This window comes from Bacillus sp. TH13 (genome assembly GCF_016651175.1).
Lineage (GTDB): Bacteria > Bacillota > Bacilli > Bacillales > Bacillaceae_G > Bacillus_A > Bacillus_A thuringiensis_S.
The window spans coordinates 2,175,001-2,232,671 of the sequence record NZ_JAEKEJ010000025.1 but is presented as its reverse complement, the minus strand read 5'-3'; the positions used below and the strand labels follow the sequence as shown (position 1 = coordinate 2,232,671).

The window sequence follows — 57,671 nt, the reverse complement described above, 5'->3', positions numbered from 1 at the left end:
CATTGTAAGATGCGTATTTTGCAAAAGAATTTCATTTCTTTTTAATAATTCTGCTATTTTCACCGAAAACGGTACATCTAAGCCAATTTCTTGGAGCGTATGAGAGGACTTGAAAATTTTCTCTGGAGTCCCTTCCTCTAATATTTCTCCCTTATTTAAAATAATGACACGATCCGACTGTGCCGCTTCTTCCAAATCGTGCGTAATTGATAACACGGTAATACCTTTTTGATTAACAAGTTGTCTAACCGTTTCTACTACTTCACGTCTTCCTTGAGGATCTAACATTGACGTTGCTTCATCTAATATTAAAATAGATGGCTGAAGTGCTAAAACGCCTGCTATTGCCACTCGCTGTTTTTGCCCACCAGATAAGGAATGAGGCTCATCATTAAGAAAATCTTCCATACGGACAAGTCGTAAGGCCTGTTCTAATCTTTCAATCATTTGTTCTCTTGGCATTCCGATATTCTCTAAGCCAAATACAACATCATCTTGCACTGTTGTTCCAACAAATTGATTATCTGGATTTTGAAATACCATTCCAATTTGTTTTCGAACATCCCATACCGTTTCCTCTGATAAAACCATTGTATCATTCACTGTAATAGTCCCTGCTTCCGGCAAAAACAAACCATTCAATAATTTTGCAAGTGTAGACTTTCCTGAACCGTTTTGTCCAATAATAGATACCCATTCTCCCTCATATAAGGAAAATGAAACATCTTTTAATGCATACGTGGCTGCCCCAGGATATTGAAATGATATATTTCTTATCCGAAGTTTCTCTTTTTTCAATAGAAGGCACCCTTTCCTTCGCCAAGCTCGCCTATTTTTATATTTAAAAAAAAGGGCCATGACCAGTTTCTTGAAAAGAACTGTCCTGCCCTTTTAATTATCATTATACTAACTCGATAATTACCATTGGTGCTGCGTCTCCGCGACGTGGACCAATTTTTGCAATACGAGTGTATCCGCCTTGGCGCTCAGCATAGCGTGGAGCTACATCAGCGAATAATTTTTGAAGTGCATCTTGACCAGTCTCAGCGTTAGCTACTTCATTGCGAATGAAAGCTGCTGCTTGACGACGAGCATGAAGATCTCCGCGTTTACCTAAAGTGATCATTTTTTCCACTACAGAACGAAGTTCTTTTGCACGAGTTTCTGTCGTTTGGATGCGCTCGTTGATAATTAAATCAGTAGCTAAGTCACGTAACATAGCTTTACGTTGCGCACTTGTACGGCCTAATTTTCTGTATGCCATTCGTAGTTCCCTCCTTTGTTCATGGGTTTAAATCCTCAGTCGTCTTTACGTAAACCTAAACCTAATTCCTCAAGTTTATGTTTAACTTCTTCTAAGGATTTACGTCCTAAGTTACGAACTTTCATCATATCTTCTTCTGTTTTGTTCGCAAGCTCTTGTACAGTATTAATTCCTGCACGTTTTAGGCAATTATAAGAACGAACAGAAAGGTCTAGTTCTTCGATAGTCATCTCAAGAACTTTCTCTTTTTGATCTTCTTCCTTCTCGACCATAATCTCAGCATTTTGTGCTTCATCAGTTAAACCAACAAAGATATTTAAATGCTCAGTTAAGATTTTGGCACCTAAAGAGATAGCTTCTTTTGGCCCGATGCTTCCATCCGTCCATACATCAAGCGTAAGCTTATCATAATTAGCCACTTGTCCGACACGTGTCTTTTCCACTTGGTAAGTCACACGTGATACTGGAGTATAAATAGAATCAATAGGAATTACTCCTATTGGTTGATCTTCGCTTTTATTTGCATCAGCTGGCGTATACCCACGGCCACGCTTTGCAGTTAAACGCACGCGGAAATGCGCATCTTTTGCTAACGTTGCAATGTGTAAATCTGGATTTAAGATTTCTACATCACTATCGTGAGTAATATCAGCAGCTGTGACAATACCTTCGCCCTGCACATCAATTTCCAACGTCTTCTCTTCTTCAGAGTAGATTTTAAGAGCTAACTTTTTCAAGTTTAAGATGATCGTCGTAACGTCTTCTACTACGCCCTCAACTGTTGAAAATTCATGTAATACGCCATCGATTTGGATAGCAGTAACAGCGGCACCAGGGAGTGAGGATAAAAGAATACGACGTAAGGAGTTACCCAAAGTAGTACCATATCCACGCTCAAGCGGTTCAATTACGAATTTACCATATTTAGCATCTTCGTTAAGTTCAACCGTTTCGATTTTCGGCTTTTCGATTTCAATCATTAACTAAACCCTCCTTCAAAACGTCGAAACCCCGGTTAAACAAAGGTATAACCCCTGTCTAACCGAAAGTCCCCCTTAGGCAGTTCCCGATTGTGCACAACAAGCGATGTTTCTGTACGAAATTTCTCGATAATGCATCATATCCATTATAGACAAAAGGGAAAATTCTATACAGAAAAATTACACACGACGACGTTTTGGCGGACGACATCCATTATGAGGAACTGGAGTAACATCTCTAATTGCTGTTACTTCTAGACCTGCAGCTTGAAGAGCACGAATTGCAGCTTCACGACCAGCACCAGGACCTTTAACAGTAACCTCTAAAGTTTTTAAACCGTGCTCCATTGCAACTTTAGCAGCAGCTTCAGCAGCCATTTGCGCAGCGAATGGAGTAGATTTACGAGATCCACGGAAACCAAGTGCACCAGCACTAGACCAAGAAAGTGCGTTACCGTGAGTATCTGTAAGTGTTACGATTGTGTTGTTGAAAGTAGAACGAATATGAGCTATACCAGCTTCGATATTCTTTTTCACACGTTTTTTACGAGTGTTTGTTTTACGTGCCATTGTTAGTTCAACCTCCTTTACTTATTATTTCTTTTTATTTGCTACTGTACGACGTGGACCTTTACGTGTACGAGCATTGTTTTTAGAATTTTGACCACGAACTGGTAAACCACGACGGTGACGAAGACCACGGTAAGAACCGATCTCCATTAGACGTTTAATGTTAAGAGATACTTCACGACGAAGGTCTCCCTCAACTTTAATACGATCGATAACATCACGGATACGTCCTAATTCGTCTTCCGTTAAATCACGAACTCGTGTTTCTGAAGAAATACCAGCTTCAGTAAGAATTTTTTCAGCAGTTGTGCGACCAATGCCGAATACGTAAGTTAAAGAAATAACAACGCGTTTGTCTCGAGGAATATCTACACCTGCGATACGTGCCATTCTGAATGCACCTCCTTCTGATTAACCTTGTTTTTGTTTATGTTTAGGGTTTTCACAAATAACCATTACTTTTCCACGTCTACGAATAACTTTACATTTTTCGCAGATTGGTTTAACTGACGGTCTTACTTTCATGTCTCGAACCTCCTTAAAGATTACGGAGTGCTATATTATTTAAAACGGTACGTAATACGACCACGATTTAAATCGTACGGAGATAATTCTACCGTAACTTTGTCTCCTGGTAAAATACGAATGAAGTTCATACGGATTTTACCAGAAACGTGAGCCAATACGACATGCCCATTCTCTAATTCTACTTTGAACATAGCATTTGGCAACGTTTCAAGAACGGTACCTTCGACTTCAATTACATCATCTTTAGCCATTCAATAGTTCTCCCTTCTTCAAATCAGTAACATTTTACACTGCTCTGAAATCCCGGAGAGCCAGCTACTTATAAAGTGGTAAGGATTTCGTATCCTGCTTCTGTAAGAGCAATCGTGTGCTCAAAATGGGCACACCATTTACCATCTACCGTTACCACTGTCCAGTCATCAGATAGTGTTTTTACATATCGTCTTCCTTGATTCACCATCGGCTCAACACAGATGACCATTCCCGGCTTTAATCTAGGGCCTCTATTTGGTGGACCATAGTGCGGGATTTGAGGGTCCTCATGTAAGTCTTGCCCGATTCCGTGACCAACATACTCCCTAACGATCGAGAATCCATTCTCTTCAGCATGGGTTTGAACCGCATGTGAGATATTTGATAATCTCTCGCCTGGTTTTACTTGTTCTAGACCAAGATACAACGATTTTTCTGTGACATCAAGTAGCTTTTGAACAGATTCAGAAATGTTTCCAACTGGATACGTCCATGCAGAATCTCCATGGTACCCATTGTATTTCGCACCAATATCGATACTGATGATATCGCCCTCTTTGAGCTTGCGCTTTCCTGGAATTCCGTGTACAAGCTCTTCATTTACAGAAGCACATATGCTCCCCGGAAATCCGTTGTATCCTTTAAAAGATGGCGTAGCACCATATTTTTGAATCGTCTTTTCCGCTATTTGATCGAGCTCTTTCGTTGTAATTCCTGGAGTAATGTGCTGTTTCAACTCTTGATGAGTTAAAGCAACGATTCTGCCAGCTTCTCGCATGATTTCTATCTCGCGAGGAGTTTTGCAGATGATCATTACGCTAAGCCTCCGATGAGAACATCGATATCAGCAAATACTTTATTGATATCTTGCTCACCATTAATGCTTTTTAAGTAACCAAGCTCGTCGTAGAAATCAAGCAAAGGTTTTGTTTGCTTAATATTTACATCTAAACGATTTGCTACAGTTTCTTCATTGTCATCAGAGCGTTGGTATAATTCGCCACCACATTTATCGCACACATCAGCTTTTGCTGGTGGATTGAATTCTAAGTGGTAAGTCGCACCGCACTCTTTACAAATGCGACGGCCTGTAAGGCGTTTTAATAACAATCCTGAATCCACATTAATGTTTAAAACATAGTCGATTTTTTTGCCAAGATCTTTCATAATCTCTTCAAGAGCTGATGCTTGTGCAACAGTTCGTGGGAAACCGTCTAGTAAGAAACCTCTTACGCAGTCTTCTTGACTTAAACGTTCACGAACAATTCCGATTGTAACTTCATCTGGAACAAGTGCACCTTTATCAATAAAAGATTTTGCTTGTAGACCCATTTCAGTTTCAGCCTTCATAGCTGCACGGAACATATCTCCTGTTGAAATGTGAGGGATGTTATACTTGGCTACAATCTGTTCGGCTTGTGTACCTTTACCAGCACCAGGAAGCCCCATTAAAATTAAGTTCATCCTTGTTCCCCCTCAGTACATGAGCATGTAGGGAAGATAGTTCTTCCCACTTACTCACTGCTTGATAAACCCTTTGTAATGGCGTTTTACCAGTTGGCTTTCTAGCTGCTTCATTGTTTCTAAAGCAACGCCGACAACGATTAACATACTCGTTCCACCAATCTGTGCAGATGGAGGAAGATTTCCCAATTTCGTAAAGATAACTGGTAAGATTGCAATCGCTGCTAGGAAAATTGATCCTACAAAGGTCAAACGATACAAGATTTTTGTTAGATATTGTTCTGTATTCTTACCCGGACGAATACCTGGAACATATCCACCTTGCTTGTTTAGATTCTCTGACATTTGCTCTGGATTAACCTGAACAAATGCATAGAAATATGTGAAGGCTACAATGAGCGCAACATATATGATCATTCCCACTGGGTGAGAATAGTTAAAGTTTGCAATAATCCACTGCGATACATCATGTTTCGGGAAGAACTGTGCAATAGTTGGAGGCGTAATTAAGAATGAAACAGCAAAAATGACTGGAATAACACCCGCACTATTTACCTTAAGCGGTAAATGTGTGTTTTGTGCTCCAGCATGATTCCCATTCCCTCCTGTTACACGCTTCGCATATTGAATTGGGATCTTTCTAACAGCTTGTTGAATGAAAATAACACCAACAATAACTGCTAGCACAGCTAGTAAAATCAATGCAACTTTAACGATACTCATGAACAATTGATCTCCGATATTTTGAAACTGTTGTTGATACACTTGAGATATAACACTTGGGATCGCTGCAGCAATACCGCCAAAGATAAGGATGGAAATACCATTACCTACACCTTTAGCTGTAATCTGTTCGCCTAACCACATTAAAAATGCAGTACCAGCAGTCAGTACCGTAGCAATGTATAAATAAGTGCTCCAACCAGGATTCAAAATTAATTGCCCACCTACCATACCGTTAAAACCGATTGACATACCAAACCCCTGAATAAACGCAAGAACAATTGTAAAGTAACGCGTGAATTGCGTTAGTTTACGACGGCCCATTTCACCTTGCTTCGACCATTCCGAAAATTTAGGAACAACATCCATCTGCAATAATTGCACGATGATGGATGCTGTAATATACGGCATGATTCCCATCGCAAAGATGGAGAAGTTTTTCAAGGCGCCACCGCCAAATGTATTTAGAATACCTAAAGCATTTAATTGGTCTTGTGCTTTCAGTACGTCTCCATTTGTAAATGGCACTGGGATAAACGTGCCAATCCTGAATACGATTAACATCGCTAAAGTGAATAATATTTTACGTCTTATCTCAGCAACGCGCATAAAGTTGGAGATTGTACGAAACATTAGATCACCTCAACTGATCCGCCAGCTGCTTCAATTGCTTCTTTAGCACTTGAAGAGAACTTGTGCGCTTTAACAGTTAGTTTTTTCTCTACTGCTCCGCTTGCAAGAATTTTAACACCGTCGTTTAACTTGCTGATAACGCCAGTTTCCAGCAATAATTCAGGTGTTACTTCTGTACCATCTTCAAAACGATTTAACGTTGATAAGTTTACAATAGTAAACTCTTTACGGTTAATGTTTGTGAAGCCGCGTTTTGGTAAACGACGGAATAATGGAGTTTGACCACCTTCGAAGCCAAGACGAACACCGCCACCAGAACGTGCGTTTTGTCCTTTATGACCTTTACCAGCAGTTTTACCGTTACCAGAACCGATACCACGACCGACACGGTTACGTACTTTACGAGAACCTTCTGCAGGTTTTAATTCATGAAGTTTCATTCCCAGGCACCTCCTTATATTAATGAGTTATCCTTAAGCTTCTTTTACAGTTAAAAGGTGAGAAACTTTGTTGATCATACCAAGAATAGCAGGAGTTTCTTCCTTAACTACAGTTGAATTCAACTTTTTAAGACCTAAAGCTTCTACCGTCGCACGTTGATCTTGTGGACGACCAATTACACTACGAGTGAGGGTAATTTCTAACTTTTTCGCCATTTGTTTTCCCTCCTTAACCTAGTAGCTCTTCTACAGATTTACCGCGTAATTTTGCAACATCTTCAGCGCGCTTAAGTTCGCTTAATCCGTTCACAGTAGCGCGAATCATGTTGATTGGTGTGTTAGAACCAAGAGATTTCGAAAGAATGTCTTGTACACCAGCTAATTCAAGAACCGCACGAACAGGTCCACCAGCAATAACACCAGTACCCTCAGCAGCAGGTTTTAAGAATACTTCACCAGCTCCAAAGTGACCGTTGATTGTGTGTGGAATTGTTGTACCAACTAATGGTACAGCGATTAAATTTTTCTTAGCGTCTTCGATAGCTTTGCGAATTGCGTCTGGTACCTCTTGTGCTTTACCAGTACCGAATCCAACATGACCGTTTTTATCGCCAACTACAACTAGTGCAGCAAAGCGGAAACGACGACCACCCTTAACAACTTTCGCGACACGATTTATCGTAACTACACGTTCTTCAAGTTCTAATTTACTTGGGTCAATGCGATGCATCAATTTTCCCTCCTTTGACCATTAAAATTGTAATCCAGCCTCACGAGCAGCTTCAGCTAGAGCTTTAACACGGCCATGGTATAAGTAACCACCGCGATCAAATACTACTTCTTTAACGCCTTTCTCTACAGCACGCTTAGCAACTGATTCTCCAACTTTCGTAGCAGCTTCAGTATTGCTAGTACCGTTAAGAGCAAGGTCTTTATCAAGAGTAGATGCACTTACTAACGTTACACCATTCACATCATCAATAACTTGAGCGTAAATATGTTGGTTAGAACGGAACACGTTTAAACGTGGACGCTCTGCAGTACCAGTAAGTTTAGCACGTACACGTGCATGTCTTTTCTTACGAGTCGCATTTTTATCAGCTTTAGTGATCATTTTCTTGTCACTCCTTTCTCTCACCTAACGGGTTTACTTAGCAGTTTTACCTTCTTTACGACGAACAACTTCGCCTTCGTAACGAATACCTTTACCTTTGTAAGGCTCAGGAGCACGTACAGCACGGATGTTAGCAGCAAATTCGCCAACACGTTGCTTGTCGATACCTTTAATTACGATTTTAGTTGGTGCAGGTACTTCAACTTCAAGACCTGCTTCCGGAGTCATTTCTACTGGATGAGAATAACCTACGCTTAAAACAAGTTTATCTCCTTGTTTTTGAGCACGGTAACCAACACCGACTAATTCAAGTCCGCGTGCGAAACCTGCAGTTACACCTTCAACCATGTTTCCGATTAAAGCACGAGTTGTACCGTGTAATGCACGGTGTTCCTTCTGTTCAGATGGACGCTCAACTGTTAGTGTATTTTCTTCAATTTTGATAGACATATCAGCATTGAATTTACGAGTTAATTCACCTTTAGGGCCTTTTACTGTTACAGTATTGTCTTCTGCAATTGTAATAGTAACACCTGCAGGGATTTCAAGAATCTTTTTACCAATACGAGACATGTGGTCACACCTCCGTTCGTTTTAAATATATATTACCAAACGTATGCTACTACTTCTCCACCAGTTTGTAATTGACGAGCGTCTTTGTCTGTCATTACTCCCTTAGATGTAGAAACAAGAGCGATACCTAATCCGTTAAGTACACGTGGTACTTCGTCAGCTTTAGCGTAAACGCGTAAGCCAGGTTTACTGATACGTTTTAATCCAGTGATTACACGTTCATTGTTTGCACCATATTTCAGGAAAATACGAAGGATACCTTGTTTGTTATCCTCGATGTATTCTACATCACGAATGAAACCTTCACGTTTTAAAAGTTCAGCGATCTCTTTTTTGATTTTAGAAGCAGGAACCTCTAATTTCTCATGACGTACCATGTTCGCATTACGGATGCGAGTAAGCATGTCTGCAATTGGATCTGTCATCACCATGTGTTTTACCTCCTTCCCATTTGTGGGTTTTACCAACTAGCTTTTTTAACACCAGGAATTTGACCTTTATATGCAAGTTCACGGAAACAAATACGGCAAAGTTTAAATTTGCGGTATACAGAATGCGGACGACCGCAGCGTTCGCAACGTGTATACTCTTGTACTTTAAACTTAGGAGTACGCTTTTGTTTCGCTATCATAGATTTTTTAGCCACGTTTTCGCCTCCTCTACTTAGCGTTGGCTTCCATTATTTTTGGAATGGCATACCGAATTGTGTTAAAAGTTCACGAGCTTCTTCATCAGTTTTCGCTGTAGTAACGATTACGATGTCCATACCGCGTACTTTGCTTACTTTATCATAATCAATCTCAGGGAAGATAAGTTGCTCTTTAACACCTAATGTGTAGTTCCCACGACCATCGAATGATTTCTTAGAAACACCACGGAAATCACGTACACGTGGTAAAGAAACCGATACTAATTTGTCGAAGAACTCATACATTTGCTCGCCGCGTAAAGTTACTTTCGCACCGATTGGCATACCTTCACGAAGACGGAAACCAGCGATTGATTTTTTAGCACGAGTTACAACAGGTTTTTGACCTGCGATTTGTGTTAATTCTTCTACTGCATTGTCTAAAGCTTTTGAGTTAGATACCGCGTCACCAACACCAGTGTTGATTACGATCTTTTCGATTTTCGGTACTTCCATCACAGATTTATAGTTAAACTTGCTCACTAGAGCAGGAGTAATTTCCTTTTGGAACTTCTCTTTAAGGCGATTCAATGAAGTGACCTCCTTTCTTAAGAAAATTATTTATCTAATAATTCACCAGATTTTTTTGCAATACGAACTTTTTTACCATCTTCTACTTTGAAGCCTACGCGAGTAGGTTCACCTGTTTTCGGATCTAAAATCATAACGTTAGAAACGTGAATAGGTGCTTCTTTAGTAATAATTCCACCTTGTGGATTTAATTGAGATGGCTTAGAGTGTTTTTTAACGATGTTAACACCCTCAACGATAACACGGTTTTGCTTTGGGAAAGCCACAAGGATAACGCCTTGTTTTCCTTTGTCTTTACCAGTGATTACCTGTACTTTATCACCTTTTTTTACATGCATCTTAATTCTGCACCTCCTTAGCAAGGCAATACCTTAAATTATAGAACTTCTGGAGCTAAAGAAACGATCTTCATGAAGTTGCTATCACGTAATTCACGAGCTACTGGTCCGAAGATACGAGTACCACGTGGGCTCTTATCGTCTTTAATGATAACCGCTGCGTTTTCATCAAATTTGATGTAAGAACCGTCCGGACGACGAGCTCCGCTCTTCGTACGTACTACTACTGCTTTAACAACGTCACCTTTTTTAACAACGCCACCTGGTGTTGCTTGTTTTACCGTAGCAACGATAATGTCACCAATGTTAGCATATTTACGACCAGAGCCGCCTAATACTTTAATTGTTAAAAGTTCACGTGCACCAGAGTTGTCAGCAACTTTCAAACGAGATTCTTGTTGGATCATGTTATGAAACCTCCCTTCGGACTAAAAATTCCGATTCGTCTATTTAGATAATAACCGCTTCTTCAACGATTTCAACTAAACGGAAACGCTTAGTAGCAGAAAGCGGGCGAGTTTCCATGATTTTAACGATATCGCCAAGTTTCGCTTGGTTTTGCTCATCATGGGCTTTGTACTTCTTAGAATACTTAACACGTTTTCCGTACAAGGAATGAGTTTTGTAAGTTTCAACTAAAACTGTAATCGTTTTGTCCATTTTGTCAGACACTACACGACCAGTATAAACTTTGCGTTGGTTACGTTCGCTCACTATGCAAACCTCCCCTCAATTTATCGATTAATTCCGATCTCTCTTTCACGAACTACAGTTTTCATACGAGCAATTGCTTTACGCACTTCACGAATGCGAGTTGGATTCTCTAATTGTCCTGTAGCAAGTTGGAAGCGAAGATTAAACAACTCTTCCTTTAAAGCTTTAACTTTTGTTTCGATTTCGGCAGTGGTTAATTCACGAATATCATTAGTTTTCATTAGATTCACCACCATTTTCTTCACGTTTTACGAATTTACATTTCACAGGTAACTTGTGAGCTGCAAGACGTAATGCTTCGCGTGCTACCTCTTCAGATACACCCGCGATTTCGAACATAATTTTCCCAGGTTTTACTACTGCTACCCAGCCTTCTGGTGCCCCTTTACCGGAACCCATACGTACTTCTAGAGGTTTTGCAGTGTAAGGTTTAGAAGGGAAAATTTTAATCCATACTTTACCGCCACGTTTCATGTAACGAGTCATTGCACGACGAGCAGCTTCGATTTGACGGTTTGTAATCCATGAAGCAGCTTGTGCTTGTAAACCGAATTCACCGAAAGCAATTTCAGTTCCACCTTTAGCACGACCACGCATTTTACCACGATGCTCTCTACGATATTTTACGCGTTTTGGCATTAACATATTATTTTCCTCCTTCCTCAGAAGCTTTCTTTTTTGTAGGAAGGACTTCTCCACGGTAGATCCATACTTTTACGCCTAATTTACCGTATGTTGTATCAGCTTCAACTGCTGCATAGTCAATATCAGCGCGAAGTGTATGAAGTGGAACAGTTCCTTCACTGTAAGATTCTGCACGAGCGATATCAGCTCCGCCAAGACGACCAGAAACCTGTGTTTTAATACCTTTAGCACCTGCACGCATAGCACGTTGAATAACTTGCTTTTGTGCACGACGGAATGATACACGGTTTTCTAATTGACGAGCGATGTTTTCGCCTACTAATTTAGCGTTAAGATCAGCTCTCTTAACTTCTAAAATGTTGATGTGTACACGCTTGCCTGTTAATTGGTTAAGAGCTTTACGAAGTGCTTCAACTTCAGTACCACCTTTACCAATTACCATACCAGGTTTTGCAGTGTGAATTGTAACATTTACACGATTTGCTGCACGTTCGATTTCTACTTTAGCAACAGCAGAATCTTTTAAGCGTACATTAATGTACTCACGGATTTTGATGTCTTCATGTAATAATGTAGCGTAATCTTTCTCAGCGAACCAACGAGATTCCCAGTCACGGATAACACCGACACGAAGACCAATTGGATTAACCTTTTGACCCATCGATTATCCCTCCTTCTTTTCTGATACCACAACTGTGATGTGGCTTGTGCGTTTGTTAATTTGGCTTGCACGACCCATTGCACGTGGACGGAAACGTTTCAACGTTGGACCTTCGTCAACGAAGACTTTTTCAACAACTAGGTTGTTAATGTCCATCTCATAATTGTGCTCTGCATTTGCGATTGCAGATTTTAAAACTTTTTCTACAACTGGAGAAGCAGTTTTTGGTGTGTGGTTAAGGATAGCAATCGCTTCACCCACTTGCTTACCTCGGATTAAGTCTACTACTAAACGAACTTTACGAGGAGCAATACGAACTGTTCTCGCTACTGCTTTAGCTTGCATTGAAGTGCCTCCTCTCATTATCTTCTAGTTTTCTTATCGTCAGCAAGGTGACCTTTATACGTACGAGTTGGTGCGAATTCACCTAACTTATGGCCAACCATATCCTCAGTGATGTACACAGGTACGTGTTTACGACCATCATATACAGCGATTGTGTGTCCGATGAACTGAGGGAAGATTGTTGAACGGCGAGACCAAGTTTTAACAACTTGTTTTTGCTCAGATGCAACTAATTTTTCCATTTTGCTCATTAAGTGATCATCGACAAATGGTCCTTTTTTTAAGCTACGAGCCATTTTGGTGCCTCCCTTCGTGATTGGCGTACGGTTCTAGAAATGAACCGTACTACAATCCCATTATTTTTTACGACGACGAACGATAAATTTGTCAGACGCTTTGTTTTTCTTACGAGTCTTGAATCCAAGAGTTGGTTTACCCCATGGAGACATTGGAGACTTACGTCCGATTGGAGAACGACCTTCACCACCACCGTGTGGGTGATCAACCGGGTTCATTACAGAACCACGAACTGTTGGGCGTTTACCTAACCAGCGAGAGCGACCTGCTTTACCGATTTTGATAAGTTCATGTTGTTCGTTACCTACTTGACCGATTGAAGCGCGACAAGCAGATAATACAAGACGTACTTCACCAGAAGTTAAACGTACAAGTACGTATTTACCTTCTTTACCAAGTACTTGAGCAGATGTACCAGCAGAACGAACTAATTGTCCGCCACGACCAGGCTTAAGCTCGATGTTATGAACAACAGTACCTACTGGAATGTTGATTAATGGTAATGCGTTACCGATTTTGATGTCAGCTTCTGGGCCAGACATAACTTCCATACCTACTTCTAAAGATTTAGGAGCAAGAATGTAACGTTTTTCACCGTCAACGTAGTTAATTAATGCGATATTCGCAGAGCGGTTTGGATCGTATTCGATCGTAGCAACGCGTCCTGGAATTCCATCTTTGTTACGCTTAAAGTCGATGATACGGTATTGACGCTTATGTCCGCCACCTTGATGACGTACAGTAATTTTACCTTGGTTATTACGACCAGCCTTCTTGCTTAAAGGAGCAAGTAAAGACTTTTCGGGTCTGTCAGTCGTGATTTCAGCGAAATCATTCGTAGTCATATTACGACGACCGTTAGTAGTTGGATTATACTTTTTAATTCCCATCTCAATTTCCCTCCTTCTTTAGTAAGAATTAAACGCCTTGGAAGATTTCGATTTCTTTGCTGTCAGCAGTTAGCTTAACGATTGCTTTACGACGACGGCTAGTAAAACCAGCGTGACGACCAACGCGTTTTGCTTTCGGCTTGTAGTTCATGATGTTCACTTTTTCTACTTTAACACCAAAGATCGCTTCAAGAGCATCTTTAACTTCTGTTTTATTAGATTTAACGTCCACATCGAACGTGTATTTTTTTTCAGCCATCATTTCCATAGAACGTTCAGTGATAACTGGGCGCTTAATGATATCACGAGGATCTCTCATTATGCAAGCACCTCCTCTACTTTTTCCACTGCCGCTTTTGTCATGATTAGCTTATCATGATGAAGCACGTCTAAAACGTTTACGCCATCAGCAGTGATTACTGTTACTCCAGGGATATTGCGAGCAGATAACTCTACAGATTCGTTTGCATCAGCAGTTACGATAAGAGCTTTCTTCTCAACAGTTAATCCTTTAAGTACTGCTAGCATGTCTTTTGTTTTTGGTGCATTTAATACTAGGTCTTCAAGAACTACAATGTTGTTCTCAACTACTTTAGTAGCTAATGCAGATTTAATTGCTAAACGACGAACCTTCTTAGGAAGTTTGTACGCATAGCTTCTTGGTGTAGGTCCGAATACCGTACCACCACCACGCCATTGAGGAGAACGGATAGACCCTTGACGAGCACGTCCAGTTCCTTTTTGACGCCATGGTTTACGACCACCACCGCGAACTTCAGAACGAGTTTTTACTTTGTGTGTACCTTGACGTAAAGATGCACGTTGCATCATTACAGCTTCGAAAAGTACAGCTTCATTTGGTTCGATACCGAAAATAGCTTCAGCTAATTCGATTTCACCAACCTGTGAACCAGTTTGGTTATATACAGTAACTTTTGGCATTGGAATTCCTCCTTCCTATTGTGAATTATTTGCTAACCTTCACAGCGCCTTGAACAACTACAAGAGATTTCTTAGCACCTGGAACGTTACCTTTTACTAGTAATAAGTTGCGCTCAGTGTCAACTTGAACGATTTCTAAGTTTTGGATAGTAACTTGGTCTCCACCCATACGTCCAGCAAGTTTTTTGCCTTTGAATACACGGTTCGGAGCAACTGGGCCCATTGAACCTGGACGACGGTGATAGCGAGAACCATGAGACATAGGTCCGCGAGATTGTCCGTGGCGTTTGATAACACCTTGGAAACCTTTACCTTTAGAAATTCCTGTTACGTCAACGATTTCACCTGCAGCGAAAACTTCAACTTTTACCTCTTGACCAACCTCTAATCCGTCCACGTCTGCATCGCGGATTTCGCGAATGAAGCGCTTAGGAGTTGTAGATGCTTTAGCAGTGTGGCCTTGTTCAGGTTTGTTAGTTAACTTTTCACGTTTATCTTCAAATCCTAACTGGATTGCATTGTAGCCATCAGTTTCAGTTGTTTTCTTTTGAAGAACAACGTTTGGATTAGCAGCGATAACTGTTACTGGGATTAACTCACCGTTCTCAGCAAATACTTGAGTCATACCGATCTTTCTTCCTAAGATTCCTTTGGTCATGAGTTACACCTCCTACATTTTTAAGTTATATAATTTATAGTTTAATTTCGATATCTACACCAGACGGTAAGTCTAAACGCATTAATGAATCTACTGTTTGTGGAGTAGGACTCACGATATCGATTAAACGCTTGTGTGTGCGCATTTCGAATTGCTCACGAGAATCTTTGTACTTATGAACAGCACGAAGAATTGTGTAAATAGTCTTCTCAGTTGGTAATGGGATCGGACCAGAAACTGTTGCCCCAGAACGCTTAGCTGTTTCTACAATTTTCTCAGCTGATTGATCAAGAATACGGTGATCATAAGCTTTTAAACGGATACGAATTTTTTCTTTTGCCATTATTTTCCCTCCTTCGTTCGCCTATTTCTAAAATAGACCTTCTCCATGGAAATTTCCCCACACCATGCCATGGCAAAGCGGCCGGGTGTGTCAGCAACCTTCCACTTCATCGCAGTCAAAGACCAACATTGTCTATTATACAATGTTATTCGTCTAGATGCAAGCATCTTTTTGTTTGCATCTGCTTTTCTCTACTTTTGCTATTATACATGGCACTTTAAAGAATTTCAAGTTTTCATCTACTAGAATTCATTTTACAGTTTTTGGGTTTCGTTTTAATGTTTTTATATACTATAGAAGAAACTCGTCAAAACACAAAGATATCATCCTATTCATTATATAAACACAAACAAACCCCCCAAGGGGAAATCCCTTGGGGGGTTTTTATATCAGTTAAGATTACTCAACGATAGTAGCAACTACACCGTAACCTACTGTACGTCCACCTTCACGAATAGAGAATTTAGTTCCCTCTTCGATAGCGATTGGAGCGATAAGTTCGATAGTCATTTCGATGTTGTCACCAGGCATTACCATTTCAGTACCTTCTGGTAATTGGATGATACCAGTTACGTCAGTTGTACGGAAGTAGAACTGAGGACGGTAGTTAGCGAAGAATGGAGTGTGACGTCCACCTTCTTCTTTAGATAATACGAAAACTTCAGCTTTGAATTTAGCGTGTGCTTTTACAGAGCCAGTTTTAGCAAGAACTTGTCCACGTTGGATGTCTTCACGAGCAACCCCACGAAGAAGAGCACCGATGTTGTCTCCAGCTTGAGCTTGGTCAAGAAGTTTACGGAACATTTCTACACCAGTTACAGTTGTAGAAGCATTCTCTTCAGCAAGACCGATGATTTCTACTACGTCACCAACTTTAACGATTCCGCGCTCTACACGACCAGTTGCAACTGTACCACGACCTGTGATAGAGAATACATCCTCGATAGGCATTAAGAATGGTTTGTCAGTTTCACGTTCTGGAGTTGGGATGTAAGCATCAACTTCAGTCATTAATTCAATGATTTTTGCTTCCCAATCAGCTTCTCCTTGAAGAGCTTTAAGAGCAGAACCTTTGATTACAGGAATGTCGTCGCCTGGGAATCCGTATTCAGATAATAGGTCACGAACTTCCATTTCTACTAATTCTAATAACTCTTCGTCGTCTACCATGTCGCATTTGTTTAAGAATACAACGATGTAAGGAACACCTACTTGACGAGAAAGAAGGATGTGCTCACGTGTTTGAGGCATTGGGCCATCAGCAGCAGATACTACTAAGATACCGCCGTCCATTTGAGCAGCACCAGTGATCATGTTTTTAACATAGTCAGCGTGACCTGGGCAGTCAACGTGTGCATAGTGACGAGTTTCAGTTTCGTACTCAACGTGTGCAGTTGAGATTGTGATTCCGCGCTCTCTTTCTTCTGGAGCAGCGTCGATTTGATCGTATCCGCGTGCTTCAGCACCACCAGCTTTTGCAAGAACTGTAGTGATCGCAGCAGTTAATGTAGTTTTACCATGGTCAACGTGGCCGATTGTACCGATGTTAACATGGGGTTTAGAACGTTCGAATTTAGCTTTAGCCATTCTAAATTCCTCCTTAGTTTATATAGGTTATTTTATATTTAGACTAGAAAGTGAAACTTACGTCCCACTTTCTAAGCTTACATAAGTAGTTATACTCGAACAATTGATAAAAATCAATTATTCGCCTTTATTTTTTTTAATAATTTCTTCTGAAACAGACTTCGGTACTTCTTCATAATGATCAAATGTCATTGAGAATGTTCCGCGTCCTTGAGTGTTAGAACGTAATGCTGTCGCATAACCGAACATTTCAGAAAGTGGAACCATAGCGCGAACAACTTGTGCGTTACCGCGAGCTTCCATACCTTCTACACGTCCACGACGAGATGTTACGTCACCCATGATGTCTCCCATGTATTCTTCAGGGATTACAACTTCAACTTTCATCATTGGCTCAAGAATTACTGGGTTACATTTAGAAACCGCAGCTTTAAGTGCCATAGATGCAGCGATTTTGAACGCCATCTCAGATGAATCGACATCATGGTAAGAACCGTCAACTAATGCTGCTTTAATGTCAACTAGTGGGTAACCAGCTAGTACACCATTTTTAAGTGAGTCTTCAAGACCCGCTCCAACAGCTGGGATGTATTCACGTGGAACTACACCGCCGACGATTTTGTTTTCGAATTCAAATCCTTTACCTTCTTCGTTAGGTGCAAACTCAATCCAAACGTGACCGAATTGTCCACGTCCACCAGATTGACGAGCAAACTTACCTTCAACTTTCGCAGCAGCGCGGAAAGTTTCACGGTATGCTACCTGAGGAGCACCAACGTTTGCTTCGACTTTGAATTCACGGCGCATACGGTCAACGATGATATCAAGGTGAAGTTCACCCATACCAGCAATGATAGTTTGGCCAGTTTCTTGGTCAGTGTGAGCACGGAATGTTGGATCTTCTTCAGAAAGCTTAGATAATGCTGTACCCATTTTATCTTGGTCAGCTTTAGATTTTGGTTCGATAGCTACAGAGATAACTGGCTCTGGGAATTCCATAGACTCAAGGATAACAAGGCTCTTCTCGTCACAAAGAGTATCACCAGTAGTAGTATCTTTTAAACCTACAGCAGCAGCGATATCACCAGCGTAAACTGTTGAAATCTCTTCACGGCTGTTAGCGTGCATTTGTAGGATACGTCCTACACGCTCACGCTTACCTTTAGTTGAGTTTTTCACGTATGATCCAGAGTTTAACACACCAGAGTACACACGGAAGAACGTTAACTTACCAACATAAGGGTCAGTCATGATTTTGAATGCTAAAGCTGCGAATGGTTCTTCATCGCTAGACTTACGTTCTACTTCTTCATCTGTATCCGGAAGAGTACCTTTAATAGCAGGTACATCTAATGGAGATGGTAGGTAGTCGATAACTGCGTCTAACAGGATTTGAACACCTTTGTTTTTGAATGCAGAACCACAGATTACTGGGAAGAATTCTACAGAAGTTGTAGCCTTACGGATACCAGCTTTAAGCTCTTCTACAGTGATTTCTTCACCTTCTAGGTACTTCATCATCATTTCTTCATCAAGCTCAGCTACCGCTTCAATAAGCTTCCCACGGTATTCTTCAGCTAGTTCTTTGTGCTCTTCAGGAATTTCGACACGCTCGATGTCTGTTCCTAAATCGTTACCGTACATGTAAGCACACTCTTCAACAAGATCAATGATACCATTGAACTCATCTTCAGCACCGATTGGTAACTGAATTGGATGTGCGTTTGCTTGTAAACGATCGTGGATTGTTCCTACAGAGTATAAGAAATCTGCACCGATCTTATCCATTTTGTTAACGAATACGATACGAGGTACACCGTAAGTAGTAGCCTGACGCCAAACAGTTTCTGTTTGTGGTTCTACACCAGATTGTGCATCAAGTACTGCTACCGCACCATCAAGTACGCGTAAAGAACGTTCTACTTCTACTGTGAAGTCTACGTGTCCTGGAGTATCAATGATGTTTACACGGTGACCTTTCCATTGAGCTGTAGTTGCAGCAGAAGTAATTGTGATACCACGCTCTTGCTCTTGCTCCATCCAGTCCATCTGAGATGCACCTTCATGAGTTTCACCGATTTTATGAATACGTCCTGTGTAATACAGAATACGCTCAGTTGCTGTTGTTTTACCAGCATCGATGTGAGCCATGATACCAATATTACGAGTGTTTTCTAAAGAGAACTCTCTTGTCATTTGGTGTCTTGCTCCTTCCATATATGGATTGGATTTTTTATTTTAAGTAGCAAAAAAGCCACTTTATATTGTTACATATGCCAGTGTCCAGTACCCTCATTATGTAAAACGAGCGCCCAACGAAAGGGAGAGGCATTCTCCCTCTCCACACTTCCATAAGCGACAAATAAAGCGGTTTATGCTTACATTTATTTTACGTTGAATCCTACCAACGGTAATGAGCAAATGCTTTGTTAGCTTCTGCCATTTTATGAGTGTCTTCACGTTTCTTAACAGATGCACCAGCGTTGTTAGCTGCATCTAAGATTTCGTAAGCTAGACGCTCTTCCATAGTTTTTTCACCACGAAGACGAGCATAGTTTACTAACCAGCGAAGACCTAAAGTTGTACGGCGTTCTGGACGAACCTCAACTGGAACTTGGTAGTTAGCACCACCAACACGACGAGCGCGTACTTCAAGAACAGGCATGATGTTCTTAAGAGCTTGCTCGAATACTTCCATTGGTTCTTTATCTGAACGTTCACGAACGATATCGAAAGCGTTATAAAGAATTGTTTGAGATTTACCTTTTTTACCGTCAACCATCATTTTGTTGATAAGGCGTGTTACTAGCTTAGAATTGTACATTGGATCTGGTAACACGTCACGTTTCGCAACAGGTCCTTTACGAGGCATATTGAGTTCCTCCTTTCATTATAAGTTTATTATTTTTTAGCAGGTTTTGGTCGCTTAGTACCATATTTAGAACGTCCTTGCATACGTTTGTCAACACCAGCTGTATCAAGCGCTCCACGAACGATGTGGTAACGTACCCCTGGTAAATCCTTTACTCGACCACCGCGAATTAATACTACGCTATGCTCTTGTAAGTTATGACCGATACCTGGGATGTAAGCTGTAACTTCAATACCGTTTGTTAAACGTACACGAGCGTATTTACGTAACGCTGAGTTAGGTTTCTTTGGAGTCATTGTACCAACACGAGTACATACACCACGTTTTTGAGGTGCAGAGATATCAGTTGATTTTTTCTTTAAAGAGTTAAAACCTTTGTTTAACGCAGGTGATTTAGATTTCCATACTTTATCAGTACGACCATTTCTCACTAATTGGTTAATAGTAGGCATTTGATTATCCTCCCTTCGCATGTTTGTATGACCACATATCCAGGTGGTTCATTATTAGTTGAAAACAAAGTTTTTGCAAGGAAGAGCAAATGCTCTCTCCTCACAAAAACAGTTTTAACTTATTATTCCTATTGCTGAAGCTCCCACTTGAATCCCCGAAACTTTTCCAAGCTTACGAACTGATTCAACTTTTGTTATGGGTATGTTATGTTGCAAAGCAGTGCGAATGATAACATGGGTTAACCGCACATCAGCATCTTCTGCAATAACAACTTCTTTAACTATACCATTTTTGATTGCTTCCAATGTTCGTTTATGACCAACGACTACATTTTCAGCATTTGACACTTTTTGATAAGACATATAAATATCCTCCAAAGCATCGTTCAGGAGCAACCTTGATTATAGTAACATTTTGACTCATATAATGTCAACTAGGATTAGCTGTTTTTATACAAAATTTACGACGGAAAATTTTACTGTTCCACATAAACTTCATCGTTTTCTACATTCATGTTATCTTGTGTTGTTTTTACAAGATCCACTTTACGATAACGATTCATACCTGTTCCAGCAGGAACAAGCTTACCGATAATAACATTCTCTTTCAATCCTAGAAGCTCATCGCGTTTACCTTTAATTGCTGCATCCGTTAGAACACGAGTTGTTTCTTGGAACGAAGCTGCAGATAAGAACGAATCTGTTTCAAGTGAAGCTTTTGTAATACCAAGTAGAACAGGTCTAGCTGTCGCTGGTTGTTTACCTTTCAGTAACACCTTCGCATTCGCATCAGTAAACTGATGGATATCTAGTAATGTTCCTGGTAATACATCTGTTTCACCTGCATCACTTACACGAACTTTACGTAGCATTTGGCGTACCATTACTTCTACGTGTTTGTCACCAATTTCTACCCCTTGCATACGGTATACTTTTTGAACTTCACGTAATAAGTATTCTTGTACTGCTGTAATGTCCGTTACTTTTAGTAATTCTTTCGGATCAATAGACCCTTCTGTTAACTCTTTACCGTGGCTAATTGGCTGTCCTGGAGTTACTTTCAGACGAGCACCGTAAGGAATAGCATACGTACGAGCTTCAACTTCACCCTGTACAACTACTTCTTGGCGATCTTTAACATCGTTGATCGCTGCGATAACACCGTCGATTTCACTGATAACTGCCTGACCTTTCGGATTACGAGCTTCGAAGATCTCTTGGATACGAGGTAAACCTTGAGTGATATCATCTCCGGCAACCCCACCTGTATGGAATGTACGCATCGTTAACTGTGTACCTGGCTCACCGATAGATTGAGCTGCGATAATACCTACCGCTTCTCCTACTTCTACGTCTGTACCAGTTGCTAAGTTACGACCGTAACACTTCTTACATACACCATGGCGAGTGTTACACGTGAACGCTGAACGAATGTTTACAGTTTCAACACCCGAATTTTCAACGATATGAGCGATATCTTCAGTAATTAATTGGTTTTCACTAACCAATACTTCACCTGTTTCAGGATGTTTTACAGTTTTTCTTGCAAAACGTCCAACAAGACGATCATATAGTGACTCAATTACTTCATTACCCTCTTTAATCGCACCAATTAATAGACCACGATCTGTTCCACAATCATCTTCACGGACAATTACATCTTGTGCAACGTCTACAAGACGACGTGTTAAGTAACCAGAATCGGCAGTTTTAAGTGCTGTATCGGCAAGACCTTTACGCGCACCATGCGTAGAGATGAAGTACTCAAGTACTGTTAAACCTTCACGGAAACTTGATTTAATTGGAAGTTCGATAATACGACCAGATGGATTGGCCATCAGACCACGCATACCAGCAAGCTGAGTAAAGTTCGATGCGTTACCACGGGCACCGGAATCACTCATCATGAAGATTGGGTTGCGTTTATTCAAGGATTTCATCAGTTTTCCTTGGATAACATCTTTTGCATTACTCCAAATAGAGATAACGCGATCGTAACGTTCTTCTTCCGTGATTAAACCGCGACGGAATTGTTTAATTACATTATCTACTTTTGCCTGTGCTTCATGGAGAATTTCATCTTTTTCACCTAATACAAGAATGTCAGATACCCCAACTGTAATACCAGCTTTTGTAGAGTACTTAAATCCTAAGTTTTTCATACGGTCAAGCATGCGAGATGTTTCCGTAATTTGGAAACGTTTGAATACTTCCGCAATGATGTTACCAAGGATCTTCTTGCTAAATGGTGCCACTTCTTCGCGACTAGCAATAATTTCTTTAATGTTCGCACCTTTTTCAACGAAATATTCCGCTGGTGTTTCTTTTTCAAGGTTTGAGTTTGTCGGTTCATTAATATAAGGGAACGACTCTGGTAAGATTTCGTTAAATATTAATTTACCAACTGTTGTTAATAGAAGCTTACCCTTTTGCTCTTCAGTAAACGTTACGTTATTTACTGAACTTGCAGCAACTGCAACACGTGTGTGCAGATGTACATATCCATTTTGGTATGCAAGTATTGCTTCGTTTGCATCTTTGAAGACCATACCTTCACCGATTGCGCCTTCACGCTCAAGTGTTAAGTAGTAGTTACCTAATACCATATCCTGAGATGGAGTAACAACTGGTTTTCCGTCTTTTGGATTCAAGATGTTTTGTGCCGCTAACATAAGAATACGAGCTTCTGCTTGTGCCTCTGATGATAACGGAACGTGAACCGCCATTTGGTCACCGTCAAAGTCCGCGTTGTATGCAGTACATACAAGTGGATGAAGACGAATTGCGCGACCTTCTACTAATGTAGGTTCAAACGCCTGGATACCAAGACGGTGAAGTGTTGGTGCACGGTTTAGAAGTACTGGATGCTCTTTAATCACAGATTCTAAAACGTCCCAAACTTCAGGGTGTACACGCTCAATTTTACGTTTCGCACTCTTAATATTGTGTGCTAACCCTTTTCCAACTAACTCTTTCATAACGAAAGGTTTGAACAGTTCAAGCGCCATTTCTTTCGGTAATCCACACTGGTACATCTTTAAGTTCGGTCCTACAACGATTACAGAACGGCCAGAGTAGTCAACACGTTTACCTAATAAGTTTTGACGGAAACGTCCTTGTTTACCTTTAAGCATGTGAGATAGTGATTTTAATGGGCGGTTACCTGGTCCAGTAACTGGACGGCCACGACGACCATTATCGATTAATGCGTCTACAGCTTCTTGTAACATACGTTTTTCGTTTTGAACGATGATGCTTGGAGCACCTAGGTCCAATAGACGTTTTAAACGGTTGTTACGGTTAATTACACGACGATATAAGTCGTTTAAGTCAGAAGTAGCAAAACGTCCACCATCTAACTGTACCATTGGGCGTAGTTCTGGTGGGATTACTGGTAGCACATCTAAGATCATCCAAGATGGTTCATTTCCAGAGTTACGGAATGCTTCTAATACTTCTAGACGTTTAATAGCACGAGTACGGCGTTGTCCTTGTGCTGTTTTTAATTCTTCTTTTAAGAAGTCTACTTCTTTATCTAAATCGATGTCTTGTAGTAGCTTTTTAATCGCTTCTGCACCCATAGCAGCTTGGAATGTGCTACCATATCGATCACGATATGCACGGTATTCTTTTTCAGAAAGTAATTGCTTCTTATCAAGTGGTGTATCTCCACTTTCTGTTACAACATAAGAAGCGAAATAAATTACTTCTTCAAGCGCGCGAGGGGACATGTCTAAGACAAGTCCCATGCGGCTCGGGATACCTTTGAAATACCAAATATGAGATACAGGAGCAGCTAATTCAATATGACCCATGCGTTCACGACGTACTTTTGCACGCGTTACTTCAACGCCACATCGATCACAAACTACACCTTTATAACGTACACGTTTGTATTTTCCGCAATGACATTCCCAGTCCTTTTGTGGTCCGAAAATACGCTCACAGAACAAGCCATCTTTTTCAGGCTTTAACGTACGATAGTTAATAGTTTCTGGTTTCTTAACTTCACCGTATGACCAAGAACGAATCTTGTCAGGTGAAGCAAGTCCAATCTTCATATATTCAAAGTTATTTACATCTATCAAGGGGCCTACCTCCCTTTTAGTCTACAGGTTATCCCAATTATTCCTTAGTTGTCTCAACTTCGACATTCAATTTATCTGCTGATTGATGATCATCGTCATCTTCTGTATCACGCATTTCAATTTCTGTATCGTCGCTAGACATCATTTTAACGTCCATACCTAAACTTTGCAGCTCTTTAATCAATACTTTGAATGATTCAGGAACGCCTGGTTCTGGAACATTTTCGCCTTTAACAATTGCTTCATAAGTCTTAACACGTCCAACAACATCATCAGACTTCACTGTTAAGATTTCTTGAAGAGTATAAGCAGCACCGTAAGCTTCAAGTGCCCAAACCTCCATCTCACCGAAACGCTGTCCACCGAACTGAGCTTTACCTCCAAGAGGTTGCTGCGTTACAAGTGAGTATGGTCCAGTAGAACGAGCATGAAGTTTATCGTCAACCATGTGCGCAAGTTTGATCATATACATGACACCAACAGATACGCGGTTATCGAATGGTTCACCAGTACGTCCGTCATACAGGATTGTTTTCGCGTCATTTGCCATACCAGCTTCTTCAATTGTGCCCCAAACATCTTCCTCACGAGCACCATCGAATACTGGTGTTGCAATGTGAATGCCCAGGTATCTTGCTGCCATACCAAGATGAAGCTCTAATACCTGACCGATATTCATACGAGATGGTACCCCTAATGGGTTTAACATGATATCGATTGGCGTACCGTCTGGTAAGTAAGGCATATCTTCTTCTGGTAAAATACGAGAAATAACACCTTTGTTACCGTGACGTCCGGCCATCTTGTCACCTTCAGAAATTTTACGTTTTTGAACGATATATGCACGTACAAGTTGATTCACGCCTGGTGGCAATTCATCGCCATCTTCACGGTTGAATACTTTTACGTCTAAGATAATACCGCCACCACCGTGTGGTACACGTAGTGATGTATCACGTACTTCACGCGCTTTTTCTCCAAAGATAGCATGTAATAGACGTTCTTCAGCTGTTAATTCTGTTACACCTTTAGGTGTTACTTTACCAACAAGTAAATCTCCATCTTTTACTTCAGCACCAACGCGAATAATACCGCGCTCGTCAAGGTTACGTAATGCGTCTTCCCCAACGTTTGGAATGTCACGTGTAATTTCTTCTGGTCCAAGCTTCGTATCACGAGCTTCTGATTCATATTCTTCAATATGAATAGAAGTGTACACATCATCTTTTACAAGGCGCTCACTCATGATGATCGCATCCTCGTAGTTATAACCGTCCCAAGTCATGAAGCCAACAAGCACGTTACGTCCAAGTGCTAGTTCACCTAATTCCATAGAAGGACCATCCGCAAGGATTTCACCTTTTACAACTTCATTTCCAACACTTACGATTGGACGTTGGTTGTAACAAGTTCCTTGGTTAGAACGAATGAATTTTTGCATTTTGTAGCGATCTAAGTCGCCTTTTACTGTTTGACCGTCAACTTCTACATAGCGACGTACCCAAACTTCACGTGCTTCTACGCGCTCAACAACACCAGGATGTTTACAGATTACTGCAGCACCCGAGTCTTTTGCTGATACGTACTCCATACCTGTACCTACAATCGGAGATTCCGGATTCATTAACGGAACCGCCTGACGTTGCATGTTCGCTCCCATAAGTGCGCGGTTAGAGTCATCGTTTTCTAAGAACGGAATACAAGCTGTCGCTGCCGACACTACTTGTTTTGGAGATACATCCATGTAGTCGATGCGTTCTCTATTTGTGACAATATTTTCGCCACGGAAACGAGCTACGATATCTTCACTTAGGAATTCACCTTCATCAGATAATTTCATATTCGCTTGGGCTACAACATAGTTATCTTCTTCATCTGCTGTTAAATAATCAACATGCCCTGTTACAAGACCAGTTTCTGGGTCAACACGACGGTATGGTGTTTCAATGAAACCAAACTCATTTACTTTCGCGAACGAAGATAATGAGTTAATCAAACCAATGTTTGGTCCCTCTGGTGTTTCAATCGGACACATACGACCATAATGGGAGTAATGAACGTCACGTACTTCAAACCCTGCGCGCTCACGCGTTAAACCACCAGGTCCTAATGCAGATAGTCTTCGTTTGTGAGTTAACTCCGCTAATGGATTTGTTTGGTCCATGAACTGAGATAACTGAGAACTTCCGAAGAACTCTTTAATAGATGCAATAACAGGACGAATATTAATTAGTGCCTGTGGTGTAATTGCATTTGTATCTTGGATCGACATTCTCTCACGAACAACACGTTCCATACGAGAAAGACCGATACGGAATTGATTTTGTAATAGTTCTCCAACAGAACGCAGACGACGGTTTCCTAAATGGTCAATATCATCTGTATCCCCTACTTTGTATAGTAGGTTGAAGAAGTAACTGATAGAAGCAAGGATATCACCTGGTGTGATGTGTTTCACATCACGAGTAATGTTTGCATTACCAATTACATTAATTACGCGTTCGCCTTCTGACTCAGGAGCATAAATCTTAATAGATTGCAGCTCAACATCGCCTTCTACCACTCCACCCATTGGTTTCGCTGTTTTGAATCCAATGTTTTTCTCTAAGTAAGGTAAAATGCGATCAAGTGTACGACGATCTAAGATTGTTCCTTCTGCCGCTAAAATTTCACCAGTTTCTGGATCCACTAATGTTTCAGCTAAACGTTGATTAAACAATCTGTTTTTAATGTGTAACTTCTTGTTGATCTTATAGCGACCTACATTTGCTAAATCGTAGCGCTTTGGATCGAAGAAACGAGACACAAGTAAGCTCTTAGCATTTTCTACTGTTGGTGGTTCACCAGGACGTAGACGCTCATAAATTTCAAGCAATGCTTTTTCTGTGCTATCTGTGTTGTCTTTTTCTAATGTGTTGCTTAAGTATTCGTTATCACCTAAAAGCTCGGTGATTTCTTGATCAGAGCCAAACCCTAATGCGCGTAACAAAACAGTTACAGGAAGTTTACGCGTACGGTCAATACGCACATATACAACATCCTTAGCATCTGTCTCATACTCTAACCAAGCTCCGCGGTTTGGAATTACAGTAGCAGTAAAACCACGTTTTCCGTTTTTATCCACTTTGCCACTATAGTATACGCTTGGAGAGCGAACTAACTGGGAAACGATAACACGTTCTGCACCGTTAATTACGAATGTTCCAGTCTCTGTCATGAGTGGGAAATCTCCCATGAACACATCTTGTTCTTTTACTTCACCAGTTTCCTTGTTGATTAGACGCACTTTTACACGAAGTGGTGCTGCATACGTCACATCACGCTCTTTGCATTCGTCTACAGAGTATTTAGGTTCACCTAAGCTGTAGTCGATAAATTCAAGCGATAGATTTCCCGTAAAGTCTTCAATCGGAGAAATGTCTTGGAACATTTCTCGCAAACCCTCATCAAGAAACCACTGATAAGAAGAGGTTTGAATTTCGATAAGATTTGGTAACTCTAATACTTCACTAATACGGGCATAACTTCTTCGTTGGCGGTGGCGTCCGTATTGAACTAGTTGACCTGTCAACTGCTTCACCCCTCAAATCATGAGTATTATAAATGCACAAAAAAATTTGTGCAAAATCACAAATAAATACAACTACTGCTATTAGCGTAGTCTTTTTCTCTTAAAGATAAATACGTTGAGTCTTTCTACCTGCTCAAAAAAGAAAAATGGCTTCTATAAGAAAACCATCATTCTGTTTCATAATCTGCTGATTTTACTATCTTTTCCAAGAGAAACAAAAATATACATCTTTCTCAACGCAGAAAATCATATATTGGCATTGTATAATGTTAACATAGCCAAAAATAACCGTCAACGTTTTTTTGATTTTATGATATAATATCCTTTTTTCTTTTCTACAACCTCAACTTCAGAAAATACTTCCTCTAGTTTTTTCAGCGCAGATGGTGCACCTTGCTTCTTTTGAATAACAATCCAAAGTTCTCCACCTGGAACTAAATACTCCACAGCTTTTTCTAAAATCTCATGTACGACATCTTTACCCGCACGAATTGGAGGGTTAGATAGAATAGCAGCATACTTGCCATCTACATTTTCATAGACGCTACTTTGAAAAATACGTATATTCTCGATTTTGTTATTAGCGGCGTTTTCTTTCGCAAGCCCAAGCGCCCTTTCATTCACATCCACCATGTGAACTTCACGACCTTGGAACTCTTTCGCTAGCGACAAACCAATAGGACCGTATCCGCAACCTACATCTAATATATTACCTTTAATATCTGGCATTTGAAACGCTTCAATTAAAAGACGGGAACCAAAGTCCACTTCGTTTTTCGAGAACACCCCACGGTCGGATAAGAAAGTAAATTGAGATCCACGAAGTGCAAATTCCCATCGCTTACGATCACTTTTACTAGAAGGGTCGTTAGAAAAATAATGGTCTGCCATATGGCCACCTCTCTTCTTTACAGTTAAAAAAAAAGCTCGCATGAGAGCGAGCTTTTTTTAAAGCATCAAAAGTTAATTACTTAACTTCTACAGCAGCGCCAACTTCTTCAAGTTTAGCTTTGATTTCTTCAGCTTCTTCTTTAGCAGCAGCTTCTTTGATTACTTTTGGAGTGTTGTCAACTAATTCTTTAGCTTCTTTTAAGCCAAGACCAGTGATTTCACGAACAACTTTGATAACTTTGATTTTTTGTGCACCAGCGCTAGTTAGTTCCACATCAAATTCAGTTTTCTCAGCAGCAGCTTCTCCAGCGCCACCAGCAACAGCTACAGGAGCAGCAGCAGTTACGCCGAATTCTTCCTCGATAGCTTTTACTAAGTCGTTAAGTTCTAATACAGTCATAGATTTAACTGCTTCAATGATTTGTTCTTTAGTCATTGTAAATATCCTCCCTTAAATAGGTTTGTATTGTTTTATCGATAATACGTAATTATCTTTTAAAAAATTAAGCGCCTTGCTCTTCCTTTTGTTCTGCAACTGCTTTAGTAGCAAGTGCAAGGTTACGGATTGGAGCTTGAAGAACGCTAAGAAGCATAGAAAGTAAGCCTTCACGTGATGGAAGAGTAGCGATTGCTTTAACCTCATCAAGTGTTACAAGTTTACCTTCGATTACGCCCGCTTTAATTTCTAAAGCTTCATGATTTTTAGCGAAGTCGTTTAATACTTTCGCAGGAGCAACTACATCCTCGTTACTGAACGCGATTGCGTTTGGTCCTGTTAAGAATTCGTTTAACTCAGCCATTTCAGCAGATTCTGCAGCACGACGAGTTAGAGAGTTTTTGTAAACTTTGAACTCAACGCCAGCTTCACGTAATTGCTTACGTAATTCTGTTGCTTCAGAAACTGTTAAACCACGGTAGTCAACAACGATTGTAGATTTACTAGCACGAAGTTTGTCCGCGATTTCAGTTACAACTTGTTGTTTAGTTTCGATTACTTTGCTCATGTTATTACACCTCCTGTAGATTATATAGAAGATGTACCGAAAGTGCACTAAAAACCTCCATGCCCAACTTGTAGACATGGAGGCATATAGTCACAGAAAAAAATTCCGTTTCGTATATTAACACCTAGGTAGGAAATTAAGTCTATTGACACCTACTGTCTACGGTACACTATTTAAATTCACAACATAAATGATTATATTAAATCTTCTTTATGAAGTCAACTTCCAATTTTTACGCTAATGTAGAAACGTCTACACGTACGCCAGGTCCCATTGTAGAAGCAACTGTTACGTTCTTCATGTAAGTACCTTTTGCAGCAGATGGCTTAACTTTTAATAAAGTATCAGCAATTGTTTTGAAGTTTTCTACTAATTTAGCATCTTCGAAAGATACTTTACCGATTGGAACGTGGATGTTACCAGCTTTATCAACGCGGTATTCAACTTTACCAGCTTTGATTTCGTTAACAGCTTTAGTTACATCGAAAGTAACTGTTCCAGTTTTAGGGTTTGGCATTAAACCTTTAGGTCCTAATACGCGACCAAGTTTACCAACTTCACCCATCATGTCAGGAGTTGCTACTACTACATCGAAATCGAACCAACCTTGTTGGATTTTACCGATGTAATCAGTATCGCCTACGAAGTCAGCTCCAGCAGCTTCAGCTTCTTTAGCTTTTTCACCTTTAGCGAACACTAATACACGTTGTACTTTACCAGTACCGTGCGGAAGAACAACTGCACCACGGATTTGTTGGTCAGCTTTCTTAGGGTCAACACCTAAACGGAATGCAGCTTCTACAGTTGCATCAAATTTAGCTGTGTTTGTTTTCTTTACTAATTCTACTGCTTCTGTTGCAGAGTAAGCAGCTGCACGGTCAACAAGCTTTGCAGCTTCTACGTACTTTTTACCTCTTTTAGCCATTTTTATTTCCTCCTCGAATGTGGTTTTAGCGGAATAACCTCCCACGTTTACGCCTGTTTTCAGGTATAACCTGAGGATGAGCGCCATCCATTTATTTAAAAACGATAATCATTTACGATAATAAAGGTTGCGAATTGGAATTCCAGACCCGCAACCTTTTTTAAAAACAAATCGAATTAGTCTTCGATAACGATGCCCATACTGCGTGCAGTACCTTCAACCATACGCATTGCAGCTTCTACGCTAGCAGCGTTTAGGTCAGGCATTTTAGTTTCAGCGATTTCGCGTACTTTATCACGCTTAACAGTTGCCACTTTATTACGATTTGGTTCACCAGAACCAGACTCAATACCAGCTACTTTCTTAAGAAGAACAGCAGCAGGAGGAGTTTTAGTAATGAAAGTGAATGAACGGTCCTCAAATACCGTAATTTCAACAGGGATGATAAGACCAGCTTGATCTGCTGTACGAGCGTTAAACTCTTTACAGAAGCCCATGATGTTAACACCTGCTTGTCCTAATGCTGGACCAACTGGTGGAGCTGGGTTAGCTTTACCTGCAGGAATTTGAAGCTTTACCATTTTAATTACCTTTTTAGCCACGAGACACACCTCCTTAAGTCCGTGATGTGGTCAATTGGACAGTGATTTGCCCTCCCACGTCATATTTTATCTGTAAGGATAAAATCTTTCAAAAAACGCCTCCGATAATGAAGACGTACTGACTTAAAAGATATTATCACTTTTTACAATTCATTTCAAGTTTCATTTTATAATTTTTCAATTTGATGGAAGTCAAGTTCAACTGGAGTCTCGCGACCAAACATGTCCACAAGTACACTAACCTTTTTCTTCTCCACATCAATTTCTTCAATAGCACCTGTATAATCTGCGAATGGCCCCTCATTTACACGTACTGTCTCATGAAGTTCAAAGTCGAAATCAACCACTTCGTTGTCCATTCCCATATGTTTCATAATGGTAACAACTTCCTCTTCCAATAGAGGTGATGGTTTAGATCCAGAACCAGAAGAACCAACGAACCCAGTTACACCCGGCGTGTTACGTACAACATACCAAGAATCATCAGTCATGATTAATTCTACTAATACATAACCTGGGAACACTTTTCTTTTCATTAATTTTTCTTTTCCGTTTTTCATTTCTACTTCTACTTCTTCCGGGACAACAACACGGAAAATTTTATCTTGCATACCCATTGATTCTACACGCTTCTCTAGGTTTGCTTTTACTTTATTTTCATATCCAGAATAAGTATGGACAACATACCAACTTTTTTCCATTCATTTAGGACGAGCGTCCTTCCCTCCCTGACGTACATTTTTTTGCGCAAATGAAAAAACCCGTTCACCGGGCTTTTACACAGTTCTTATAAATAACATTATATCATGGATAAGTGCTTCTTATTCAAGAATTAACCAAGAATTAACCGAATTAAAGAAGAAATGCCCATATCAACTACTGCGAAGAAAATCGCAAAGAACACAACTGTAGCAACAACAGTCGCTGTTGAGCGGAGTAATTCATCTTTTTTAGGCCAACTTACTTTTTTCATTTCACGACCTACATCGCCGAAAAAGTTCGTTAAACGCATCTGCGGGACCTCCAGTGTATTATTTCAATTATTTATTTTGTTTCCTTGTGAACTGTATGCTGATTGCATGTTTTACAAAACTTTTTTATTTCAAGTCGCTCTATCGAGCTCGTATCTTTCATAGTAGAGTAGTTTCGATTTTTACACTCTTCACATGAGAGTACAACTTTTTTCCTCATTAGTTACACCAACCTTGTAACATTATGTCCCTAAAAATGTATCATACAATAAAAGACAATGTCAATGACATGCATTTTGTACGCTCTACAAAAGAAAACAGGTGATTTATTTTACACCTGTTGCACTTGTTATTTGTTATGAATTTAAAGTTGTACTTTCTCGCATTTCCATATATCGTTCCAATTTCCTCTTCACCCGCTGTAAAGCGTTATCAATAGATTTCACATGTCTGTTTAACTGTTCTGAAATCTCTTGATAAGAACGCCCATCTAGATATAAAGAAAGTACTTTTCTTTCTAAATCGCTTAATAATTCTGATATTTTTGATTCTATGTCTGTATATTCTTCTTGGCTAATAATCATCTCTTCAGGATCAGTTACCTTCGCTTCAGAAATAACATCCAATAATGTTCGATCAGATTCCTCATCGTAAATCGGCTTATCTAAAGACACATATGAATTTAAGGGAATATGTTTTTGTCTTGTTGCCGTTTTAATAGCGGTAATAATTTGTCGAGTGATACACAGTTCAGCAAATGCTTTGAATGAAGACAGCTTGTCCTCTTTATAATCACGAATTGCTTTAAACAACCCTATCATACCTTCTTGAACAATGTCTTCTCGATCGGCACCCACTAAAAAGTAAGATCTTGATTTCGCGCGAACAAAGTTCTTATATTTGTGAATTAAATATTCTAGAGCGTCAGTATTACCTTTTCGAACTAACTCAACGATTGCCTCATCCTCTAAATCACGAAATGTAACGTCGCCTACACTTACGAAGCCTGCTTCCACCTTGATCCCTCCGACCGCTATTTATTTAGCAATATTATACAGTAAAAAGACAAAGAGCGTCAATGCTTCAACGCTCTCCTCTTCTTAATTTTTCTAATTTTTCTGTAATATCTTTACTGAATATCTTTCGCATGGCGGGTTGCTGTTCTTTCGTGTCTTTTGTACGCCTTCTTACTTGTTGCTCCATTGCCTGTACTTCCAACTCTAATTCACGGGCAGATTTCCGAAGGGCACCTTGCGCAAATATAACCCATTGTTCCGTGTAATCAGAAGTCGCAACATATATTCGTGTATTTATATTTCTAAGCTCTATCGCAAGTTGCTCTATCTTTTCATCTGCAGTTTGATTCTTTCGTGTGAATATTACTTCCACACGAGATTGTTTCATCTTTTTTTCAATACCATGTACTGTATAGGCATCAAAGACTATCATCACTTTTGTGCCTGTATAACCTTGATAATCCGCCATCTTATCAATAAGTGCATCTCTTGATGATTGTAAATCTACATCCCGCAGTTTCTTCAAATCTCCCCAAGCTCCGATAATGTTGTAACCGTCAACGATTAAAATATCGTTCATCTTTTATTTACCAATTTCGTGACGTTTACGATATACCTCATACATTAACAAACTTGCGGCTACGGAAGCATTTAAGGATGTAACTTTACCAACCATCGGTAGAGTGATTAGGAAATCACACTTTTCACCAATAATACGGCTCATACCTTTTCCTTCGCTACCAATTACTAACCCAATCGGCATTTTACCATCTAAATTACGATAATCCGTTTTTCCTTTGGCATCTGTACCAGCAATCCAAAGTCCACGTTCTTTTAATTCATCAATTGTACGGGATAAGTTCGTTACGCGTGCAACAGGAATGTATTCAATTGCTCCTGTTGATGCTTTCGCAACTGACGCTGTAAGCCCCACAGCCCTTCTCTTTGGAATAATAATCCCATGAGCTCCTGTCGCATCAGCAGTACGCATAATAGAACCTAAGTTATGCGGATCTTCAATCTCATCTAAAATTAAGAAGAATGGATCTTCATTACGTTTTTCTGCCACTTTGAATAAATCTTCTAACTCCGCATACTGATATGCAGCTACTTGAGCAATTACACCTTGATGATTACCCTCAACTAATTGATCTAACTTTTTCTTTGGTGCGTGTTGTAAAATAACCTTATTTTCTTTCGCTAACGCTAGTACAATCTGCACTTGTCCTTTGGCAGCACCTTCTGCGATCCAAATTTTATTAATATCTCTGCCTGATCGTAACGCTTCAATTACAGGGTTACGTCCGATAATATATTCACTACTCATGATGATGTGCCCCCTTCCTTTTCTTCTAAAACTGCAATTGCCTTATATACAATTTCGTCTAATCTTTCACGGTTATTTAATAAATGATGATAACCAATTAGCGCTTCAAAGGCTGTACTATGTCGATATGTTTGTACATCCGTATTTTTCGGAACTGTACCTGAATTTGCATTACGTCCTCTTCTTAATACCGCCTCTTCTTCCTCTGTCAAAAACGACGTCTCTAATAAATGATAAACAACTTTCGCCTGTGCTTTTGCTGAAACAAAGCTCGTCCCTAAGCGATGTAATTGATTAGGGCGAACCTTTCCTTTTTCAAGGAGGTGATAGCGGATATATTGTTCATATACCGCATCACCCATATACGCTAACGCCAAGCTGTTTAATTGCTTTGCATCAATCATTCTTATCCTCTTTTCCATCTTGTACCTTGAGCGGTATCTTCTAAAATAATATTACGGTCTTTTAAGTCATCGCGAATTTGATCTGATAATGCAAAATCACGATTTTTACGAGCTTCAATGCGTTTTTGAATAAGTGCCTCAATTTCTTCATCAAGCAACTCTTCTTGCGCTAATTCTAACCCTAAAATATCAAATAATGTTTCAAGTTGTTTTACGTATGCTTCAATTACCACTGTAGACGTATGTTCTTCCAGTAAATATTGATTCGCATGATTTGCCACATTATATAACTCAGTGATTGCATTAGCAGTGTTGAAGTCATCATTCATCGCTTCTTCAAATGCAGTCTGGAATTTTTCCAGTTCCGCTAACCATTTCTCATTATGGTCTGTTAAATCGGTACTACTTTCCATACGATGTTTTAAGTTACCATAAGCCGTCTTAATTCTTTCCAGTCCGTTATTTGTGCTTTGTAATAACTCTTCACTGAAATTAATTGGATGACGGTAATGTACCGATAGCATAAAGAATCTAATTAACTGCGGATTATATTGCTTAATGATATCGTGAACTAAAATAAAGTTCCCCAATGACTTAGACATCTTCTCATTATTAATATTAATATATCCATTGTGCATCCAATAACGTGCAAATGTTTTTCCAGTTAACGCCTCAGACTGCGCAATTTCATTCTCATGATGAGGAAATGCTAAGTCTTGACCACCAGCATGAATATCGATTGTATCTCCTAAGTATTTACGTGCCATTGCCGAGCATTCAATATGCCAGCCTGGACGACCTTTCCCCCAAGGGCTTTCCCAGAAGATTTCTCCTTCTTTAGCATCTTTCCATAAAGCAAAATCAAGAGGGTCTTGTTTCTTTTCTCCTACTTCAATACGCGCACCGTGACGTAAATCTGCGATTGGTTGATGTGATAATTTACCGTAACCTTCGAATTCCTTCGTTTTAAAGTACACATCACCCTCTGATTCGTATGCATACCCTTTATTCACAAGTTCTTGAATAAATTCAATAATGATATCCATATTTTCTGTTACACGAGGATGAACTGTTGCGTGTTTGCAACCTAGCGCTGTTACATCTTCAAAGTACGCTTCAACAAAACGATCAGCAATTGTCGGTACATCTTCACCTAATTCATTTGCCGCTTTAATTAATTTATCATCTACGTCCGTAAAGTTCGATACGTATTGCACATCGTACCCTTTATATTCTAGATAGCGACGTACTGTATCGAATACCATAGGGGGTCTTGCATTGCCAATATGAATGTAATTATAAACTGTAGGTCCGCATACATACATCTTTACCTTATTTTCTTCTAATGGAACAAACTCTTCTTTTTGACGTGTTAACGTATTATAAATGTGAATAGTCATTTTTATCCTTCCTTTCTACCTTTACTTCCAGTTGTTTCTTCAATTTATCAAGTTCTACTTCCATAGCCTTTAATTTATCAAAAATTGGATCCGGAAGGTCAGAGTGATTTAATTCTTGACCAATCTTCACTCCATTTTGAATAACGACTCGGCCAGGTATACCTACAACTGTAGAATGTGCAGGAACTTCTTTTAATACGACAGACCCTGCCCCGATTTTAGAATTCTCTCCCACAGTAATAGAACCAAGGACTTTAGCACCCGTCGCAATTAATACATTATCCTGAATTGTTGGATGCCTCTTGCCTTTTTCTTTTCCTGTACCACCTAATGTAACCCCTTGATAAATTGTTACATTATCACCAATTTCACAAGTTTCTCCAATTACAACTCCCATTCCATGGTCTATGAAAAAGCGTCGACCAATAGTTGCTCCTGGATGAATCTCAATGCCAGTAAAAAAACGACTAACTTGCGAAACAAAACGTGCAAGAAAGAAAAAATCCCTTTTATAAAAAGCATGTGCAATTCGATGAGCCCAAACTGCATGTAATCCAGAGTAAGTTAAAATGACTTCGAAATAACCTCTTGCCGCTGGATCCTGTTCAAAAACGACTTCAATATCTTCCCGAAGCCTCTTAAACATCGATGTTCCCTCCCCTTTATGGGCTGCTTTTTCGAGTGAACTAACTCCCTACTTATCTCCCTAAATCTTTATACACGTAGATAAAATTTATACTCATACCCAGTTTTACGGTATAAAAAAAGACGCCTCTGTCATATTGACAGAGACGCCTTTTAAGCGCGGTTCCACTCTGTTTAGGCTAAAAAAGCCTCAAACTCATCTCTGATAACGGTGTACACCGCTTCTGCTTACTTTAACGCCTTAAGATGTTTCACAAAACATTTTGCTGTTCAGCAGAAGACTCGAAGGGGCATTTCAAAAACCCGCTTATAAACCACTTCCAGCCTAAAGGTGGTTCTCTCTGTAAAAAGCCTGATTTTCTACTTCTCCTTCTCGTCGCTTTTCCTTATTAGGTTTTAAGTATACTTATTATATTTCTAAACCTAGAAAATGTTAACCAATTACTTTTTGAAGACGATTTAAAACTTTTTCTTTTCCAAGAAGTGCAATAGCATTAGGAAGCTCTGGCCCATGTGTTTGACCAGTAGTTGCGACACGGATTGGCATAAATAAGTTTTTACCTTTATGACCTGTTTCCTTTTGAACTGCTTTAATAGCTGCCTTAATTGCTGCTGGTTCCATCGCCTCTAGTGCTTCTACTTGACCAGCAAATGCACGAAGTACTTCTGGTACCTGTTCACCTTTTAATACTTCTTGTCCTTCTTCTTCATGATCAACATGATCTTTGAAGAACATTTCAGAAAGCTCTACAATTTCAGCTCCAAAACTCATTTGTTCATGATATAACGCAATTACATCACGAATCCAAGCTTGCTCTTGTTCACTTAAAGTTTCACCTATACGTCCAGCTTTCACTAGATGCGGTAAGCTTAATTCTACCACCGTATCTAAATCTTGCTTTTTCATATATTGGTTGTTCATCCATTTTAATTTTTGAGAATCAAATAATGCAGGTGATTTTGATAAACGAGCTGCATCGAACATTTTGATAAACTCTTCTTGAGAGAAGATTTCTTCTTCTCCTACCGGCGACCAACCTAGTAGTGCAATAAAGTTAAAGATTGCTTCTGGAAGATATCCAAGCTCTTTATATTGCTCAATAAATTGAATAATAGATTCATCACGCTTACTTAATTTTTTACGGCTTTCATTTACAATTAAAGTCATATGGCCAAATTGCGGGATATCCCAACCGAAAGCTTCATAAATCATCATTTGTTTTGGCGTATTTGAAATATGGTCATCACCACGAAGTACATGTGTAATTTCCATTAAGTGATCATCTACTGCTACCGCAAAGTTATAAGTTGGAATTCCATCTTTTTTCACGATAACGAAATCACCGAAATCATTTGAATGGAATGCTACTTCATCTTTTACGATATCTTTAAATGTGTAATCACGATCAGCTGGTACACGGAAACGAATACTTGGAATACGTCCCTCAGCTTCAAATTCTTTCATTTGTTCTTCAGTTAAATCACGGTGGTTACCTGCATAACGAGGTGTTTCACCACGAGAAATTTGTCCTTCACGCTCTGCTTCTAGCTCTTCTTCTGTCATATAACATTTGTAAGCTAAACCACGCTCTAATAAATCTAGATATAATTTTTTATAAATATCTAAACGCTCTGTTTGACGATATGGTCCAAATTCACCACCAACATCAACACCTTCATCCCAGTCCATACCGAGCCATTTCAAGTATTTTAATTGGCTTTCTTCTCCACCAGCCACGTTACGTTTTACATCAGTATCTTCAATACGAATAATAAACTTGCCATCTAAATGACGAGCAAATAAATAATTAAATAATGCCGTACGCGCATTTCCGATATGTAAGTGTCCTGTTGGACTTGGCGCATAGCGCACTCTCACTTGCTTTTCCATAATTGGTACACCTTCCATTCTTAATGTCTACACATTCTATAATTGTACAACAAAAAAATGTGATTATCCATCTTACGAATTAAAAACCATTATTTTTTCTGTAATAATACCACTGCTTGAGAAGCAATTCCTTCTTCCCTACCTGTAAATCCTAATTTTTCTGTTGTTGTTGCCTTTACATTAATGTTATCTATAGATGTTTCTAACAGTTCACTAATACGTTTACGCATACTTTCAATATGCGGTGCCATTTTTGGCTTTTGAGCAATAATTGTACAATCTAAGTTCCCTAACTCGTAACCTTGTTCACGCACAAATTCCCAAACTTTTTGTAACAATACAGCTGAATCTGCATCTTTAAAAGCTGGGTCTGTATCAGGAAAATGCTTTCCAATATCTCCTGCTGCAATGGCACCTAAACATGCATCAGCAATCGTATGTAACAATACATCTGCATCTGAATGACCGATTAATCCTTTCTCGTGTGGAATTGTAATTCCGCCAATAATTAACGGTCTACCTTCCGCAAATTCATGCACATCAAAACCTTGTCCAATTCGAAACATTCTTTACATCCTCCTTGAGCTAAACCACTGAGCTTTATGACTCTATATTATATTGATATCCCTACAAAGAAAAGCCCGGCCATTGCCGAGCTTTCCTTTGTTATACACCATCACGGCTATTTTTTCTGAACATGAAGGAAACTTTCAGCAATTAGTAAATCCTCTGGAGTCGTCACTTTAATATTATAGTAACTCCCCTCTACTACACCTACTTGCTTACCAATACGTTCCACGAGACTTGCATCATCTGTACCAAGAAAACAGCTCTGTTTTGCACTTCTATGAGCTTCTAACAAAAGAGAAACAGAGAACCCTTGCGGTGTTTGTACAGCCTTAAGCTGAGATCGTTCTACCGTTTCGACAACAACACCTTGCTCTACTTTCTTAACTGTATCCTTTACTGGCACTGCACAAATGGAAGCTCCATATTTTTCTGCTGCTGTTAATACGTCTTGAATCACTTTATTCGTTACGAATGGGCGCGCTCCGTCATGTACAAGAATGTATTCAACATCACTCGCATGCTGAATCGCGTTATATACACTATCTTGTCTTTCGGCTCCACCCTGAATAAATTGTACCTGTTTTTCAATCGGATACTTCTGCATTAATTCTTCAAAATACGGGCGTTCCTCTTCGTTAATTGCCATAACAATACTTTTGCACGCTTTATCTCTTTCAAAAGCACGTAATGTATGAACGATAATCGGTACTTCGTTTATAAGTAAGAACAACTTATTTTTGCCAGCACCCATCCGCTTTCCTTGGCCGGCTGCCGGAATAATTAATGTATACATATTAATAATCCTCTACCTATAATGCTTTTTCTAATAATTTACGTTTTGCGAAAATCATACGACCAGCTGATGTTTGTAATACGCTAGTAACCAGTACATTAAGTTGCGAACCTACATACTCTCTACCATCTTCTACTACAATCATCGTACCATCATCTAAGTACGCAACACCTTGGTTTTGCTCTTTACCATCTTTCACAACATAAACATTTAATTCTTCGCCAGGGAGTACAACTGGTTTAATTGCATTAGCTAAATCATTAATGTTTAACACCGTTACTCCTTGTAATTCAGAAACTTTATTTAAGTTGAAATCATTCGTTACTACAGTTCCACCGGTGATTTTTGCTAACTTTACAAGTTTGCTATCCACCTCTTGGATATCCTCGAAATCGCCTTCATAAATTTCTACCGGAATCGGCATCTCTTTTTGAATACGATTTAAAATGTCTAGTCCTCTGCGACCACGATTACGCTTTAAAGCATCGGAAGAATCGGCAATATGCTGAAGCTCTTCTAATACGAATTGTGGAATCACAATTGTTCCTTCCAAAAACTTCGTTTGGCAAATATCAGCAATACGTCCATCGATAATTACACTCGTATCGAGAATTTTCCAATGAGTCGTAGATTTTTCTGCTTCTACCTCTTCGTTCTCGCTATTATTTTTCTTCTTACCTCCGCGTTGGGGTAATGTAAATAATCCTAGCAATTCATTCCTCTTTTTAAATCCTACTTGGAATCCTAAATATCCAAGTAAAAGAGTGAAGAACACTTGCAATACCGTACTAATAACCGGAATTGTAAATTCACGAATCGGTATTAAAATTAAATATGCAACAATAAGACCAGAGATCAATCCTAATGTACCAAATAAAACATCTGCTACAGGCGCCTTTACAAGAGCCTCTTCAATATGCTTAATAAGTTGAACAATATAATCTACAAGCCAAAATGTTGTTAAAAATAAAATAATTGCACCAATAATCGCACGAACATACGATCCTTCCAATAAAGGAACAGCACCGATGTCTAATACATTAATAACTTTTGGGATTAAGTAAATCCCTAACGCTCCCCCGATTACTAGAAAGAAGAGCTGTACGATCCGTTTTAACATCCAACCACCTCCTACTCATTATTAACCATTGTTTCGCTAATCAAAACGCCGAATGCAAAAGCGGACGTGTTTTTTTATAAATAGTTTTATTTACCAATATATCATATCATATACCAAAAATGTTCTAGTGTCGTTATATTATGGAATCAATGTAATATTCTTAATTGTGTCTACTCATATAGAGATGCTCTTGAATTCTTTTTAGGCCTTCTCGTATTTTCTTCGCCCTTACTTCCCCAATTCCTTCCACATCATCCAATTCATGAATAGTCGCGCGACAAACTCCTTGCAACGTTTTGAATCGATTAATTAAATTTTCAATGATAAGTGGCGGAACACGAGAGATTTTGCTTGTAATTCGATATCCCCTTGGCGTCACACTTTCTTCTAAACTGGTTTGCCCTGGATAGCCAAGTAATTTAACTAAATCACTATCCTCTAAAAGTTGTGTATTTGCAAGGTCCTGTAACTTTTTCAAAATTTGATGATGGTCTTGTGTTTTCTCCTGGTGATAATCTTTAATTAACAATGCTGCCTCTGCTTCTAAATCAGCTAGCAATTCTGTAAGCTGTAAACGAATTAACCTACCTTCTGTTCCTAACTCATGAATATAGCTCAATATTTCATTTTTAATACGCAGTACCATTTCAACACTATGTAAAACGTGAACTACCTCAGACATTGTAACGACCTCTTCAAATTCTAGAATGCCCAAATTCGTAATACCATCATTCCATACAGCCTTATATTTTTCTAACGTTTGAATAGCTTGATTTGCTTTTGTTAAAATAACCCCTATATCTTTTAGTGTATAACGTAAGTTCCCTTGATATAGCGTAATTACGTTACGTCTTTGTGAAATGGCCACAACAAGACTACCCGTCTGCTTCGCTACACGTTCTGCTGTTCGGTGACGCATACCTGTTTCAATAGAATCAATAGATGCCTCTGGAACTAACTGTGCATTCGCTATTAAAATTTTACTTCCCGTTTCATTTAAAATAAGTGCCCCGTCCATTTTTGCTAATTCATATAAACTAGCAGGAGAGAATGCACAATTAATGTGAAAACCACCATCAACAATACTTTTAATCTGCTCATTATATCCAAGAACAATTAGCCCCCCTGTTTGTGCGCGAAGTACATTATCTATCCCTTCACGCAGTGGTGTTCCTGGGGCCACGAGCTGTAAAATATTAATCATACTTTTGACACGTTGCTTATTTTCTTCCATAGCCTAGCCTCCTAATGTCAAACGAAGCGCTTCTCCTAAATTAGAAACACCTACAACCTCAATCCCATCCGGAATTGTCCATCCTCCTAAGTTTTTTCTAGGAATAATAACACGTTGAAATCCTAATTTAGCCGCTTCTTGTACACGTTGTTCGATTCTTGATACTCTTCTTATTTCTCCAGTTAATCCTACTTCTCCTATTACTGCATCAGTTGGTGCCGTAGATTTATCCCTAAAACTTGAGGCTATACTTAAAGCCACTGCTAAATCAATTGCCGGTTCGTCTAATTTCAAACCACCAGCTACTTTTAAATATGCATCTTGATTTTGCAATAGTAAACCTGTTCTTTTTTCTAATACTGCCATAATAAGCGAAACACGGTTATGATCAATTCCCGTCGCCATTCTTCGAGGATTTCCAAAACTAGTAGGGGAGATTAATGCTTGTATTTCTACTAAAACAGGTCTTGTTCCTTCCATTGAAGCAACTACTGTTGATCCTGCAACACCAACCGGCCTTTCCTCAAGGAAGATTTCGGAAGGATTTAAAACTTCCGCAAGACCAAGCTCTTTCATTTCAAAGATACCCATTTCATTCGTGGAACCAAAACGGTTCTTCACAGCTCGTAAAATACGATACGTATGGTGTCGATCTCCTTCAAAGTAAAGAACTGCATCGACCATATGTTCTAACATACGAGGTCCTGCAATTGCTCCTTCTTTTGTCACATGCCCGACGATGAAAATAGGGATTCCTTTTGTTTTTGCAAGTTTCATTAATTCCGCTGTACATTCACGTACTTGTGCCACACTTCCTGGTGCTGACGTCACCTCAGGTAAATGTATTGTTTGAATAGAATCAATAACAACAAAAGCTGGATTCATCTCTTCAATATGTGCTGCAATACGCTCCAGGTCTGTCTCTGCTACAACAAATAGATTGCTACCCTTTACATGCAAACGATCTGCACGAAGTTTAATCTGCTTTGCCGACTCCTCACCCGATATGTATAATACATCATATGAAGAATCTGCTAATTGTGATGAAATTTGTAATAGTAATGTTGATTTCCCAATCCCAGGGTCTCCACCAATAAGTACTAAGGACCCATCTACAATTCCGCCACCAAGCACACGATTAAACTCTTGAAATTCCGTTTCAATACGTGCCTCAGACTTTGTTTCTACTTCGGTAAGACGTCTTGGTTTTGTTACTTCCGTTTGAATTGCATTCGCGTAATTAAGGCGCCTGGATGATACAACTGGCTCCATTTCTTCAACAAGTGTATTCCATTGACCACATCCAGGACATTTACCCATATATTTTGGTGACTGATAACCACATTCTTGACATATAAATTTCGTTTTCTTTTTAGCCATATCTTTTTATAGTTCACTTCACTTTCGTCTATAAACGTTTATCCTTCTCGTACAAGAAAGAGGGCTATCGCGTAGCCCTCTTTGTTTGTCTATACTTATTTTACCTTTTCCGCACTATGAATGACAAATGATTCTCCTTCTACATCAAAGATAACTTTTTGTCCTTTCTCAATAGCACCTTTTAAAAGTTCTTCTGATAGTCTATCTTCTACATGTTTCTGAATTGCTCTACGAAGTGGACGAGCACCGTATTCACGATCAAATCCTTTATCAGCAATAGCTGAAATTGCCCCTTCCGTTAAGTGCAATTCGATTTCTTGTTCTTTTAAGCGATTTACTAACTGATTTACCATAAGAGTTACAATCTCTTGAATATGTTTTTTCTCAAGCATATGGAATACGATAATTTCATCAATACGGTTTAAGAATTCTGGACGAAATGCCTTTTTCAACTCATCCATTACTTTACCTTTCATATCCGAATAATCACGGCTTTCATCTTGGACATTAAATCCAAGATGTTTGTTACGTTTTAACGCCTCGGCACCAACGTTAGACGTCATAATAACAATTGTATTACGGAAATCAACTGTACGTCCTTTAGAATCTGTTAAACGACCATCTTCTAATACTTGTAGTAAAATATTAAACACATCCGGATGAGCTTTCTCTACCTCATCTAATAATACAACTGAATATGGCTTGCGACGAACTTTCTCTGTTAATTGTCCACCTTCTTCATATCCAACATATCCTGGAGGAGAACCAACTAAACGGGAAGTAGAATGCTTCTCCATGTACTCTGACATATCGATGCGAATCATTGCATCTTCATCACCGAACATAGATTCTGCTAGTGCTCTTGCAAGTTCTGTTTTACCTACACCTGTTGGTCCTAAGAAAATAAATGAACCAATCGGGCGCTTCGGATCTTTTAATCCTGCTCTTGCACGACGAACAGCTTTTGCTACAGCTACTACTGCTTCATCTTGACCAATCAAACGATCATGAAGAATGGATTCTAAATTTAATAATTTATCAGTCTCTGTTTGTGCAAGTTTAGAAACTGGGATACGCGTCCATGTAGAAACGACATTTGCAATATCTTCTACCGTAACCTCTGAATTTTCTTTTCCTTGTTGCTCTTTCCATTGACGTTTTGTATCTTCTAACTTCTCACGTAAGCGTTGCTCCATATCACGTAAGGATGCAGCCTTTTCAAATTCTTGACTTTGTACAGCTGCATCTTTTTCTTTTCGAATCTCCTCAAGCTTCACTTCAAGCTCTTTTAAGTTTGGTGGTGTTGTATAAGAACGTAAGCGAACTTTTGAAGCAGCTTCATCAATTAAATCAATTGCTTTATCCGGTAAAAAGCGATCTGTAATATAACGATCTGAAAGTTTTACAGCTGCATCAATAGCGTCATCTGTAATAGATACACGGTGATGCGCCTCATAACGATCACGTAAACCTTTCAAGATTTGAATCGATTCTTCTAAACTTGGCTCATCAACATGAATTGGTTGAAAACGTCTTTCTAAAGCCGCGTCTTTTTCAATATATTTACGATACTCATCTAAAGTTGTTGCCCCAATACATTGTAGCTCTCCTCGTGCTAAAGATGGTTTTAAAATATTCGATGCATCGATTGCACCTTCTGCTCCACCTGCACCAATTAATGTATGAAGCTCATCAATAAATAGAATAATATTGCCTGCTTGGCGAATTTCATCCATCACTTTCTTTAAACGATCTTCAAATTCACCACGATATTTCGTTCCAGCTACCACTGTACCCATATCTAATGTCATAACACGCTTATCTCTTAAAGTTTCAGGAACTTCATTATTTACAATTTGCTGTGCTAATCCTTCTGCAATTGCCGTTTTACCTACACCAGGCTCACCAATTAATACTGGGTTATTTTTCGTTCTACGGCTTAATACCTCAATTACACGTTGAATTTCTTTACCGCGTCCAATAACAGGGTCTAAGCGATTTTCACGTGCAACAACTGTTAAGTCCCTTGCTAAACTGTCAAGTGTCGGTGTATTTGCATTTGTTGCTGAACCACCTTGATGACCTGAACTAGCTTCATTACTTCCAAGAAGTTGTAACACTTGTTGTCTTGCTTTATTTAGACTTACACCTAAATTATTTAAAACACGTGCGGCTACACCTTCACCTTCACGGATTAAACCGAGTAAAATGTGTTCTGTTCCAACGTAAGAATGGCCTAGCTTACGCGCTTCATCCATAGATAATTCAATAACCTTTTTAGCACGAGGTGTATAATGTACAGTTTGAGAAGCTTCTGTTCCTCGCCCAATTAACGCTTCTACTTCTTTTTGAACTTTCTCTGGACTTAATCCAAGAGCAATTAATGCTTTTGCTGCAATTCCTTCACCTTCGCGTACAAGCCCAAGTAAAATATGTTCTGTTCCAATATTATTATGCCCAATACGAATTGCTTCCTCTTGAGATAAAGCTAACACTTTCTGTGCTCTTTCTGTAAATCTTCCAAACATCATAGAAATCGCCTCCTACTTGCGCTTAGTTTTTTTCAATACGTAATCGCTCACGGATTAAGGTTGCTCTTCGATAATCTCTTTCTTCTGGCGCTAAAGGTCCACCTGCGTATTGTTGTAAAATACCTGGTTGCGTAAGAACCATTAGCTCAGTCAAAATATTTCTCGATATACCTTTTATATATCCTAGATCAATACCAAGTCGTACATCTGATAAGCAATTGGCTGCTTCTGCAGATTGAATTAAACGACTGTTTGCTAGTATGCCGTAAGAACGATAAACCTTATCTTCAAGTTCAATACTTGAATTTTGTACAATTAATTCTCTAGCCATTTTTTCTTGCTGTATAATTTGTTGAATGACACTCTTTAAATCTGCAATAATATCTTCTTCAGACTTTCCTAGCGTCATTTGATTTGAAACTTGAAATATATTACCTAACGCTTCGCTACCTTCACCGTATATTCCTCTTACTACTAACCCTAATTTTTGAATTACTTGTATAATACGGCTAATTCTTTTTGTTAAAACCAGTCCCGGTAAATGAATCATCACAGAAGCTCTTAACCCTGTGCCAACATTAGTAGGACAACTCGTAATATATCCAAGTGATTCATCAAAAGCGTATTCAACTTCTTTCTCAATCCAATTATCTATTTGATTGGCACTTTGAAGTGCCTCTGATAACTGTAATCCTGAAAATAGGCACTGAATCCGAATATGGTCTTCTTCATTAAGCATAACACTAATATGTTCACTTTCTGATAGTAGACATGCTCCATATTCTGTCCCTGCAAGATTTGGACTAATTAAATGCTTTTCGACTAAAACTCTCCTTTGAAGAGGGGTTAATTCATTCATCTTTAATAGTCCAAACTCCCCAAAGGGCCCTACTGCTTTATTTATAAATTTCTTTTTGAATAATTCATGAATCTGTTTAGCTTCTTCTTCGTTTTGCATAGTGGAAAATTGATATTGTTTAAAATTACGAGCCAAACGAATTCGACTACTTAAAACAATATCAGAATCAGGGCCATCCCCCTTCATCCATGGACTAATTGCTTCGTTCATAATTTTGTCCAGTGACATAGAACTATTCCCCCTCTCTATGCTCACTAAGCTGTATTTCAAGACCTCGGATCTTATCTCTTACCTCTGCAGCTTTCTCAAATTCCTCTTTCTGTACGTATTGTTTCAGAATAAGTTTTAGTTCATCTAATTCTTTCTTTAAGTGGATATTTCCTTCTATACGTTCCGGAATTTTTCCACAATGTTCTGTATGCCCACCGTGAAGGCGTTTTAATAATGGCTTTAAATGCTCCTTAAATGTATCGTAACAAGAATAACAGCCAAAACGTCCGACTTTTGTAAATTGTTCATATGTCATCTTACAATCTGGACATCTTACTATATCTGCATTTGAAAATCCATTTTTTCCTTCTTCAAACATTGTTGATTCACCGTGTAATAAACCAGCAAATAAATCATGAAATGAAAAGTTAGACTGCGATGATTGAAAGAAAGACGTATAGCCACTTTGCTCTGCACATTGCTCACAAAGATGAACTTCCGCCTTCTTCTCGTTAATTACTTTTGTATAATGTAAAGTTGCTGGTCTTATATTACAGTTTTGACAAGTCATCACTATCCCCACCTTTACAACAGGAACGCTCTATCTCATGGTACTTTTCATACATTACTAGATTGTTCGCTTTCCTGAATCCGTTTAAATAAAAGTGCATGTTCTTTTTCAAAACTTCTACAATATTTAACTGCTTTATCTTAGTTATCGTTCTTTTACAAAAGTTATATTTATTTATATTTCAGTGTTCTTAACATTGCGCATAATATTCGAGCCCTAAGTTCATCTCGAGAAGGAACATCCATTGATAATACAGAACGATCTATTACGCTTAGCATCAGTTTCGCTTCACGATTTGTTATGATTCCCTCTTCTATTAAACGTATAATCATACTTTCTGCATTCCCTTGCGCAACGCTATGATCAATCATATGAAGCATTTGATCAATAATATCTATATCGTCATGCAGTTTGACTTTTATAATGCGAATGTAACCTCCTCCACCACGTTTACTTTCTACTACAAATCCTCTTTCTAACGTAAAACGGGTATTGATTACATAATTGATTTGAGATGGTACGCACTCGAATCGATCCGCAATCTCATTTCTCTTGATTTCAATCACATTATTATTGCTTAAGTCAATAACTTGCTTTAGATATTGCTCAATGATATCAGATATATTTCTCATTTATCCGCCACCTTTATTGACTTTGACTATCTTTGACTTTAATTATATACGTATTAATAAAATTTGCAACACTTTTGCTTATTCACTATCCTAGCCACATTCCCCTGCATTTAATCAAAATAGTAATTATTTAAACATATTTTTTAATTACTATAGATTATAAAAGAAAACACGAAAAAACACGAGTCAAATGACTCGTGTTTTAGTTGCTTGGCGACGTCCTACTCTCACAGGGACAAGGTCCCAACTACCATCGGCGCTAGAGAGCTTAACTTCCGTGTTCGGTATGGGAACGGGTGTGACCTCTCTGCCATCATCACCAAACTATGAAGGCATATTCCTTCAAAACTAGATAACATTTGCTACATATTATATGGTTAAGTCCTCGATCTATTAGTATTCGTCAGCTCCACATGTCACCATGCTTCCACCTCGAACCTATCAACCTGATCATCTTTCAGGGATCTTACTAGCTTACGCTATGGGAAATCTCATCTTGAGGGGGGCTTCATGCTTAGATGCTTTCAGCACTTATCCCTTCCGCACATAGCTACCCAGCTATGCCCTTGGCAGAACAACTGGTACACCAGCGGTGCGTCCATCCCGGTCCTCTCGTACTAAGGACAGCTCCTCTCAAATTTCCTACGCCCACGACGGATAGGGACCGAACTGTCTCACGACGTTCTGAACCCAGCTCGCGTACCGCTTTAATGGGCGAACAGCCCAACCCTTGGGACCGACTACAGCCCCAGGATGCGATGAGCCGACATCGAGGTGCCAAACCTCCCCGTCGATGTGGACTCTTGGGGGAGATAAGCCTGTTATCCCCGGGGTAGCTTTTATCCGTTGAGCGATGGCCCTTCCATGCGGAACCACCGGATCACTAAGCCCGACTTTCGTCCCTGCTCGACTTGTAGGTCTCGCAGTCAAGCTCCCTTATGCCTTTGCACTCTACGAATGATTTCCAACCATTCTGAGGGAACCTTTGGGCGCCTCCGTTACACTTTAGGAGGCGACCGCCCCAGTCAAACTGCCCACCTGACACTGTCTCCCGGGTCGATAAGACCCGTAGGTTAGAATTTCAATACAGTCAGGGCGGTATCCCACCAGCGCCTCCACCGAAGCTAGCGCTCCGGTTTCAATGGCTCCCGCCTATCCTGTACAAACTGTACCAAAATTCAATATCAGGCTACAGTAAAGCTCCACGGGGTCTTTCCGTCCTGTCGCGGGTAACCTGCATCTTCACAGGTACTATAATTTCACCGAGTCTCTGGTTGAGACAGTGCCCAAATCGTTACACCTTTCGTGCGGGTCGGAACTTACCCGACAAGGAATTTCGCTACCTTAGGACCGTTATAGTTACGGCCGCCGTTTACTGGGGCTTCAGTTCAGAGCTTCGCTTACGCTAACCCCTCTCCTTAACCTTCCAGCACCGGGCAGGTGTCACCCCCTATACTTCGCCTTACGGCTTCGCAGAGAGCTGTGTTTTTGCTAAACAGTCGCTTGGGCCTATTCACTGCGGCTTTCCGTTAAGAAAGCACCCCTTCTCCCGAAGTTACGGGGTCATTTTGCCGAGTTCCTTAACCAGAGTTCTCTCGCACACCTTAGGATTCTCTCCTCGCCTACCTGTGTCGGTTTGCGGTACAGGCACCTTTTATCTCGCTAGAAGCTTTTCTTGGCAGCGGGGAATCAAAGACTTCGCTCCATAAGGAGCTTCCCCATCACAGCTCAGCCTTCACGATAAGCGGATTTGCCTACTTATCAGCCTAACTGCTTGGACGTGCACAACCAATCGCACGCTTCTTCTATCCTTCTGCGTCCCTCCATTGCTCAAACGATAAAGAGGTGGTACAGGAATATCAACCTGTTGTCCATCGCCTACGCCTGTCGGCCTCGGCTTAGGTCCTGACTAACCCTGAGCGGACGAGCCTTCCTCAGGAAACCTTAGGCATTCGGTGGACGGGATTCTCACCCGTCTTTCGCTACTCATACCGGCATTCTCACTTCTAAGCGCTCCACCAGTCCTTCCGGTCTGACTTCACTGCACTTAGAACGCTCCCCTACCACTGATACCATTGGTATCAATTCGCAGCTTCGGTGGTGTATTTAGCCCCGGTACATTTTCGGCGCAGAGTCACTCGACTAGTGAGCTATTACGCACTCTTTAAATGGTGGCTGCTTCTAAGCCAACATCCTAGTTGTCTAAGCAACTCCACATCCTTTTCCACTTAATACACACTTTGGGACCTTAGCTGGCGATCTGGGCTGTTTCCCTCTTGACTACGGATCTTATCACTCGCAGTCTGACTCCTAAGGATAAGTCATTGGCATTCGGAGTTTGACTGAATTCGGTAATCCGATGAGGACCCCTAGTTCAATCAGTGCTCTACCTCCAAGACTCTTACACTTAAGGCTAGCCCTAAAGCTATTTCGGGGAGAACCAGCTATCTCCAGGTTCGATTGGAATTTCTCCGCTACCCACACCTCATCCCCGCACTTTTCAACGTGCGTGGGTTCGGGCCTCCATTCAGTGTTACCTGAACTTCACCCTGGACATGGGTAGATCACCTGGTTTCGGGTCTACGACCACGTACTAAACGCCCTATTCAGACTCGCTTTCGCTGCGGCTCCGCCTCTTCAGCTTAACCTTGCACGGGATCGTAACTCGCCGGTTCATTCTACAAAAGGCACGCCATCACCCATTAACGGGCTCTGACTATTTGTAGGCACACGGTTTCAGGATCTCTTTCACTCCCCTTCCGGGGTGCTTTTCACCTTTCCCTCACGGTACTGGTTCACTATCGATCACTAGGGAGTATTTAGCCTTGGGAGATGGTCCTCCCAGATTCCGACGGAATTTCACGTGTTCCGCCGTACTCAGGATACATTCAAGAGAGAACGAAGTTTCGACTACGGGGTTGTTACCCTCTACGACGGACCTTTCCAGGTCGCTTCGTCTACCTCGTTCCTTTGTAACTCCGTATAGAATGTCCTACAACCCCAAGAGGCAAGCCTCTTGGTTTGGGCTATGTTCCGTTTCGCTCGCCGCTACTCAGGAAATCGCATTTGCTTTCTCTTCCTCCAGGTACTTAGATGTTTCAGTTCCCTGGGTCTGTCTTCCATACCCTATGTATTCAGGTAAGGATACCATACCATTACGTATAGTGGGTTTCCCCATTCGGAAATCTTCGGATCAAAGCTTACTTACAGCTCCCCGAAGCATATCGGCGTTAGTCCCGTCCTTCATCGACTCCTAGTGTCAAGGCATCCACCGTGCGCCCTTTCTAACTTAACCAAACTAAAAATTAAAAAATATGAGCTACACTGTTATCTAGTTTTCAAAGAACATACATTTATATATGAGAGATAGTTCTCTCAAAACTGAACAAAACGAAACACGGAAACTTATATTGATAAGCAGCGCTTATCAATTCTCCATAGAAAGGAGGTGATCCAGCCGCACCTTCCGATACGGCTACCTTGTTACGACTTCACCCCAATCATCTGTCCCACCTTAGGCGGCTGGCTCCAAAAAGGTTACCCCACCGACTTCGGGTGTTACAAACTCTCGTGGTGTGACGGGCGGTGTGTACAAGGCCCGGGAACGTATTCACCGCGGCATGCTGATCCGCGATTACTAGCGATTCCAGCTTCATGTAGGCGAGTTGCAGCCTACAATCCGAACTGAGAACGGTTTTATGAGATTAGCTCCACCTCGCGGTCTTGCAGCTCTTTGTACCGTCCATTGTAGCACGTGTGTAGCCCAGGTCATAAGGGGCATGATGATTTGACGTCATCCCCACCTTCCTCCGGTTTGTCACCGGCAGTCACCTTAGAGTGCCCAACTTAATGATGGCAACTAAGATCAAGGGTTGCGCTCGTTGCGGGACTTAACCCAACATCTCACGACACGAGCTGACGACAACCATGCACCACCTGTCACTCTGCTCCCGAAGGAGAAGCCCTATCTCTAGGGTTTTCAGAGGATGTCAAGACCTGGTAAGGTTCTTCGCGTTGCTTCGAATTAAACCACATGCTCCACCGCTTGTGCGGGCCCCCGTCAATTCCTTTGAGTTTCAGCCTTGCGGCCGTACTCCCCAGGCGGAGTGCTTAATGCGTTAACTTCAGCACTAAAGGGCGGAAACCCTCTAACACTTAGCACTCATCGTTTACGGCGTGGACTACCAGGGTATCTAATCCTGTTTGCTCCCCACGCTTTCGCGCCTCAGTGTCAGTTACAGACCAGAAAGTCGCCTTCGCCACTGGTGTTCCTCCATATCTCTACGCATTTCACCGCTACACATGGAATTCCACTTTCCTCTTCTGCACTCAAGTCTCCCAGTTTCCAATGACCCTCCACGGTTGAGCCGTGGGCTTTCACATCAGACTTAAGAAACCACCTGCGCGCGCTTTACGCCCAATAATTCCGGATAACGCTTGCCACCTACGTATTACCGCGGCTGCTGGCACGTAGTTAGCCGTGGCTTTCTGGTTAGGTACCGTCAAGGTGCCAGCTTATTCAACTAGCACTTGTTCTTCCCTAACAACAGAGTTTTACGACCCGAAAGCCTTCATCACTCACGCGGCGTTGCTCCGTCAGACTTTCGTCCATTGCGGAAGATTCCCTACTGCTGCCTCCCGTAGGAGTCTGGGCCGTGTCTCAGTCCCAGTGTGGCCGATCACCCTCTCAGGTCGGCTACGCATCGTTGCCTTGGTGAGCCGTTACCTCACCAACTAGCTAATGCGACGCGGGTCCATCCATAAGTGACAGCCGAAGCCGCCTTTCAATTTCGAACCATGCAGTTCAAAATGTTATCCGGTATTAGCCCCGGTTTCCCGGAGTTATCCCAGTCTTATGGGCAGGTTACCCACGTGTTACTCACCCGTCCGCCGCTAACTTCATAAGAGCAAGCTCTTAATCCATTCGCTCGACTTGCATGTATTAGGCACGCCGCCAGCGTTCATCCTGAGCCAGGATCAAACTCTCCAATAAAGTTAGTTTGTCTAGCATCTAAAAATAAAAATTGACGTTTCACGTTGTTTGTTTCGTTCAGTTTTCAAAGAACTAATGGTGGAGCCTAGCGGGATCGAACCGCTGACCTCCTGCGTGCAAGGCAGGCGCTCTCCCAGCTGAGCTAAGGCCCCAAACAAGTATCGGGAAGACAGGATTTGAACCTGCGACCCCCTGGTCCCAAACCAGGTGCTCTACCAAGCTGAGCCACTTCCCGAAAGAAAACGCGCCCGAGAGGAGTCGAACCCCTAACCTCTTGATCCGTAGTCAAACGCTCTATCCAATTGAGCTACGGGCGCATATGGTGCCGAGGGCGGGGGTCGAACCCGCACGGTGGTCACCCACCGCAGGATTTTAAGTCCTGTGCGTCTGCCTGTTCCGCCACCCCGGCATGTCATATTGAAAATTGGAGCGGAAGACGGGATTCGAACCCGCGACCCCAACCTTGGCAAGGTTGTATTCTACCACTGAACTACTTCCGCAAGACATGTTTGAGATATTTTATTAAAAGTGCGGGTGAAGGGAGTCGAACCCCCACGCCAAAGGCGCTAGATCCTAAGTCTAGTGCGTCTGCCAATTCCGCCACACCCGCATATTTCATTGAAATGGTGAGCCATGAAGGATTCGAACCTTCGACCCTCTGATTAAAAGTCAGATGCTCTACCAACTGAGCTAATGGCTCTCAAAATTAAAACTGGTGCCGACTAGAGGACTTGAACCCCCAACCTACTGATTACAAGTCAGTTGCTCTACCAATTGAGCTAAGTCGGCTAAATGGTGGAGGATGACGGGATCGAACCGCCGACCCCCTGCTTGTAAGGCAGGTGCTCTCCCAGCTGAGCTAATCCTCCATTTGCCTGGCAACGTCCTACTCTCACAGGGACAAGGTCCCAACTACCATCGGCGCTAGAGAGCTTAACTTCCGTGTTCGGTATGGGAACGGGTGTGACCTCTCTGCCATCATTACCAGACTGTATTCATTTAAGACAAGAATTATTGTAACTCATTTAACTTTTAAAGTCAACAAGTTTTTTATATTCTTTCAAAACTAGATAACATTGCTTCATATTATATGGTTAAGTCCTCGATCTATTAGTATTCGTCAGCTCCACATGTCACCATGCTTCCACCTCGAACCTATCAACCTGATCATCTTTCAGGGATCTTACTAGCTTACGCTATGGGAAATCTCATCTTGAGGGGGGCTTCATGCTTAGATGCTTTCAGCACTTATCCCTTCCGCACATAGCTACCCAGCTATGCCCTTGGCAGAACAACTGGTACACCAGCGGTGCGTCCATCCCGGTCCTCTCGTACTAAGGACAGCTCCTCTCAAATTTCCTACGCCCACGACGGATAGGGACCGAACTGTCTCACGACGTTCTGAACCCAGCTCGCGTACCGCTTTAATGGGCGAACAGCCCAACCCTTGGGACCGACTACAGCCCCAGGATGCGATGAGCCGACATCGAGGTGCCAAACCTCCCCGTCGATGTGGACTCTTGGGGGAGATAAGCCTGTTATCCCCGGGGTAGCTTTTATCCGTTGAGCGATGGCCCTTCCATGCGGAACCACCGGATCACTAAGCCCGACTTTCGTCCCTGCTCGACTTGTAGGTCTCGCAGTCAAGCTCCCTTATGCCTTTGCACTCTACGAATGATTTCCAACCATTCTGAGGGAACCTTTGGGCGCCTCCGTTACACTTTAGGAGGCGACCGCCCCAGTCAAACTGCCCACCTGACACTGTCTCCCGGGTCGATAAGACCCGTAGGTTAGAATTTCAATACAGTCAGGGCGGTATCCCACCAGCGCCTCCACCGAAGCTAGCGCTCCGGTTTCAATGGCTCCCGCCTATCCTGTACAAACTGTACCAAAATTCAATATCAGGCTACAGTAAAGCTCCACGGGGTCTTTCCGTCCTGTCGCGGGTAACCTGCATCTTCACAGGTACTATAATTTCACCGAGTCTCTGGTTGAGACAGTGCCCAAATCGTTACACCTTTCGTGCGGGTCGGAACTTACCCGACAAGGAATTTCGCTACCTTAGGACCGTTATAGTTACGGCCGCCGTTTACTGGGGCTTCAGTTCAGAGCTTCGCTTACGCTAACCCCTCTCCTTAACCTTCCAGCACCGGGCAGGTGTCACCCCCTATACTTCGCCTTACGGCTTCGCAGAGAGCTGTGTTTTTGCTAAACAGTCGCTTGGGCCTATTCACTGCGGCTTTCCGTTAAGAAAGCACCCCTTCTCCCGAAGTTACGGGGTCATTTTGCCGAGTTCCTTAACCAGAGTTCTCTCGCACACCTTAGGATTCTCTCCTCGCCTACCTGTGTCGGTTTGCGGTACAGGCACCTTTTATCTCGCTAGAAGCTTTTCTTGGCAGCGGGGAATCAAAGACTTCGCTCCATAAGGAGCTTCCCCATCACAGCTCAGCCTTCACGATAAGCGGATTTGCCTACTTATCAGCCTAACTGCTTGGACGTGCACAACCAATCGCACGCTTCTTCTATCCTTCTGCGTCCCTCCATTGCTCAAACGATAAAGAGGTGGTACAGGAATATCAACCTGTTGTCCATCGCCTACGCCTGTCGGCCTCGGCTTAGGTCCTGACTAACCCTGAGCGGACGAGCCTTCCTCAGGAAACCTTAGGCATTCGGTGGACGGGATTCTCACCCGTCTTTCGCTACTCATACCGGCATTCTCACTTCTAAGCGCTCCACCAGTCCTTCCGGTCTGACTTCACTGCACTTAGAACGCTCCCCTACCACTGATACCATTGGTATCAATTCGCAGCTTCGGTGGTGTATTTAGCCCCGGTACATTTTCGGCGCAGAGTCACTCGACTAGTGAGCTATTACGCACTCTTTAAATGGTGGCTGCTTCTAAGCCAACATCCTAGTTGTCTAAGCAACTCCACATCCTTTTCCACTTAATACACACTTTGGGACCTTAGCTGGCGATCTGGGCTGTTTCCCTCTTGACTACGGATCTTATCACTCGCAGTCTGACTCCTAAGGATAAGTCATTGGCATTCGGAGTTTGACTGAATTCGGTAATCCGATGAGGACCCCTAGTTCAATCAGTGCTCTACCTCCAAGACTCTTACACTTAAGGCTAGCCCTAAAGCTATTTCGGGGAGAACCAGCTATCTCCAGGTTCGATTGGAATTTCTCCGCTACCCACACCTCATCCCCGCACTTTTCAACGTGCGTGGGTTCGGGCCTCCATTCAGTGTTACCTGAACTTCACCCTGGACATGGGTAGATCACCTGGTTTCGGGTCTACGACCACGTACTAAACGCCCTATTCAGACTCGCTTTCGCTGCGGCTCCGCCTCTTCAGCTTAACCTTGCACGGGATCGTAACTCGCCGGTTCATTCTACAAAAGGCACGCCATCACCCATTAACGGGCTCTGACTATTTGTAGGCACACGGTTTCAGGATCTCTTTCACTCCCCTTCCGGGGTGCTTTTCACCTTTCCCTCACGGTACTGGTTCACTATCGATCACTAGGGAGTATTTA

62 protein-coding genes, 9 tRNA genes, 5 rRNA genes and 2 other annotated features (2 of these 78 only partly in view) are annotated in these 57,671 nt (G+C 40.9%); all 76 genes read right to left on the bottom strand.

The window, feature by feature from the left end; genetic code table 11:
* Nucleotides 1-798: the 5' portion of an energy-coupling factor ABC transporter ATP-binding protein gene (locus JFU02_RS19960; protein ID WP_000711766.1), read on the bottom strand. 45 nt of this gene lie to the left of the window's left edge; only the first 798 of its 843 coding nucleotides appear in the window; its start codon is at nt 796-798; its stop codon lies off the left edge, out of view.
* A gap of 103 nt (nt 799-901) precedes the next feature.
* Entirely contained in the window at nt 902-1,264 is a 363-nt protein-coding gene (gene rplQ, locus JFU02_RS19955; RefSeq protein WP_000331490.1) for a 50S ribosomal protein L17, read from the bottom strand.
* 35 nt (nt 1,265-1,299) lie between these two features.
* Complete coding sequence (locus JFU02_RS19950; RefSeq protein ID WP_000569643.1) at nt 1,300-2,244, bottom strand: DNA-directed RNA polymerase subunit alpha; 945 nt, start codon at nt 2,242-2,244, stop codon at nt 1,300-1,302.
* A 180-nt stretch (nt 2,245-2,424) separates the two neighbouring features.
* Nucleotides 2,425-2,814, bottom strand: coding sequence for a 30S ribosomal protein S11 (gene rpsK, locus JFU02_RS19945; protein ID WP_000101797.1), 390 nt, complete (start codon nt 2,812-2,814; stop codon nt 2,425-2,427).
* Nucleotides 2,815-2,838: 24 nt separating this feature from the next.
* Nucleotides 2,839-3,204 carry a 30S ribosomal protein S13 gene (rpsM, locus tag JFU02_RS19940; RefSeq protein WP_000090792.1) on the bottom strand — a complete coding sequence of 122 codons (366 nt, stop codon included), beginning with the start codon at nt 3,202-3,204 and terminating at the stop codon, nt 2,839-2,841.
* Nucleotides 3,205-3,225: 21 nt separating this feature from the next.
* On the bottom strand, nt 3,226-3,339 hold the full coding sequence (gene rpmJ / locus JFU02_RS19935; RefSeq protein WP_000868344.1) for a 50S ribosomal protein L36: 114 nt from the start codon (nt 3,337-3,339) through the stop codon (nt 3,226-3,228).
* Between the two features lie 35 nt (nt 3,340-3,374).
* Nucleotides 3,375-3,593 (bottom strand): translation initiation factor IF-1, encoded by a 219-nt coding sequence (gene infA, locus JFU02_RS19930; protein WP_001029884.1) that lies wholly within the window; start codon nt 3,591-3,593, stop codon nt 3,375-3,377.
* Between the two features lie 68 nt (nt 3,594-3,661).
* Nucleotides 3,662-4,408 carry a type I methionyl aminopeptidase gene (gene map, locus JFU02_RS19925; RefSeq protein ID WP_000582539.1) on the bottom strand — a complete coding sequence of 249 codons (747 nt, stop codon included), beginning with the start codon at nt 4,406-4,408 and terminating at the stop codon, nt 3,662-3,664.
* Entirely contained in the window at nt 4,408-5,058 is a 651-nt protein-coding gene (locus tag JFU02_RS19920; RefSeq protein ID WP_001048995.1) for an adenylate kinase, read from the bottom strand. The genes map and JFU02_RS19920 overlap by 1 nt, the downstream gene beginning before the upstream one ends.
* 54 nt (nt 5,059-5,112) lie before the next feature.
* Complete coding sequence (gene secY / locus JFU02_RS19915; protein ID WP_000490118.1) at nt 5,113-6,414, bottom strand: preprotein translocase subunit SecY; 1,302 nt, start codon at nt 6,412-6,414, stop codon at nt 5,113-5,115.
* Nucleotides 6,414-6,854 carry a 50S ribosomal protein L15 gene (gene rplO, locus JFU02_RS19910; RefSeq protein ID WP_000766083.1) on the bottom strand — a complete coding sequence of 147 codons (441 nt, stop codon included), beginning with the start codon at nt 6,852-6,854 and terminating at the stop codon, nt 6,414-6,416. The genes secY and rplO overlap by 1 nt, the downstream gene beginning before the upstream one ends.
* A gap of 33 nt (nt 6,855-6,887) precedes the next feature.
* Complete coding sequence (gene rpmD / locus JFU02_RS19905) at nt 6,888-7,070, bottom strand: 50S ribosomal protein L30 (protein WP_001085233.1); 183 nt, start codon at nt 7,068-7,070, stop codon at nt 6,888-6,890.
* A gap of 13 nt (nt 7,071-7,083) precedes the next feature.
* Nucleotides 7,084-7,584 (bottom strand): 30S ribosomal protein S5, encoded by a 501-nt coding sequence (gene rpsE, locus JFU02_RS19900; RefSeq protein WP_000554646.1) that lies wholly within the window; start codon nt 7,582-7,584, stop codon nt 7,084-7,086.
* Between the two features lie 21 nt (nt 7,585-7,605).
* Nucleotides 7,606-7,968: a 50S ribosomal protein L18 gene (gene rplR / locus JFU02_RS19895; protein WP_000628818.1), complete on the bottom strand. Its 363-nt coding sequence runs from the start codon at nt 7,966-7,968 to the stop codon at nt 7,606-7,608.
* Between the two features lie 33 nt (nt 7,969-8,001).
* Nucleotides 8,002-8,541 (bottom strand): 50S ribosomal protein L6, encoded by a 540-nt coding sequence (gene rplF, locus JFU02_RS19890; RefSeq protein ID WP_000086551.1) that lies wholly within the window; start codon nt 8,539-8,541, stop codon nt 8,002-8,004.
* A gap of 32 nt (nt 8,542-8,573) precedes the next feature.
* Nucleotides 8,574-8,972 carry a 30S ribosomal protein S8 gene (rpsH, locus tag JFU02_RS19885; RefSeq protein ID WP_000245511.1) on the bottom strand — a complete coding sequence of 133 codons (399 nt, stop codon included), beginning with the start codon at nt 8,970-8,972 and terminating at the stop codon, nt 8,574-8,576.
* 29 nt (nt 8,973-9,001) lie between these two features.
* The gene (gene rpsN / locus JFU02_RS19880) at nt 9,002-9,187 is read right to left on the bottom strand and encodes a 30S ribosomal protein S14 (protein ID WP_001085700.1); all 186 of its coding nucleotides are present in this window, start codon (nt 9,185-9,187) and stop codon (nt 9,002-9,004) included.
* A gap of 33 nt (nt 9,188-9,220) precedes the next feature.
* Entirely contained in the window at nt 9,221-9,760 is a 540-nt protein-coding gene (gene rplE, locus JFU02_RS19875; protein ID WP_001080829.1) for a 50S ribosomal protein L5, read from the bottom strand.
* A gap of 26 nt (nt 9,761-9,786) precedes the next feature.
* Nucleotides 9,787-10,098, bottom strand: a complete 312-nt coding sequence (gene rplX / locus JFU02_RS19870; RefSeq protein WP_000558200.1) for a 50S ribosomal protein L24 — start codon at nt 10,096-10,098, stop codon at nt 9,787-9,789.
* Nucleotides 10,099-10,136: 38 nt separating this feature from the next.
* Complete coding sequence (rplN, locus tag JFU02_RS19865; RefSeq protein ID WP_000615912.1) at nt 10,137-10,505, bottom strand: 50S ribosomal protein L14; 369 nt, start codon at nt 10,503-10,505, stop codon at nt 10,137-10,139.
* Nucleotides 10,506-10,548: 43 nt separating this feature from the next.
* On the bottom strand, nt 10,549-10,812 hold the full coding sequence (rpsQ, locus tag JFU02_RS19860; protein WP_000004106.1) for a 30S ribosomal protein S17: 264 nt from the start codon (nt 10,810-10,812) through the stop codon (nt 10,549-10,551).
* Nucleotides 10,813-10,832: 20 nt separating this feature from the next.
* The gene (rpmC, locus tag JFU02_RS19855) at nt 10,833-11,033 is read right to left on the bottom strand and encodes a 50S ribosomal protein L29 (RefSeq protein ID WP_000855718.1); all 201 of its coding nucleotides are present in this window, start codon (nt 11,031-11,033) and stop codon (nt 10,833-10,835) included.
* On the bottom strand, nt 11,023-11,457 hold the full coding sequence (gene rplP, locus JFU02_RS19850) for a 50S ribosomal protein L16 (RefSeq protein WP_000928969.1): 435 nt from the start codon (nt 11,455-11,457) through the stop codon (nt 11,023-11,025). Before rplP ends, rpmC begins: the two co-directional genes overlap by 11 nt.
* A 1-nt stretch (nt 11,458) precedes the next feature.
* Nucleotides 11,459-12,118, bottom strand: a complete 660-nt coding sequence (gene rpsC, locus JFU02_RS19845) for a 30S ribosomal protein S3 (RefSeq protein WP_000529956.1) — start codon at nt 12,116-12,118, stop codon at nt 11,459-11,461.
* A 3-nt stretch (nt 12,119-12,121) separates the two neighbouring features.
* Nucleotides 12,122-12,463 carry a 50S ribosomal protein L22 gene (gene rplV / locus JFU02_RS19840; protein WP_001148024.1) on the bottom strand — a complete coding sequence of 114 codons (342 nt, stop codon included), beginning with the start codon at nt 12,461-12,463 and terminating at the stop codon, nt 12,122-12,124.
* A gap of 17 nt (nt 12,464-12,480) precedes the next feature.
* Nucleotides 12,481-12,759 (bottom strand): 30S ribosomal protein S19, encoded by a 279-nt coding sequence (gene rpsS / locus JFU02_RS19835; protein WP_000124454.1) that lies wholly within the window; start codon nt 12,757-12,759, stop codon nt 12,481-12,483.
* Nucleotides 12,760-12,819: 60 nt separating this feature from the next.
* Nucleotides 12,820-13,650 carry a 50S ribosomal protein L2 gene (rplB, locus tag JFU02_RS19830; RefSeq protein ID WP_000511583.1) on the bottom strand — a complete coding sequence of 277 codons (831 nt, stop codon included), beginning with the start codon at nt 13,648-13,650 and terminating at the stop codon, nt 12,820-12,822.
* 28 nt (nt 13,651-13,678) lie between these two features.
* A complete protein-coding gene (rplW, locus tag JFU02_RS19825) occupies nt 13,679-13,969 on the bottom strand; it encodes a 50S ribosomal protein L23 (RefSeq protein WP_001205558.1) in 291 nt (96 codons plus the stop codon).
* On the bottom strand, nt 13,969-14,592 hold the full coding sequence (gene rplD, locus JFU02_RS19820) for a 50S ribosomal protein L4 (RefSeq protein WP_001127258.1): 624 nt from the start codon (nt 14,590-14,592) through the stop codon (nt 13,969-13,971). The genes rplW and rplD overlap by 1 nt, the downstream gene beginning before the upstream one ends.
* A gap of 25 nt (nt 14,593-14,617) precedes the next feature.
* Complete coding sequence (gene rplC / locus JFU02_RS19815) at nt 14,618-15,250, bottom strand: 50S ribosomal protein L3 (protein ID WP_000160209.1); 633 nt, start codon at nt 15,248-15,250, stop codon at nt 14,618-14,620.
* 34 nt (nt 15,251-15,284) lie between these two features.
* Complete coding sequence (gene rpsJ / locus JFU02_RS19810) at nt 15,285-15,593, bottom strand: 30S ribosomal protein S10 (protein WP_001040595.1); 309 nt, start codon at nt 15,591-15,593, stop codon at nt 15,285-15,287.
* 399 nt (nt 15,594-15,992) lie between these two features.
* Nucleotides 15,993-17,180 carry an elongation factor Tu gene (tuf, locus tag JFU02_RS19805; protein WP_001029617.1) on the bottom strand — a complete coding sequence of 396 codons (1,188 nt, stop codon included), beginning with the start codon at nt 17,178-17,180 and terminating at the stop codon, nt 15,993-15,995.
* A gap of 117 nt (nt 17,181-17,297) precedes the next feature.
* Entirely contained in the window at nt 17,298-19,376 is a 2,079-nt protein-coding gene (gene fusA, locus JFU02_RS19800) for an elongation factor G (RefSeq protein WP_000196384.1), read from the bottom strand.
* Between the two features lie 205 nt (nt 19,377-19,581).
* Nucleotides 19,582-20,052: a 30S ribosomal protein S7 gene (rpsG, locus tag JFU02_RS19795; protein WP_001137492.1), complete on the bottom strand. Its 471-nt coding sequence runs from the start codon at nt 20,050-20,052 to the stop codon at nt 19,582-19,584.
* A 29-nt stretch (nt 20,053-20,081) separates the two neighbouring features.
* Nucleotides 20,082-20,504, bottom strand: a complete 423-nt coding sequence (gene rpsL / locus JFU02_RS19790) for a 30S ribosomal protein S12 (RefSeq protein WP_001142341.1) — start codon at nt 20,502-20,504, stop codon at nt 20,082-20,084.
* A gap of 114 nt (nt 20,505-20,618) precedes the next feature.
* Nucleotides 20,619-20,867, bottom strand: a complete 249-nt coding sequence (locus JFU02_RS19785; RefSeq protein WP_000121833.1) for a 50S ribosomal protein L7ae-like protein — start codon at nt 20,865-20,867, stop codon at nt 20,619-20,621.
* Between the two features lie 113 nt (nt 20,868-20,980).
* Nucleotides 20,981-24,592 (bottom strand): DNA-directed RNA polymerase subunit beta', encoded by a 3,612-nt coding sequence (rpoC, locus tag JFU02_RS19780; RefSeq protein WP_000567944.1) that lies wholly within the window; start codon nt 24,590-24,592, stop codon nt 20,981-20,983.
* Nucleotides 24,593-24,629: 37 nt separating this feature from the next.
* A complete protein-coding gene (gene rpoB / locus JFU02_RS19775) occupies nt 24,630-28,163 on the bottom strand; it encodes a DNA-directed RNA polymerase subunit beta (protein WP_000147553.1) in 3,534 nt (1,177 codons plus the stop codon).
* A gap of 291 nt (nt 28,164-28,454) precedes the next feature.
* Nucleotides 28,455-29,054: a class I SAM-dependent methyltransferase gene (locus JFU02_RS19770; protein ID WP_000763260.1), complete on the bottom strand. Its 600-nt coding sequence runs from the start codon at nt 29,052-29,054 to the stop codon at nt 28,455-28,457.
* Between the two features lie 76 nt (nt 29,055-29,130).
* On the bottom strand, nt 29,131-29,490 hold the full coding sequence (gene rplL / locus JFU02_RS19765; protein ID WP_000159736.1) for a 50S ribosomal protein L7/L12: 360 nt from the start codon (nt 29,488-29,490) through the stop codon (nt 29,131-29,133).
* Nucleotides 29,491-29,557: 67 nt separating this feature from the next.
* Nucleotides 29,558-30,058, bottom strand: a complete 501-nt coding sequence (gene rplJ, locus JFU02_RS19760) for a 50S ribosomal protein L10 (protein ID WP_000048717.1) — start codon at nt 30,056-30,058, stop codon at nt 29,558-29,560.
* 39 nt (nt 30,059-30,097) lie between these two features.
* Nucleotides 30,098-30,241 (bottom strand) — a sequence feature (ribosomal protein L10 leader region).
* Nucleotides 30,242-30,290: 49 nt separating this feature from the next.
* Nucleotides 30,291-30,983, bottom strand: coding sequence for a 50S ribosomal protein L1 (gene rplA, locus JFU02_RS19755; protein ID WP_002084079.1), 693 nt, complete (start codon nt 30,981-30,983; stop codon nt 30,291-30,293).
* Nucleotides 30,984-31,159: 176 nt separating this feature from the next.
* Entirely contained in the window at nt 31,160-31,585 is a 426-nt protein-coding gene (gene rplK, locus JFU02_RS19750; protein ID WP_001085872.1) for a 50S ribosomal protein L11, read from the bottom strand.
* Nucleotides 31,586-31,752: 167 nt separating this feature from the next.
* Nucleotides 31,753-32,286, bottom strand: a complete 534-nt coding sequence (gene nusG, locus JFU02_RS19745; protein ID WP_000415794.1) for a transcription termination/antitermination protein NusG — start codon at nt 32,284-32,286, stop codon at nt 31,753-31,755.
* A gap of 131 nt (nt 32,287-32,417) precedes the next feature.
* Nucleotides 32,418-32,597, bottom strand: a complete 180-nt coding sequence (secE, locus tag JFU02_RS19740; protein ID WP_001241323.1) for a preprotein translocase subunit SecE — start codon at nt 32,595-32,597, stop codon at nt 32,418-32,420.
* A gap of 32 nt (nt 32,598-32,629) precedes the next feature.
* Nucleotides 32,630-32,776 (bottom strand): 50S ribosomal protein L33, encoded by a 147-nt coding sequence (gene rpmG / locus JFU02_RS19735; protein WP_014481927.1) that lies wholly within the window; start codon nt 32,774-32,776, stop codon nt 32,630-32,632.
* Between the two features lie 136 nt (nt 32,777-32,912).
* Entirely contained in the window at nt 32,913-33,572 is a 660-nt protein-coding gene (locus JFU02_RS19730) for an RNA polymerase factor sigma-70 (protein ID WP_000387198.1), read from the bottom strand.
* Nucleotides 33,573-33,639: 67 nt separating this feature from the next.
* Complete coding sequence (locus JFU02_RS19725) at nt 33,640-34,152, bottom strand: NYN domain-containing protein (protein ID WP_000997887.1); 513 nt, start codon at nt 34,150-34,152, stop codon at nt 33,640-33,642.
* A 3-nt stretch (nt 34,153-34,155) separates the two neighbouring features.
* Complete coding sequence (gene rlmB / locus JFU02_RS19720) at nt 34,156-34,899, bottom strand: 23S rRNA (guanosine(2251)-2'-O)-methyltransferase RlmB (protein ID WP_000093762.1); 744 nt, start codon at nt 34,897-34,899, stop codon at nt 34,156-34,158.
* A complete protein-coding gene (locus JFU02_RS19715) occupies nt 34,896-35,303 on the bottom strand; it encodes a Mini-ribonuclease 3 (protein WP_086405935.1) in 408 nt (135 codons plus the stop codon). Before JFU02_RS19715 ends, rlmB begins: the two co-directional genes overlap by 4 nt.
* Nucleotides 35,304-35,305: 2 nt before the next feature.
* Nucleotides 35,306-36,703, bottom strand: a complete 1,398-nt coding sequence (gene cysS, locus JFU02_RS19710) for a cysteine--tRNA ligase (protein WP_000152282.1) — start codon at nt 36,701-36,703, stop codon at nt 35,306-35,308.
* Nucleotides 36,684-37,349: a serine O-acetyltransferase gene (gene cysE / locus JFU02_RS19705; RefSeq protein ID WP_000476495.1), complete on the bottom strand. Its 666-nt coding sequence runs from the start codon at nt 37,347-37,349 to the stop codon at nt 36,684-36,686. The genes cysS and cysE overlap by 20 nt, the downstream gene beginning before the upstream one ends.
* Before the next feature lie 138 nt (nt 37,350-37,487).
* Nucleotides 37,488-37,734, bottom strand: a binding site (T-box leader).
* Nucleotides 37,735-37,781: 47 nt separating this feature from the next.
* Entirely contained in the window at nt 37,782-39,239 is a 1,458-nt protein-coding gene (gltX, locus tag JFU02_RS19700; RefSeq protein WP_000415149.1) for a glutamate--tRNA ligase, read from the bottom strand.
* Between the two features lie 89 nt (nt 39,240-39,328).
* Nucleotides 39,329-39,805, bottom strand: coding sequence for a 2-C-methyl-D-erythritol 2,4-cyclodiphosphate synthase (gene ispF / locus JFU02_RS19695; protein WP_000488386.1), 477 nt, complete (start codon nt 39,803-39,805; stop codon nt 39,329-39,331).
* A gap of 116 nt (nt 39,806-39,921) precedes the next feature.
* Nucleotides 39,922-40,602, bottom strand: coding sequence for a 2-C-methyl-D-erythritol 4-phosphate cytidylyltransferase (gene ispD / locus JFU02_RS19690; protein ID WP_098838554.1), 681 nt, complete (start codon nt 40,600-40,602; stop codon nt 39,922-39,924).
* A 16-nt stretch (nt 40,603-40,618) separates the two neighbouring features.
* Nucleotides 40,619-41,722: a PIN/TRAM domain-containing protein gene (locus JFU02_RS19685; RefSeq protein WP_000919681.1), complete on the bottom strand. Its 1,104-nt coding sequence runs from the start codon at nt 41,720-41,722 to the stop codon at nt 40,619-40,621.
* 160 nt (nt 41,723-41,882) lie between these two features.
* On the bottom strand, nt 41,883-42,956 hold the full coding sequence (gene disA / locus JFU02_RS19680; protein ID WP_000392164.1) for a DNA integrity scanning diadenylate cyclase DisA: 1,074 nt from the start codon (nt 42,954-42,956) through the stop codon (nt 41,883-41,885).
* Nucleotides 42,957-42,959: 3 nt separating this feature from the next.
* A complete protein-coding gene (gene radA, locus JFU02_RS19675) occupies nt 42,960-44,336 on the bottom strand; it encodes a DNA repair protein RadA (RefSeq protein WP_201071510.1) in 1,377 nt (458 codons plus the stop codon).
* Nucleotides 44,337-44,431: 95 nt separating this feature from the next.
* Nucleotides 44,432-46,867, bottom strand: a complete 2,436-nt coding sequence (gene clpC, locus JFU02_RS19670; protein ID WP_000971173.1) for an ATP-dependent protease ATP-binding subunit ClpC — start codon at nt 46,865-46,867, stop codon at nt 44,432-44,434.
* Between the two features lie 22 nt (nt 46,868-46,889).
* The gene (gene mcsB / locus JFU02_RS19665; protein WP_098838555.1) at nt 46,890-47,954 is read right to left on the bottom strand and encodes a protein-arginine kinase McsB; all 1,065 of its coding nucleotides are present in this window, start codon (nt 47,952-47,954) and stop codon (nt 46,890-46,892) included.
* Nucleotides 47,955-47,958: 4 nt separating this feature from the next.
* Complete coding sequence (mcsA, locus tag JFU02_RS19660) at nt 47,959-48,507, bottom strand: protein-arginine kinase activator protein McsA (protein ID WP_000128386.1); 549 nt, start codon at nt 48,505-48,507, stop codon at nt 47,959-47,961.
* Between the two features lie 170 nt (nt 48,508-48,677).
* The gene (gene ctsR, locus JFU02_RS19655; protein WP_001244560.1) at nt 48,678-49,139 is read right to left on the bottom strand and encodes a transcriptional regulator CtsR; all 462 of its coding nucleotides are present in this window, start codon (nt 49,137-49,139) and stop codon (nt 48,678-48,680) included.
* 208 nt (nt 49,140-49,347) lie between these two features.
* Nucleotides 49,348-49,463, bottom strand: a 5S ribosomal RNA gene (gene rrf, locus JFU02_RS19650).
* A 49-nt stretch (nt 49,464-49,512) separates the two neighbouring features.
* Nucleotides 49,513-52,434: ribosomal RNA gene (locus tag JFU02_RS19645) — 23S ribosomal RNA — on the bottom strand.
* Between the two features lie 146 nt (nt 52,435-52,580).
* Nucleotides 52,581-54,132: ribosomal RNA gene (locus tag JFU02_RS19640) — 16S ribosomal RNA — on the bottom strand.
* A 76-nt stretch (nt 54,133-54,208) separates the two neighbouring features.
* Nucleotides 54,209-54,284, bottom strand: a tRNA-Ala gene (locus tag JFU02_RS19635).
* A 9-nt stretch (nt 54,285-54,293) separates the two neighbouring features.
* A tRNA-Pro gene (locus JFU02_RS19630) sits at nt 54,294-54,367 on the bottom strand.
* Nucleotides 54,368-54,375: 8 nt separating this feature from the next.
* Nucleotides 54,376-54,449, bottom strand: a tRNA-Arg gene (locus JFU02_RS19625).
* Nucleotides 54,450-54,452: 3 nt separating this feature from the next.
* A tRNA-Leu gene (locus JFU02_RS19620) sits at nt 54,453-54,541 on the bottom strand.
* A 16-nt stretch (nt 54,542-54,557) separates the two neighbouring features.
* A tRNA-Gly gene (locus JFU02_RS19615) sits at nt 54,558-54,632 on the bottom strand.
* A gap of 29 nt (nt 54,633-54,661) precedes the next feature.
* A tRNA-Leu gene (locus JFU02_RS19610) sits at nt 54,662-54,742 on the bottom strand.
* A 14-nt stretch (nt 54,743-54,756) separates the two neighbouring features.
* Nucleotides 54,757-54,832, bottom strand: a tRNA-Lys gene (locus JFU02_RS19605).
* Between the two features lie 13 nt (nt 54,833-54,845).
* A tRNA-Thr gene (locus JFU02_RS19600) sits at nt 54,846-54,921 on the bottom strand.
* Between the two features lie 4 nt (nt 54,922-54,925).
* Nucleotides 54,926-55,001 (bottom strand) — tRNA-Val (locus JFU02_RS19595).
* A gap of 4 nt (nt 55,002-55,005) precedes the next feature.
* A 5S ribosomal RNA gene (gene rrf / locus JFU02_RS19590) occupies nt 55,006-55,121 on the bottom strand.
* A gap of 101 nt (nt 55,122-55,222) precedes the next feature.
* Nucleotides 55,223-57,671, bottom strand: a 23S ribosomal RNA gene (locus JFU02_RS19585); it runs 473 nt beyond the window's last position.
* The 16S, 23S and 5S rRNA genes sit together here with 9 tRNA genes alongside, the layout of an rRNA operon.

Bases quoted from the DNA above. Each gene is read 5' to 3' on its own strand.
- disA (WP_000392164.1), bottom strand. From the start codon at position 42,956: ATGGAAGAAAATAAGCAACGTGTCAAAAGTATGATTAATATTTTACAG.
- ispF (WP_000488386.1), bottom strand. From the start codon at position 39,805: ATGTTTCGAATTGGACAAGGTTTTGATGTGCATGAATTTGCGGAAGGT.
- secE (WP_001241323.1), bottom strand. From the start codon at position 32,597: ATGCGTTTAACGAACTTTTTCGGCGATGTAGGTCGTGAAATGAAAAAA.
- radA (WP_201071510.1), bottom strand. From the start codon at position 44,336: ATGGCTAAAAAGAAAACGAAATTTATATGTCAAGAATGTGGTTATCAG.
- JFU02_RS19950 (WP_000569643.1), bottom strand. From the start codon at position 2,244: ATGATTGAAATCGAAAAGCCGAAAATCGAAACGGTTGAACTTAACGAA.
- rplQ (WP_000331490.1), bottom strand. From the start codon at position 1,264: ATGGCATACAGAAAATTAGGCCGTACAAGTGCGCAACGTAAAGCTATG.
- JFU02_RS19715 (WP_086405935.1), bottom strand. From the start codon at position 35,303: ATGATTGATGCAAAGCAATTAAACAGCTTGGCGTTAGCGTATATGGGT.
- ispD (WP_098838554.1), bottom strand. From the start codon at position 40,602: ATGTATACATTAATTATTCCGGCAGCCGGCCAAGGAAAGCGGATGGGT.
- rpsE (WP_000554646.1), bottom strand. From the start codon at position 7,584: ATGCATCGCATTGACCCAAGTAAATTAGAACTTGAAGAACGTGTAGTT.
- rpmJ (WP_000868344.1), bottom strand. From the start codon at position 3,339: ATGAAAGTAAGACCGTCAGTTAAACCAATCTGCGAAAAATGTAAAGTT.
- rpsJ (WP_001040595.1), bottom strand. From the start codon at position 15,593: ATGGCAAAAGAAAAAATTCGTATCCGTTTAAAAGCTTATGATCACCGT.
- rplV (WP_001148024.1), bottom strand. From the start codon at position 12,463: ATGCAAGCTAAAGCAGTAGCGAGAACAGTTCGTATTGCTCCTCGTAAA.
- map (WP_000582539.1), bottom strand. From the start codon at position 4,408: ATGATCATCTGCAAAACTCCTCGCGAGATAGAAATCATGCGAGAAGCT.
- rpsS (WP_000124454.1), bottom strand. From the start codon at position 12,759: ATGGCTCGTAGCTTAAAAAAAGGACCATTTGTCGATGATCACTTAATG.
- rpsK (WP_000101797.1), bottom strand. From the start codon at position 2,814: ATGGCACGTAAAACAAACACTCGTAAAAAACGTGTGAAAAAGAATATC.
- rplR (WP_000628818.1), bottom strand. From the start codon at position 7,968: ATGATCACTAAAGCTGATAAAAATGCGACTCGTAAGAAAAGACATGCA.
- rpmG (WP_014481927.1), bottom strand. From the start codon at position 32,776: ATGAGGAAAAAAGTTGTACTCTCATGTGAAGAGTGTAAAAATCGAAAC.
- cysS (WP_000152282.1), bottom strand. From the start codon at position 36,703: ATGACTATTCACATTTATAATACGTTAACACGTCAAAAAGAAGAGTTT.
- gltX (WP_000415149.1), bottom strand. From the start codon at position 39,239: ATGGAAAAGCAAGTGAGAGTGCGCTATGCGCCAAGTCCAACAGGACAC.
- rplB (WP_000511583.1), bottom strand. From the start codon at position 13,650: ATGGGAATTAAAAAGTATAATCCAACTACTAACGGTCGTCGTAATATG.
- mcsA (WP_000128386.1), bottom strand. From the start codon at position 48,507: ATGACTTGTCAAAACTGTAATATAAGACCAGCAACTTTACATTATACA.
- rplC (WP_000160209.1), bottom strand. From the start codon at position 15,250: ATGACCAAAGGAATCTTAGGAAGAAAGATCGGTATGACTCAAGTATTT.
- rplN (WP_000615912.1), bottom strand. From the start codon at position 10,505: ATGATCCAACAAGAATCTCGTTTGAAAGTTGCTGACAACTCTGGTGCA.
- tuf (WP_001029617.1), bottom strand. From the start codon at position 17,180: ATGGCTAAAGCTAAATTCGAACGTTCTAAACCCCATGTTAACATCGGT.
- rpsL (WP_001142341.1), bottom strand. From the start codon at position 20,504: ATGCCTACTATTAACCAATTAGTGAGAAATGGTCGTACTGATAAAGTA.
- JFU02_RS19785 (WP_000121833.1), bottom strand. From the start codon at position 20,867: ATGTCTTATCAAAAAGTGTCAAATGCTGAAAATGTAGTCGTTGGTCAT.
- rplL (WP_000159736.1), bottom strand. From the start codon at position 29,490: ATGACTAAAGAACAAATCATTGAAGCAGTTAAATCTATGACTGTATTA.
- fusA (WP_000196384.1), bottom strand. From the start codon at position 19,376: ATGACAAGAGAGTTCTCTTTAGAAAACACTCGTAATATTGGTATCATG.
- rplD (WP_001127258.1), bottom strand. From the start codon at position 14,592: ATGCCAAAAGTTACTGTATATAACCAAACTGGTTCACAGGTTGGTGAA.
- JFU02_RS19685 (WP_000919681.1), bottom strand. From the start codon at position 41,722: ATGTTAAAACGGATCGTACAGCTCTTCTTTCTAGTAATCGGGGGAGCG.
- JFU02_RS19770 (WP_000763260.1), bottom strand. From the start codon at position 29,054: ATGGCAGACCATTATTTTTCTAACGACCCTTCTAGTAAAAGTGATCGT.
- rplX (WP_000558200.1), bottom strand. From the start codon at position 10,098: ATGCATGTAAAAAAAGGTGATAAAGTACAGGTAATCACTGGTAAAGAC.
- rplP (WP_000928969.1), bottom strand. From the start codon at position 11,457: ATGTTAATGCCAAAACGCGTAAAATATCGTAGAGAGCATCGTGGTAAA.
- cysE (WP_000476495.1), bottom strand. From the start codon at position 37,349: ATGTTTAAGAGGCTTCGGGAAGATATTGAAGTCGTTTTTGAACAGGAT.
- rlmB (WP_000093762.1), bottom strand. From the start codon at position 34,899: ATGAGTAGTGAATATATTATCGGACGTAACCCTGTAATTGAAGCGTTA.
- ctsR (WP_001244560.1), bottom strand. From the start codon at position 49,139: ATGAGAAATATATCTGATATCATTGAGCAATATCTAAAGCAAGTTATT.
- rplJ (WP_000048717.1), bottom strand. From the start codon at position 30,058: ATGAGCAAAGTAATCGAAACTAAACAACAAGTTGTAACTGAAATCGCG.
- rpsM (WP_000090792.1), bottom strand. From the start codon at position 3,204: ATGGCACGTATCGCAGGTGTAGATATTCCTCGAGACAAACGCGTTGTT.
- JFU02_RS19725 (WP_000997887.1), bottom strand. From the start codon at position 34,152: ATGAACGATATTTTAATCGTTGACGGTTACAACATTATCGGAGCTTGG.
- rpsH (WP_000245511.1), bottom strand. From the start codon at position 8,972: ATGGTGATGACAGATCCAATTGCAGACATGCTTACTCGCATCCGTAAT.
- rpsG (WP_001137492.1), bottom strand. From the start codon at position 20,052: ATGCCTCGTAAAGGACCTGTTGCGAAACGTGACGTGTTACCAGATCCA.
- rpmC (WP_000855718.1), bottom strand. From the start codon at position 11,033: ATGAAAACTAATGATATTCGTGAATTAACCACTGCCGAAATCGAAACA.
- rplF (WP_000086551.1), bottom strand. From the start codon at position 8,541: ATGTCTCGTATTGGTAAAAAGATTCTTGAAATCCCTGCAGGTGTTACT.
- rpsC (WP_000529956.1), bottom strand. From the start codon at position 12,118: ATGGGTCAAAAGGTTAATCCAATTGGTCTTCGTGTCGGTGTTATCCGT.
- rplW (WP_001205558.1), bottom strand. From the start codon at position 13,969: ATGAGAGATCCTCGTGATATCATTAAGCGCCCAGTTATCACTGAACGT.
- mcsB (WP_098838555.1), bottom strand. From the start codon at position 47,954: ATGTCACTGGACAAAATTATGAACGAAGCAATTAGTCCATGGATGAAG.
- secY (WP_000490118.1), bottom strand. From the start codon at position 6,414: ATGTTTCGTACAATCTCCAACTTTATGCGCGTTGCTGAGATAAGACGT.
- rpmD (WP_001085233.1), bottom strand. From the start codon at position 7,070: ATGGCGAAAAAGTTAGAAATTACCCTCACTCGTAGTGTAATTGGTCGT.
- JFU02_RS19920 (WP_001048995.1), bottom strand. From the start codon at position 5,058: ATGAACTTAATTTTAATGGGGCTTCCTGGTGCTGGTAAAGGTACACAA.
- rplA (WP_002084079.1), bottom strand. From the start codon at position 30,983: ATGGCTAAAAGAGGTAAAAAGTACGTAGAAGCTGCAAAGCTTGTTGAC.
- nusG (WP_000415794.1), bottom strand. From the start codon at position 32,286: ATGGAAAAAAGTTGGTATGTTGTCCATACTTATTCTGGATATGAAAAT.
- rplO (WP_000766083.1), bottom strand. From the start codon at position 6,854: ATGAAACTTCATGAATTAAAACCTGCAGAAGGTTCTCGTAAAGTACGT.
- infA (WP_001029884.1), bottom strand. From the start codon at position 3,593: ATGGCTAAAGATGATGTAATTGAAGTCGAAGGTACCGTTCTTGAAACG.
- clpC (WP_000971173.1), bottom strand. From the start codon at position 46,867: ATGATGTTTGGAAGATTTACAGAAAGAGCACAGAAAGTGTTAGCTTTA.